The following is a 57,671-nucleotide window of genomic DNA, read 5'->3' on the forward strand; positions in this document are numbered from 1 at the left end:
AACAAAGGTGGCGTAGGAGATATTCAGCTCCCACTCTTTCAGACCGGGTAAAAGGCTGGTCAGCCACAGGCCCGCCACAAACAGCGTATTAGAAATAAATGAAATAAATATCGTTCTTCTTGCCATTCTCAGGCCGTAAAACTCGTTGATAATATCCACCAGGATAAACGAGAGCGGATAGAAAAAAATGGCGGGCGGCACCACGAAATTCACCACGGGGATCAGCACGGGTTTCACGCCGCTCACGGTGCTGAGCGTATAAATAACCGTCAGCGCAATGCTGATGATCAGATAGGCGTACCAGGAGCGTTCATGCCTGTCGCCAATATCGTAAGAGGTCACGGTGCTGTTATCGCCATAAAGGCGACGATAAAGCGATTTCAGTTCATGCCGGTTAAAATCATCCGTGATTTCGCTGCTTTCCAGCTCGGGCAGGCCGATGCTGATATGCTTGCCGGTCGCCAGCACCATGACGTTGGCCGTAATCACATCCGAGCGGGTAAAGCCCAACAGCTTGTATTTCTTGTTTTGTTCCATGCAGAACAGTCCTTAGGGTTATTGGATTCTTTCTTCGATAATGGCGCCCAGCAGGGAAGCTTCCTCAGCGCCGGAGTGGATATCACTGACAAATAGCGCCTGAGTCGGGGAGGAAAACAGCGCCAGCTGCTTCTCCTGTGGCGGCGTATGGCGTTTGATAATAAGCACATCGCCAGGAAAAAACAGGTTGCCCAGATTTCTTTCAACCTGTAGCGCGACCGTGTTAGCGACCTCGCCAAAAAACCAGGTAACGGGATAGTGCGCCACCAGCTGGCCCACTCTTTTGTCCGCGCAGCGTAAAAATGCCGATTGAGGAATAACCGGCACGGCAGCCGGGTTTTTATCGCCGTCGGGCGACAGCGTATTTTCGATCAGTTCGATAGATTGCAGATCGTGATTTTCAATAATCTCGCACGACACGCCAAAGAAATCCGCGATTCGCGTAATGGTCGAGCGCTGTACGTTATTGACTTTGCCATCCAGGATTTTATACAGCGTCGCGCGGGTGACGCCGGTACGGTTGGCGAAAGAGACTTTTGTCTCGCCCCGGCTTTTAATAATATAATCTATATTGTTGATTATATTGTTTTTTCTCTGCAATGCCGATGTTTTCATGATAAGCGTCCGGTTGCTGTCATCTGCCGCATTTTATAAGCAAATTTAATGTTATTCAATAAATGTGAAGCAGGGAGTAGACAGGTCAGACCTGGTTTTGTCTGCTTTTTTGCTGTTGCATTAAGTGTTAATTTAAATAAAATCAATCATTTATACTTTTATGGCTGGTTTGGTATTCATTTTAGTGGAAGTTTTGTCTCTTTTTTTGTTGACTTCATTAAGGGTGTAAGATTAAGTTATCTGTACAAAGCAGCACATAATAAAAATATCTCCAGTATTCTTGCCAACGCCAGGGAATCCAGTTCACCGTGCGAACCTGATGCTTACCCATCAGGTTCGCCAGAGTTGTTACGCTTAAAGGCGTAGATCCAGCTACACAATAACCTCTGTCTTTCGCGCCCCTTCTGTTGCGAAGCATGAACCATGCCAAAAAAATAACCAGGGTATGGCTGCTGAACGCAGATTGTCGACCGCCGCATTTTTCACAAATCCTTATCGTCCCAGGGCTTCTCATATAAAAATTTAATTTTTTCCGGTTTGGTAAAATTAAACCCCATTACGCCTGGTATTTTTCGTATTACGTTTGCTGCAAAAAGTGTGGGTATTAAACCCGCCGTTAATTAATGCGCGTTTCGCGCGGAGATCCGACACCAGAAATAGCTTGCCGGGACGGCTCTTATTTGTAATTAATAATCATTCTCATTATAGTGGCGTTTTCCGCTTGTCGGCTATCACGCAGCCGGGCCTGCATTTTTGAGGAGAAACCGACAGACGCGACTTTTCCTCATCGCCTGCCTGTCTGGGTTTTTATTGAGAGCATGTAGATGAATATTAAGTTATTTTTCACCCGAAATGCGCGCGCGGCTTGCCGGCTGGGCGCGCTTTTTTTTACCTGTTTTTATACGACAGGCGCCTGGTGTCAGCCCGATATGCGGCCGTCTGGCCCGAATATTGCGGATAAGGGATCGGCTTTTTATCACTTTCGCGTCAGCACGCTTGATTCCGCCGATGGACAGCGACATTACAAAATATGGACGGGCATTCCCAATAAGAAAGCGCCGCCTGCCGGCTTTCCCGTGATGTATCTGCTCGACGGCAACGCCGTAATGGACAGGCTGTCGGAAGGGCTGCTGCAAACGCTGTCGGCGCAAAACCCGCCGGTGATTGTCGCCGTTGGCTATCAGACGACGCTGCCTTTTGACCTGGCCGCCAGAACCTATGATTACACGCCGCCGGACGGCGAAAAAAGCGCCCGGCCCGGAGGAAGAAAGGGCGGCGGCGACGCTATTTTTCGCCGTCTGCTTGAGGAAAAAATTGCGCCGCAGGCCGAAAGAGGGTTAAAGATAAACTCCGCCGGGCGTGGCCTCTGGGGCCATTCCTTAGGCGGGGTCTTTACGCTGAACGCCTGGCTCTCCTCGTCGTTCTTTCATTTTTACTATCCGACCAGCCCAACGCTGAACCGGCAGTACGACGGCGTGCTGGCTAAGTTGGCGAAGGTCGAAGCGTCGCGCTTCTGCGCGAAGTCGCTCTATGTCAGTGAAGGCGACGGCCAGCCGGGAAACAATCCGCATGCGCCGGCGGCGGAAGTGCAGGACAGGGTTCGCGCCACGCTGGCATCGCTGCGCCAGGCCGGTTTATCTGCCGCCTACTGGTCGTGGCCTGAACTTTCGCACGGTCAGACCTTTGATGCCGGTTTCCGGCAGGCCTTACGCCATCTGGCGCAGCATGGCGAAGAGCGGGGCGCGTGCCGACAGGCTGAATAGAGATAAAAGGCGTGCGCGGCGCAGGGATAAGCCATGCACGCGGGCGTCTTCCGCCAGCGAGCATGTGCTTGCCGCGCCGTAGCGCGGGTTTTACGGTTACTTTACCCCGCTAAAGACCGGTGTTTTTGTCAGCTATACCCAGGCCGGTTCTCCAGCAGAAAATCAATCAGCGCCTTTACTCTTTTCGTTTTACCTGCGCTTTTTGCGTAATAGAGATAAACCGGCGGATAGGTCTTCCAGAAAGCTTCCATCACCGGCAGAAACCTCTCTTTATCCGGCTGCAGCTGCAAAACCGGCTCGAACAGCCTGCCGATACCCAGCCCGCTGCGGATGCCGTCAGCCATCACGTCGATGTCGTTGCTGATAAGCTGGCCCGGCATATCCACGGTCAGCTGTTCGCCGTTGTGCTCCAGCATCAGCGGCAGGAGGCGGTGAGCGGTAATAAATCGGTAGCCGATAAGCTGGTGCTGCGGCAGATCGGCTGGCGTTGTCGGCGTACCGAACGCCTTCAGGTAGGCTGCCGAAGCGTACAGCCCTTCACGAAAGGGCTTCATCAACTGGCGCGCCACCACGCCGCCCTCAAGGATATCGCCAAAACGGATCCCCACATCGACCCGCTCATCAACAAGATGCACGGTGCCGTCGTACACGGACACTTCCAGCCGGATGCCCGGATAACGCTGGCAAAATGCCGCCATCACCGGTTTGAGGATCAGCAGATAAGCGAAGCGGGAAAGCGTGATCCTGACCAGCCCGGAAGGCGCCTGCTGCTGACCCCGGATATTTTCCAGCGAGTTTTCCAGCGATTCCACCGCGGATAAGGTTTGCTCTAACAGCTGCCGTCCGGCATCCGTTAACTCAATACGCCGGGTGGTGCGCACGAAAAGAGGATGGCCGATATGCTGCTCAAGCAGCTTAAGCGCCTTGCTGACCGAGGGCGGCGTGATTTCCAGTTTCCTGGCGGCGGCCGAAATAGAGCCTTCACGAGCGATGCTCTGAAAAATGCGGATCTGGTTGTATATCACGTTATTCATTACGTCGTCCTGATGCAGCCACGCCGCTGATTATTAGCCACAGGCTAATTATCCATAAGCCGATACTGTCCTAATTCTATCAGGATCGCGAGCCTATACTTTCCTTCGGCAACCTCCCGCCGGGTAAATCAGGGAAAATGAGAAAGGAGATTAACGGCTAAAAATGAATATAGTTATTATTTCCGGACACCCGGATCTGACGAAGTCAATCGGTAACGCAACCATCCTGAACGAGGTGGCTAAGGCGCTGCCAGATGCGGAAATCCGTCGTCTGGATGCCTGTTATCCGGGCTATCAAATTGACGTGCGGGCTGAGCAGGAGGCGTTGTTAAAAGCCGAGGCGATCGTCTGGCAGTTTCCGTTTTCCTGGTATTCGCTGCCGGGGATCATGAAAGTCTGGCTGGACGAGGTTTTTGTTCACGGGTTTGCACATGGTTCAACGGCAAAACTCGGCGGCAAAAAACTTATCCTTTCCTTTACCACCGGTGCAGCACAGGCGCTTTATTCTGCTGAAGGTGCATTCGGGCATAGCCTTGATGATTATCTTATTCAGTTTGAAACGACGGCCAGGCTGTGCAATCTGGAGATGCAAACACCCGTGTACACCTGTGGCATAAGTTACGCGGAGCGGGATGAAAACATCGCGCAGCAGAAAATGTTGGCCAAGGATCACGCCGCACGGCTCATTGCGCAGTTAAAAGCGTTAGCGTCGAAACCGGCGCTTTAGATCCTGTTAATAAAGGAGAAAAGGTAATGGACTATACGCAACTGGGGAAAAGCGACTTAACGGTTTCCCGTCTCTGTCTGGGCTGCATGGGATTTGGCGATGCGGCGACGGGCCAGCACAGCTGGACGCTGGCTGAAGCGGAAAGCCGTGAGATCATCCGTTACGGCCTGGAGCAGGGCGTGACTTTTTTCGATACGGCGATAGCCTATCAAAACGGTTCAAGCGAGCGCTATCTCGGCCGGGCGCTGCGGGATATGGCGAAGCGCGATGAGGTGGTGGTCGCCACCAAATTTCTGCCGCGCACGCCACAACAAATAGCCAGCGGCGTTACCGGCAAACAGGCTATTGCTCGATCGCTTAACCAAAGCCTGCAAAACCTGGGCATGGAACATATCGATCTCTATATCTGTCACGCCTGGGATCACCATACGCCAATACTTGAGGTGCTTGAGACGCTGCATCAGGCCGTTCAGGCGGGCAAAATCCGTGCTATCGGCATTTCTAACTGCTTCGCGTGGCAGCTGGCTAAAGCGAATGCGCTGGCCGAGCGGGAAGGTCTGACCGGTTTTGTTTCCGTACAGAGCCATTACAACCTGATTATGCGCGAGGACGAGCGCGAATTAGTCGGCTTATGCGCTGAAGATAATATTGCGATGACCCCTTACAGCGCGCTGGCCAGCGGTCGTCTTGCCCGGCTGGATAATCCGCCAACGCGGCGTGCCGCTGAAGATGCGTATGCGAAAGGAAAATACGATAAAACGGCGGCGCAGGACCGCATTATTATTGAACGCGTAGCGGAGCTTGCCCGTCGGTATCAGGTTTCCATGACCGAAATTTCACTCGCCTGGCTGTTAACTAAAGTCACCGCGCCGGTCGTCGGCGCCACCAAAAAGCAGCATCTCGACGGCGCGGTAAAAGCCGTGAAGTTGCAGCTCAGTCAGGAAGATATTCACTTTCTGGAGGCGTGCTATCAGCCGCACGCTCTGGTGGGGATGATGGCGCAAAAAACGCCTCAGACAGAGGATCGAAAGAAGGTATGAGCGCGTTAAGCATTGTCCTGCCCTGATAGCAAAGAAAGGAGACGGTAAATCATGATGAAAAGGCTCCTCGCGGCACAAATCCTGGCGGTAACGCTGTATCTGCCGATCGACAGCCCGGCGTTTGCCACTGACGCAACAGCGGCGAATAAACCGGCTATGAGTCTTGTCGAGCTGGAAGTTAAAGCGGGAAAAAGCGATCGCTACCGTGACATCATCAAAATGACCAGCCGTTCCGCTATAGAAAACGAGCCGGGAACCTTAGCGCTGTACGCTTTCAGGCATCAGGACAACCCTTATCTGACCTACAGAGTAGAAGTATATGCAGATGATGAAGCGTACAAAAAGCATTTAGCGTCCAGAGCGTATCAGGCTTTTATTCAGCAGGCGCCTGAGGTGGTCGCTAAGGAGAGAAAAACAGAACTTGTTCCGCAGTTCCTGGGCGATAAGCGCATCGTTCAGGATGAAAAAACAATCGATAACCTGGTGATTGTCGATGTGAAACCCGAGCATCAGCAGGCGTTTAAAAATATCGTGCTGCCGGAAATGGCGGAATCTTTAAAAGTTGAAGAGGGCGTCCTGGCAATGTATGCCGCGACGGATGCGCAAAATACCCGCCGCTGGTACTTCTACGAAATCTACGCCAGCGCCGCTGCGTATCAGCAACACCGGGCAACGCCGCACTTCAGAGCGTATATAGCGCAAACGGCACAAATGTCCGCCAGGAAAGAATCTGTCCCTGTCACGCCCGTCCTGCTCACAAACAAGGGCGGTATAAGGCCGGATAAAACACGTTAAGAATGCTGTCTTGCGTTTAATGGATCCTTGAGGCTAAACGATGAAAAAAGTGCTTGCCGCCGCCGCGATATCGCTGGTCCTTGCCGATGTCGCTTTTGCTGAAGAGAAAAGAGGTGAATTTATGTTGAAGGTTACTCCATCCGCCCTGTCGGTCGCGGATATCGAGTCGGTTTCTCCCGCGCTGGCCCGCTTTGGGCGTGAGGCTATAACGGACGATCTGTGGAAACGCGACGCGCTGTCGCTGCGGGATCGTAGCATCGTGACGGTGGCTATTCTTATCGCCAGAAATCAGCCTGCCGAGCTTGGCCATTACGTCGGCGTGGCGCTGGATAGCGGCGTTACGCCAGCGGAAGTATCAGAAATTATCACGCATCTCGCTTTCTATTCCGGCTGGCCAAATGCCATGGCCGCGATTGCCGCGACTAAAAGTGTGTTTCACGAGCGCGGCGTCAGCGCCGAACAGCTAGCCGAAGCCTCTCCGGCGCTGTTGCCGCTTAATCAGGAGGTGGAAAAACAGCGGGCGGAAACGGTGGAAAAAAACGTGGGGCCTGTTTCTCCCGGTCTGGTTAAGTTTACGGCCGAGCCTCTTTTTCTCGATCTGTGGCAGCGACCCGCGCTGGCGCCAAGGGATCGTAGCCTGGTCACCGTCAGCGCGCTGATTGCCTCGGGGCAGAGCGCGCAGATTGGTTATCACCTTAACCGCGCGATGGACAATGGCTTAACGGCTGAGGAGGCGGGTGAGATTGTAACCCAGGCAGCCTTCTACGCCGGCTGGCCAAATGCGTTTTCCGCCGCGCCAGTTGTAGGCGAAGTGCTGCGCGCTCGCGCGGCGAAAGAAGGCTAAACAGCCATCAGCACAACATGCCCGGCGTTTTTGCGCCGGCTCTTTATGCTTCATTCTGCCATTCTGCCATTCTGCCATTCTGCCATTCTGCCATTCTGTCATTCTGTCATTCTGTCATTCTGTCATTCTGCCATTCTGCCATTCTGTCATTCTGTCATTCTGTCATTCTGTCATTCTGCCTGACTGCCTGACTGCCTGACTGCCTGACTGCCTGACTGCCTGACTGCCTGACTGCCTGACTGCCTGACTGCCTGACTGCCTGACTGCCTGAGCATGCGCGCTTCCTTATTCACAAGAACGCGCTCTTCTTCAAAACAGTTCCTGACTATCCTCTGTACGGCTGCACTGCCCGATGAGCTTCTGACGCGGTAGCACGCGCTAACCGGGCGTTCTTAACGTAGAGCACTTTAATGTAATTCATCATGATTAATAACTGCCGTTATGGTGATTATTGGAAATAATGTTAAGTAATTAACTAATTAAAAGGTTTTACTCTGAATTAGATCGAGATCAAAAAAAGAATAATTTTTAAGATGAATCCGATTCTTTTTTAGTTACCCTATTCAGTCACTTAACGCAAATTTTAATAAAATCCCTTATAAATCAGATCACAAATTATAAATCAGCATATTGCCTGTGGCGGGCAGGCTGCTATAGTCACGCCCGTACACAAGGAAAGTGTGCGCTCTGCCTGCTTTCCATGCTTATTTTTTACAGGAATAAATATGAGCAACTCTTATCAGAATGAAATCCCCAAAGCCCGCGTTAACATCACGTTGGATCTGCATACCGGCAACGCCCAAAAGAAAATGGAGCTGCCTTTGAAGCTGCTGGTCACCGGCGACTTCAGCCACGGTCAGGAGCAGCGCGCGCTGTCCGAGCGTGAAAAAGTCAACGTGAATAAAAACAACTTCGACAGCGTTCTGGCGGCGTTCTCCCCGGCTCTCAATATTTCCGTGGAAAACACGCTGGCCAACGACGGCAGTGAGGAAAACGTCCGGCTGACTTTCCGCGAGATGAAGGACTTCAAGCCGGAGCAGGTGGCGCGTCAAATCCCACAGCTTAAGGCGATGCTGGCGATGCGCAATCTTCTGCGCGACCTGAAGGCCAACCTGCTGGATAACGTCACCTTCCGCAAGGAGCTGGAAACCATCCTGAAAAACCCTGCCCTGAGTGACGAACTGCGCACCGAACTGTCCGCCCTGGCAACGGAAAAAGCCTGATTGCTGACGCCTGGTCCCGAACACTTCAGGTTGCAGCACGGCGGCAGACGGGCAGCTCCCGGCAGGCTTAGTTAAGCCGCCAGGCGAGCAGCTGACGCATTTGCAGCAGGAAGCGTGACGGAAATATTAATGGACTAATACAAGAGAATGCTGATGTCTGTACAAAATGAAACCTCCTCTGCCGGTACCGCTACCGTGCTCGATCGCCCTGCTACGGGCGGTGTTTACGCGTCACTGTTTGAAAAAATCAATCTGAGTCCGGTAACGCATCTCAGCGACCTGAACGTCTGGCAGGACAACCAGGCGATGTCCGATGCCAGCGTCGACGAACGCGTAACCGCCGCCATGAAGGTGCTGGTTGAATGTCTGAACCAGTCCGGTTCGCAGGTGGATAAACTGGATAAAACCCTGCTGGATCACCATATCGCGCAGCTGGATGAGCAGATCAGCCGCCAGCTTGATGCGGTGATGCACCATGACGAGTTCCAGAAAGTCGAATCCCTGTGGCGCGGCCTGAAGTCGCTGGTGGATAAAACCGACTTCCGTCAGAACGTGAAGATAGAAGTGCTCGATCTGTCGAAAGAGGATCTGCGTCAGGACTTCGAGGACGCGCCGGAAATTATCCAGAGCGGCCTGTACGCGCACACCTATATTGCCGAATACGACACGCCGGGCGGCGAACCGATTGGCGCGCTGATCTCCTCCTGGGAGTTTGACGCCTCGGCACAGGACGTGACGCTGCTGCGCAACATCTCCAAAGTAGCCGCTTCCGCGCATATGCCGTTTATCGGTTCGGTCGGCCCGCAGTTTTTCCTGAAGGACAATATGGAAGAGGTGGCGGCGATTAAAGATATCGGTAACTACTTCGACCGCGCGGAATACATCAAGTGGAAGTCGTTCCGCGAAAGCGATGACTCGCGCTACATCGGCCTGACCATGCCGCGCGTGCTCGGGCGTCTGCCGTACGGCCCGGATACCGTGCCGGTACGCAGCTTTAATTATGTCGAAGAAGTGAAAGGCCCGGATCACCACAAATATCTGTGGACCAACGCCTCATTCGCTTTTGCCGCCAACATGGTAAAAAGCTTTATCAACAACGGCTGGTGCGTACAAATCCGCGGGCCGCAGGCGGGCGGCGCGGTGACCGATCTGCCGATCCACCTGTACGATCTCGGCACTGGCAATCAGGTGAAAATCCCTTCTGAGGTGATGATCCCGGAAACCCGCGAGTTTGAGTTTGCCAACCTTGGTTTTATCCCGCTGTCGTACTATAAAAACCGCGACTATTCATGCTTCTTCTCCGCCAACTCAACGCAAAAACCGACGCTGTACGACACCGCCGACGCCACGGCCAACAGCCGGATCAACGCGCGCCTGCCGTATATCTTCCTGCTGTCGCGCATTGCGCACTACCTGAAGCTGATCCAGCGCGAAAACATCGGCACCACTAAAGATCGTCGCCTGCTGGAGCTGGAGCTGAATACCTGGGTTCGCGGCCTGGTGACGGAAATGACCGATCCGGGCGACGAGTTGCAGGCTTCCCATCCGCTGCGCGATGCCAAAGTGATGGTTGAAGATATCGAAGACAATCCGGGTTTCTTCCGCGTCAGGCTGTTCGCGGTGCCACATTTCCAGGTGGAAGGCATGGACGTCAACCTGTCTCTGGTTTCCCAGATGCCAAAAGCGAAAGCGTAAGGCGGAGACGGGATGAAAACGCAACAGCCGCTGTGGGATCGGGGCGTCATGGTCTCGCCACAGCATTTCCAGCAGCAGGCCGCGTATGCGGCCTGGTCAGCGGAATGTATCGCACAGAGGGGACTGAATCATCCCTGGGGCGTAATCCGCGCCGAATTTGAACCCGAGATCCTGAAGCTGGGGCGGCTACAGGCGCGTCATCTTCACGTGCGCTTCCAGGACGGCACGCTTATCGATACCGACAACGGCGACGATCTGCCGCCGGCGATCGTGCCGGAAGGTCAGGAGGTCGTGGTCGTGCTTGCGCTGCCCTTGCTCAGGGCGAACGGCGGCAACTGCCTGCGTCCCGATGAGGTTGCCGAACGTCCGGTGCGCTATCGTCAGCGCTGGCGCGACATTCGTAACCAGTTTGGCGACGATACGCGCCAGATTGCGGTGATCAAGCCCGAGCTGACGCTGCGTTTTGCCCATCAGGACAACAGTGATTATCTGGTCTGTCCGGTAGCGCGTCTGAAGCAGGACAGCCAGAGCGGCTGGACGCAGGACGAGACTTTTCTGCCCGCGATACTTACGGTGCAGAGCAGCCCGTGGCTGCTGTCGCAGCTTGACCTGCTGATGACCCAGCTGCGCACCCGCCTTAACCGGCTGATGGCCATGCGCCGCGAAAGCAACGAGCGCATGGCGGATTTTGCCGTTGCCGATGTCTCGCTGTTCTGGTTGCTCAACGCGCTGAACAGCGCCGAACCGGTGCTGAGCCAGTTTCTGCGCTTTCCGCAAAGCGCCCCGGAGCGGCTTTATCCTGAGCTGTCGCGTCTGGCAGGCAGCCTGCTGACCTTTTCGCTGGAGCATCAGGTCAGCGCCATCCCGGCTTATCAGCACGCCCGGCTGAACGACGTTTTCCCGCCGCTGTTCGCGCTGTTGGGCGATTTGCTGGAGGCCAGCCTGCCGTCACGGGTGGTGCCTGTCGCTCTGGAGCAGGATAAGCGGCTGCGTCAGTGGCTGGCGCGCCTGCACGATCCGCGACTGCGCGAGGAGGCGGATTTCTATCTTTCCGTCCGTTCGCCTTTGCCTGCGGCACAGCTGCAGGAGCAGTTCCCGCGCCAGTGCAAAGTCGGCAGCCCGGATTACGTTACCGGGCTGGTAAACGCCTCGCAGCAGGGCATTCCGCTGAAGCCGCTGCATCACGTGCCTGCGGCCATTCCGCTGCGCCTGGAAAACCAATATTTCGCGCTCGATCTGTCGCATCCGGCCGCCGCAGAGATGCTGGCAAGCGGGAACTGCATGTTCTACGTGCCGGGCATGTTGGGCGAACCTGAACTTGAACTGTTTGCGGTGCTGAGAACATGAGCCAGAAAGAAGAGTGTGATATCGACGCGCTGCTGCAAAACACCTGGCTACAGGTCATCAGTCTGCGCCATGGCCCGGTATTTGAGGAGGGGGAAGGGCGCGTACTGTGGGAGCGCTGCGTGGCAGAAGCGGAACAGGTGCAGCTGGCGCTTAGTGAAGCCGGCTACGACGAACAAAGCCGCGAGCATATTTTGTATGCGCAATGCGCCCTGATTGACGAGGTCGTTAAGGGGCGCGGCGTGCAGGATGACGCCTGCGTGCAGTGGTATCACATGCCGCTTCAGGGGCATTTCCTCGGCACGCTGGACGCTGGCGACAGGCTCTGTAACCGCATGAGAGAAGTCCTGCACGAACCTGCGCCAAATCCTGCCGTTCTGACCTGCTTCCAGCGCGTGATGCTGCTGGGTTTCCTTGGCGGCTATCGTTCGCTGAACGACCCGGAACGGGAAAAGCTGGTGCAGGCGCTGAACGATCAGGTTGCACCATTCAGCGGGCCGCGGACGCAGAGCGTACTGGCGGAAAGTAAACCCGGTCGGGGGCTCGGCGGCTGGCTGGCCAGCTGGCCGCTGCGTATTGGCTTTTCGATCCTGTTACTGGCCGTCGTCTGGTGGGGGCTGGATCGCTGGCTGAGCAGCCTGGTGGCGTCGCTGCTGCCGGGAGTCGTGCCGTGAGTCCCGGACTGCAACGCACGCTGGCGTTCTGGGCCGCGCTGCTTGCTGCCGGGCTGTGTCTGCTTTTTCTGCCGGTTTCGCGGTCTGTTGCCGTGGTGCTGATGTTGTGCTGGTGGGCGCTGATTATCGTGGTGCTGGCCGGCCGGCCTCGTCCGGCGCAGGAAGACGCATTATGTGCCGACGATCTTCCTGATACCGCTTACCGGCAGCCGGTGGTGCTGGTCTGTGGCGACAGCGCGCAGGCGTGGCCGGATGACGCCTCGGTGTTGACCGTAGCGCACGGCTGCTGGGTGCGGGTGGCCAGGCATCAGGCGCTGGACGCGGTAGGCCGTCAGCTATTGTCCCTGCGGCCGGAGTGGGGCCGCCAGCTTTCGGTGACGATCGGTATTTCTCCTCAACAGCATCAGGACTATGAAGCCCTGACCAGCCAGCTGCTGACGCTGCGCTGGCAGCTCGAGCAGCTACGGCGCGAAACCGGCTATTCCGTGCCGCTGGTGCTGTGCGGTCAGGTAGGTAGCGCGATGATCGACGAGCCTCTCTGGCAGGCGGCGATGCCCGACGAGTCGGTACGCGTCTGGCGCGACAGCATGGCTCCTTGCACGCTGAGCAGCTGGCTGGCGGCGGGCGGATACGCGGCCTGGCAGCAGCAGGTGCTGTTCAACAGCCTGACGACATGGCTTCAGCGACACGTTGAGGCGGTATTCGCCGACGGCGCGCGGCCAGTCTGCGTCGTCCGGGGGCTGAGCGCGGCGATTGACGGCGGCGCGTCACCTTCTTCCCTCTGGATCCGCTGGATGCAGCAGCATAGCGCGCTGAACCGCGTCAACGGGTGGCTTCCGGCAGGATCTTCCTCGTTATCTTCACCGCTGCCGGAATGCGTTCTGCCGCTGTTGCCGGAGGGCGGCGGCCTGACGCCACCCCAGCGCGCCTGCCGCTACGGCCTGGGACTGTTCGTTATCGTGGCGATTGTCGCGCTATGCAGCAGCGCCTGGAACAATCGCCAGCTGGTACAGCGCATCGCGTTCGATATCAATGATTACCAGCGTATCGCCATGGACGACTACGCGCCGAAAGCGGCGGCGGTCGAGGTGCTGCGTCAGGATGCCGCCGGGCTGGATAACTATGCCCGCAACGGCGTGCCGCTGCGCCTCGGGCTGGGGTTATATCAGGGCGGACGACTGCAACGGCCGCTGCTGGAAGCTATCCGCGCCTGGGTTCCGCCGCCGCCACCACCGGCGCCCGTCGCGGAGAAAGTGCCGGAAACCGTCCGCCTCGACAGCCTTTCGCTGTTCGATACCGGCAAAGCGGTGCTTAAACCCGGCTCGCTGAAGCTGTTGGTTAACGCGCTGGTGGATATCAAAGCGCGACCGGGCTGGCTGATTGTGGTGGCCGGGCACACCGACAGTACCGGCGAGGCGCAGGCCAACCAGCAGCTGTCGCTGAAGCGGGCAGAAGCGCTGCGTGACTGGATGCTGCAAACCAGCGACGTTTCGCCGACCTGTTTTGCCGTGCAGGGCTTTGGGGCCAGTCGCCCCATCGCCACCAACGCTACCCCCGCAGGGCGCGCGTTAAATCGCCGGGTTGAAATTAGTCTGGTGCCGCAGGCAAACGCCTGCCTGGCGGCAGACCATCCCCAAACGTCATCACAGGATGATGACATAACAGCAAACCCTGAATAGTTCGGGCTGTCTCGCGGCGTCCGCTGAGCGCATTTTCCCATGCTGTGGTCGGGGAAAACGGCGGCGGCCAGCCAGAAGGCGGCACAAATTAGGACGGGATAAAAAGGAGAAGTAACACATGGCAATTCCAGTCTATCTGTGGCTGAAAGACGACGGCGGCGCGGACATCAAAGGCTCCGTGGATGTGAAAGATCGTGAAGGCAGCATCGAAGTGTTGGCGCAGGAACATAACCTGTACATCCCGACCGACAACAACACCGGCAAGCTGACCGGCACCCGCGTGCATACGCCGTTTATGTTCGCCAAGGAAATCGATTCCTCCAGCCCGTACCTCTATAAAGCGGTGACCACCGGCCAGACCCTGAAATCCGCCGAGTTCAAGTGGTATCGCATCAACGATGCGGGTCAGGAAGTGGAGTATTTCAATACCAAACTGGAGAACGTCAAGCTGGTGAAAGTGGCTCCGCTGATGCACGACGTCAAGGACGCCTCGAAGGAGAAGCATAACCACCTGGAGCGTATCGAACTGCGCTACGAAAAAATCACCTGGACCTATAAAGACGGCAACATCATTCATTCCGACTCCTGGAACGAACGGACTACTGCCTGATAAGCCCCAGCGGGCGGTTCGCCGCCCGCTATTTTATTTGCTGAGCCACTGCTGAGCGGCGGCTCAGCAAATAATCCCACCTTCTGACCTGATGCGCTTCGGGTTCCTCACAGCAGGGAATAGCGACGGGCGGTAGCGTGTCTGAACCTGATTAATTACGGAAGAGAGAAGAACATATGGAAAACCAGTCGGCCGTTCTGCTGCGTCGTTTAAATCCGTTCTGCGCCCGCGCGCTGGAGGCCGCCGCGTCGCTGTGCCAGACCCGCGCCCACAGCGAAATCCGCATTGAGCACTGGCTGCTGAAGCTGCTGGAGCAGGGCGAAGGCGATATCACCGTGCTGGCGCGGCGCTATGAATGGGACATGGATGGTATCTGGCAGGCTCTGCTGAGCTGGCTGGATAACGTACCGCGTTCGGTGCGCACCCGCCCTGGGCTTGCCGACTCGCTGCTGGCGCTGATTAAGCAGGCGTGGCTGATCGCCTCGCTGGAAGACGATGCCGCCCATATTCGCAGCCACCACCTGCTGGCGGCGCTGACCGATAAGCCGTCGCTGGTTGGCTGCGAAGGGCTGTGGCCGCTGCTGAGCCTGAGCCGCAGCCAGCTGGATCGCCTGCGTCCGCTGCTGGACGCGCAGTCCGACGAGCGCCCGGAAGTGCAGCAGCAGGAGAGCCTTAACGTCTTATCCACGACGCTGGGCGAGGCGGAGGAGCAGGTGAACGGCAGCGTATCCGGCGGTACGCTGAGTGAAGCCTTACAGGCGGCACTCGACAAGTTCACGCTCGACATCACCGCCAAAGCGCAGGCCGGGCTGATCGATCCGGTATTTGGTCGCGATACCGAAATCCGCCAGATGGTCGATATCCTGTCGCGCCGCCGCAAGAACAACCCGATCCTGGTCGGCGAGCCGGGCGTCGGCAAAACCGCGCTGGTGGAAGGGCTGGCGCTGCGCATTGCGGAAGGCAACGTGCCGGGCAGCCTGAAAACCGTCTCGCTGCGTACCCTTGACCTGGGGCTGTTGCAGGCTGGCGCGGGCGTAAAGGGCGAATTCGAGCAGCGTCTGAAAAACGTTATCGAAGCGGTACAGCAGTCGGCGACGCCGGTGCTGCTGTTTATCGACGAGGCGCACACCATTATCGGCGCGGGCAACCAGGCGGGCGGAGCCGATGCCGCCAATCTGCTGAAGCCGGCGCTGGCGCGAGGCGAGCTGCGCACTATCGCCGCCACCACCTGGAGCGAGTACAAGCAGTACTTTGAGAGGGACGCCGCGCTGGAGCGCCGCTTTCAGCGGGTGTTAGTTGACGAGCCGGACGACGAGACCGCCAGCCTGATGCTGCGCGGCCTGAAATCGCGCTACGCGCAGCACCACGGCGTCCATATCTCCGACGACGCGGTAAAAGCGGCGGTCACCCTGTCGCGCCGCTATCTGACGGGGCGCCAGCTGCCTGACAAAGCGGTGGATCTGCTGGACACTGCCGCCGCACGCGTGCGTATGAGCCTGGATACCGTGCCGGAGGCGATCACCGCTCTTAACGCGCAGATCACCGCGCTGGAGATGGAAAAGCAGGGGCTCCAGGAGGATCTCGCTCTCGGCGAAACCATCCGTAACGGACGGCTGACCGAAATTGAAAGTGGGATTGCCGCGCGTCGGGATGAGCTGGCGATCCTGAAGGCGCAGTACGATCGCGAAAGATCGCTGACGCAACGGCTGCTGGCGTGCCGTACTGACATCAGCCGCCAGGCCGAAACGGGCGAGCTTCAGCAGCAGCTGCTGGCCGTCCGGCAGGATAACCCGCTGCTGGCGCTTGACGTTGACGCCCGTACGGTAGCTGGCGTGATTGCCGACTGGACCGGCGTGCCGCTCTCCTCCCTGATGAAAGATGAGCAGGCGGAGCTGCTGACTCTGGAAGCGGAAATCGGCAGGCGCGTGGTCGGCCAGGATGCATCGCTCAATGCCATCGCGCAACGCCTGCGCGCGGCGAAAACCGGGCTGACCGCTGAGAACGGTCCGCAGGGCGTGTTTCTGTTGGTCGGGCCGAGCGGCACTGGCAAAACCGAGAGCGCGCTGGCGCTGGCCGACGTGCTGTACGGCGGCGAGAAGTCGCTGATTACGCTTAACCTGTCGGAATATCAGGAGCCGCATACCGTCTCGCAGCTGAAAGGCTCGCCGCCGGGCTACGTCGGCTACGGCCAGGGCGGCATCCTCACCGAGGCGGTGCGCAAGCGCCCGTACAGCGTGGTGCTGCTCGACGAGGTGGAAAAAGCGCATCGCGACGTGCTCAACCTGTTCTACCAGGTCTTCGATCGCGGCTTTATGCGCGACGGCGAGGGGCGCGAGATCGATTTTCGCAATACCGTGATCCTGATGACCTCCAACCTCGGCAGCGACGCCATCATGCAGCGGCTGGAAGAGAACCCGGACGCCACGGAAGGCGAGTTGCAGACGCTGCTGCGCCCAATGCTGCGCGACCACTTTCAGCCTGCGCTGCTGGCACGTTTCCAGACGGTGATTTACCGCCCGCTGAATGAAACCGCGATGCGCACTATCGTGGACATGAAGCTGAACCAGGTCAGCCTGCGACTGGCGCGCCACTACGGCCTGAAAACCACCCTGGGCGAGAGCCTGCCAGCGGCGCTGACCGCCGCCTGCCTGCTGCCGGATACCGGCGCGCGCAATATCGACAGCCTGCTTAACCAGCAGATCCTGCCGGTGCTGAGCCAGCAGCTGCTACAGCAGATGGCGGCGAAGCAGAAACCGCAGCATCTCCGGCTTTACTGGGATGAGGAAGAGGGCATCGTGCTGGAGTTTGATGCCCCGCAGGCGGACGCGCTGTAACCCCTTAACCCGAGGGGGATACCTTTGTGCCCCTCACAGTCAGCATTTATCCCACCAACAGACAAGGTAATAAAAATGAAAACGCAAAATATCCCGGTTTCACCCGCTTTTATCGCAATCTCCTGGATCGCCATGCTCGGCGGCGTGCTGGTCTACCTGTTCGGCCTGTGGCGTGCCGACATGCAGCTGAATGAAAAAGGTTACTACTTTGCCGTACTGATCCTCGGGCTGTTTTCCGCCGTTTCGTTGCAGAAGACCGTGCGCGACCGCTTTGAAGACATACCGACCACGCAGCTTTACTACTTCATCTGCCTGCTCTCCTTTACGATCGCCGTGATTTTACTGGTCACGGGCTTGTGGAACGCCACGTTGATGCCCAGCGAAAAGGGCTTTTACGGGGTGACGTTCTTTATGGCGCTGTTTGGTGCCGTTGCGGTGCAGAAGAACACGCGCGACAGCTTATGCAACGTTCAGTCCGCGCCGAATGAGTTACAGGATCAGCCTGCGCAAGATTAAGCCCTGACTGGACTTCTCCCGCTTTATCCACAGGGAAATAGCCACGCTGCCGCACGCGGCAGCGGCCTGATAAGGACATCATATGAGCATAAATCCGGTTTCTTTTTTCAGCCACAGCCACCACCTGCTGGCGGTGCGCGACTGCCCGGCGCAGCCAGACGTGCTGGCCTTCCGGGGCGAGGAACGCCTGAGCGAGCCGTTCAGCTGGCGCGTTGAGTTCACCAGCGCCGACCCCGGCCTCACCCGCGAGGCGATGCTGCTGAAGCCGGCCTCGCTGACCCTGCGGGCGCCGGTCAGCCAGGGGATGGGGAGCCGCGTACAGCGGCCGGTGCGCGTGGTGCAGGGCGTGGTGACGGGCTTTGAGCGCCTCGGCACCTCCGCCGACCAGACCCTCTACGCCGTGACGCTGCGGCCGCGCCTCGCCCTGCTGTCGCGCAGCCGCCACAACGCCATCTATCAGGACATGTCGGTGCCGCAGATTGTGGAGAAAATCCTGCGCGAGCGGCACGGGATGCGCGGCCAGGACTTCGTCTTTACGCTGGCGCACGACTACCCGCGCCGCGAGCAGGTGATGCAGTACGGCGAGGACGACCTGGCGTTTATCACCCGCCTGCTGGGCGAGGTCGGCATCTGGTTCCGCTTCACCCCGGACGCGCGCCTGCACATTGACGTGGTGGAATTCTACGACGGCCGCCAGGGCCACGTGAAGGGGCTGACGCTGCCGGCCGTGCCGCCGTCCGGGATGCACGACGCGGGCAGCGACTCGGTGTGGAACCTTGCCAGCCGCTCGGTGGTGGTGGAGAAAAGCGTCAGCGGTCGCGACTACAACTACCGCAACGCCATGCAGGACATGAACGTCCATGCCGACGTCACCGGCGGCGACGACACCACCTGCGGCGAATCTTACGGCTGGGGAGGTAACTACCTGACGCCGGGCGAGGGGCCAGAAGCGGCGCCGGAAAGCGGCACCTTCTACGCCCGCCTGCGCCACGAGCGCTGCCTGAACGGGCAGACGCGGCTGTCGGCGGTGACCTCCTGCCCGACGCTGGCGCCCGGCAGCGAGCTGAGCGTAACCGGCGGCGAGGAGGTCGCCGGGGCGTTTCGCAGCGGGATGCTGGTCACCGCCGTGGTCAGCACCGCGCGGCGCGACCGCAGTTTTGAAACCGAACTGGACGGCATCCCGCTGAACGACCGCTACGGCTTCCGGCCGATCCCGCTTCCGCCGCCGGTGATGGCCGGCACGCTTCCGGCGCGGGTCACCAGCACCACGGTGAACGACACCTACGGCCACATCGACCGCGACGGACGCTACCGCGTCAGCATGATGTTTGACCGGGCGGCGTGGGAAACCGGCTTCGAGAGCCTGTGGGTGCGCCATGCACGCTCCTACGCGGGCGACACCTGCGGGCTGCACCTGCCGCTGCTGGCGGGCACGGAGGTGGCGATAGCCTTTGAGCACGGCCACCCGGACCGGCCGTACATTGCGGGGGCGCTGCACGACTCGGCGCACGGTGACCACGTCACCATCCGCAACTTCAGGCGCAACGTGCTGCGCACGCCGGCGAACAACAAGCTGCGGATGGACGACACGCGGGGTCAGGAGCACGTCAAGCTCAGCACGGAATACGGCGGCAAGAGCCAGCTGAACCTCGGCCATCTGGTGGACGGCGAAAAGCAGAAGCGGGGAGAGGGGTTCGAGCTGCGCAGCGACGGCTGGGGCGCGATACGGGCGGGCAAGGGACTGTTTATCACGGCGGACGCCCAGGCGAAGGCGCAGGGCGAACAGCTGGAGATGGCGTCGGCGCTGTCGCGGCTGTCGGCGGCGCTGGCGGAAATGCGCTCCCTGGCGGCGAGCGCGCGGCAGGCGCGTGCGCTGGCGGCGGACGTGGGGCGGCAGCAGGCGCTGCTGGAGGAGAGGCTGGAAGGGCTGCGGCGGGAGGTGCTGCTGTGCAGCGCGCCGGCGGGCGTGGCGGTGGCGAGCGGGGAGGACATGCAGCTGTCGGCGCAGGAGAGCCTGACGCTGACGGCGGGAAGGCAGCTGGACGTGGGGGCGCGGCGGGATTTTACGCTGTCGGCGGGCGGGCAGGTGAGCCTGTTCGGCCGGGAAGGGGCAAAGCTGTTCGCGTCGGGCGGGGATATTGACGTGCAGGCGCAGGGGGGCAGCCTGACGAGCTGGTCAACGGGGGACTCGCACCTGTCGAGCGGTAAAAAGCTGGTGGTGACGGCGCAGGACGAGCTGACGCTGGTGTGCGGCGGGGGGTACATCAGGCTGAAGGGAGGGAACGTTGAAATCGGCGGGCCGGGCAGGCTGCTGATAAAGAACGCGGGGATAAAGAAGGCGGGCGCCGGGAGCCTGCGGGGGGTGATGAAGTCTTTTGAGCCGGAGAGTTTCGACGAAAAATTTGTTGTCACCCACGGCCTGACCGGCCATCCCGTTGGAAATCTGCCTTACCGAATTACCATGCCGGACGGAAAAATAATTGAAGGCGTAACTTCTGCCACTGGTGAGACAGAATTGTCCCAGTCCGAGGTAGTTGAAGATATGATCTTATCTGTATTGCCAAAAAGATCATGATTGATATGAATAAAAGGCAGGAATTTTATTTCCTGCTTATTTTTTTAGTTGATGTGAATCGAGTCATATTAAATAAAATGAGCGCTCCTTTTTTATGGGCGAAGTTAAATGGTAATGGGTAACTATAAGGTTGAGAAATCCTTTTTAAAAAAGTCAAACATCATGGGGGGGTTTATTAATCATTAAAAAGATAACGCGGATAAGAGTGAATAACACCATAATTGATGGAGTGTTATTATGAGTGACAAGAATCAGAATACTGTCAGTACCGGCCTGAAACTGGCCCTGGTCGCCGTTTTGCTGTTAGTGGTAGTCGTGGCAGGAGGCTTTATCTTATTACCGATGCTGCAAACCGTGGGAGGCAGTTTTGGCTACGGTTATCCCGGCGCTTCAGGGGGGAGGGCAATCAGGGATGTTGAGATCGATGTCGAGCCACAGGTAGTTTATCGCATCGACGATCATCGTTTTTTTACGTTTGAGAAATATCTGGACTGTAACAGCGGCGGCTTTGTTTATTATAATGACACCAATAAAAAAATAAAGATATTTGCCGGAATAGAAGGTCATGATAAAGAACCGCAGGATGAAGTTTCGGTAATGCAGGAAAATAACGTCTTGTCTTTTAAAGGTAAGTTTATTTATGCTGCCAGTGATAATGTTATTGCTTATCCAGACAGAAATGTTAATTACAAATATGGCGGGGCAACTCATTTTATTATGAGTGGCGGTGTTGATGGTAAAATAAATTTGTTTGGCTGGGGTGAGATAATCCCAAGTTACAATATTTTCATAACGGACGGTGCCATCTTTGCCCAGAAAAGCTCTTCGAGTAATCTCATAAGAAAATTAACGCGAGCTGACGAGAAAGGAAGCGAAACTGAATGGATTGAGTTATCAAGTTTAAAGTTAAACAAATTATCACAGGACGATCATTTTCACTGTAATAATAACATTAAACCAAAGCGTGTAAGGTATATTAAAAACTGACAGGGGGTTAGTGTCAATGGAAATAAAAATCAACCTACCCGTGACGTAGGTTGTTTTTTTGATGATAACGGGAAACCTAATTTTCGCAGTTTCCTCTCACCTAAAAGCGTAAACGTCAGGGCTGAGTGCAAACTTCCCGCGCACTTTACTGATATTATTTTTTCATAGCGTAAACGCCATCGGTGAGTTTTTCCTTTATGGAGGAAAATATTCGCAATGAGTTAAATATAGTTCTGTTTTATAAGATGACTTATATGCACTGAAACTCAAAAATTTATCCTGACCCGGTAAAAACTCAGGAAAAGAAAATGTTCGATAACTGATGAGATATTATTATGAGTGATAAAAATGAAGACACCGTCAGTACCGGCCTGAAACTGGCCCTGGTCGCCGTTTTGCTGTTAGTGGTAGTCGTGGCAGGAGGCTTTATCTTATTACCGATGCTGCAAACCGTGGGAGGCAGTTTTGGCTACGGTTATCCCGGCGCTTCAGGGGGGAGGGCAATAAGGGATGTTGAGATCGATGTCGAGCCACAGGTAGTTTATCGCATCGACGATCATCGTTTTTTTACGTTTGAGAAATATCTGGACTGTAACAGCGGCGGCTTTGTTTATTATAATGACACAAATAAAAAAATAAAGATATTTGCCGGAATAGAAGGTCATGATAAAGAACCGCAGGATGAAGTTTCGGTAATGCAGGAAAATAACGTCTTGTCTTTTAAAGGTAAGTTTATTTACGCTGCCGGTGATAATGTTATTGCTTATCCAGACAGATATGTTGATTATAAGTATGGGGGATTAATATATTTTATTATGAAGGGTGGTGTTGATGGTAAAATAAATAGGTTTGGTTGGCAGAAAATATCCCCAAGTTACATTGTTTACATAACGGATGGTGCCATCTTCGCCCAAGATAGCCTTACTAGTAAGCTCTTAAAAAAACTAACGCGAGCTGACGAGAAAGGAAACGAAACTGAATGGATTGAGTTATCAAGTTTAAAATTAAAAAAAGTGTCACAGGACGATCATTTTCACTGTAATAATAACATTAAACCAAAGCGTGTAAGGTATATTAAAAACTGACAGGGAGTAAGTTTCAATGGAAATAAAAAATGAACCCACCCGTGACGCAGAGTGTTTTTTTGATGATAACGGGAAGCCGAATTTTCGCAGTTGCCTCTCACCTAAAAGCGTGAACGTCAGGGCTGAGTGCAAATTGCCTATGCATTATCCAGGGATTATCATTTTTGTACATGGTGTTAATTCAACAGGGGAATGGTATTCACTGGCAGAGGAAAATATATGCGAGGGCCTTAATAAAAGACTGGGGCTGAAATTAACATCATTTGAACTGAAACCTAATAAGTATAATGTTGACGATATTTTTGATACTGCTAACTATAAAAAAGACCGTCAGTTACTAAACGCCTCTGAAGCTAATTCTCCGGTCGTCCGTTTTTACTGGGGGTATCGTGCCGCTGACGGAGAAGAGGATAGCTGGCAAGTTCCGCTGGTTAATCGGCAGAATGAGGATTACCACCAATTAAAAGAGCAAGGATTGAAGCCAGAAGCGCTGCGGGAAAAAGGCCCCTGGTTCTGGGGAGGCGGACCATTCCAGAACGGTACCAACAATCTTGTCTCTCTCTGGAGCGATACGGGGTTTAATGAAAGAATGCGTTATCTGGGCGTGGAGGTGCAAACTTTCGCGCCGGACTTTGATCGCCTGTTAAAGACGGCGCCGCCGCGTAAATATTATGCCCATGCGGCCAGACGTCTGGCAGATTTGCTCAATAGCATTCGTGAAACGTACCCACAGGACACCGTCAGCGTTATCTCGCACAGTCAGGGCACCATGATAGCTCTTGCCGCCACGCTGCTTGCGGATAAAGCGCCGGACAGCCTGTTTATCCTTAATTCACCTTATGCCATGAGTACAAAGGTTACGGATTATTTTTCATTGCCGGATAAAGAGCTACTGTCGGACAGGGCGCGGGAACAGACGCTGGAGGCGATTATAAAAAAAATAGCCGAGCGTGCCACCGCTCTGCCGACGTATAAATATATCGACCTGTGTGTTGGTCAATCGGAGGATAAACAGCCCTGGACGCCGGCGATAAGCCATAAATCTGAAATACCGCTGACGAGCATCACCTACACGCCTGATGGTATCGAATCATCGGGTGTTAACTACCCAGCGATAAAAACCAGAATGCGCAAAGATGTCACCACATCCGATCGCTGGATCCCTGAACGGGATAACCACGGGCGTCTGTATATTTACTGTAATCCACATGACAGGGTAATGGGATCATCACCGCTGTTAAGTCTGGGCTGGCAGGGGTTGCCGAACAGCGGACTACAGCAACAACCACACAGGTTAATAACAGCGTATAAGGGGCATCTGTTTCAGCGGATGATGGCACGTGCCACGCCCTGCGGTACGGCACCGGATCCTAAAACCCCTTTCTGGCCGTTACCGGACGGCAAACCTTTCTGGGACGATGATGGTGATTTACTCACCTATAACACACCTGACTATCAGACTCTTAATATTAATGCGGAAGAAGTTCCAAATCCTATTTTGGCTTCTGAGTTAATTAATTTCGATGCCACGCGTCCCGACGATGGCGAGCGCTGGAATAAAAATCCCACATCAGCCAAGGGAACGGGCTGGGGACAATCATCGGAAGTGGAAAATAATTCAGGCCAGAAAGTTATGACCCCCAATGACGATACCTTTAATAACTTTGTGGTGCTGTATCCAAAAATCCAGGTACCTACCGGTGAATACCGACCCTCCGGCAAGGATTACCCTAAAGCTGAACCCGTGATGCGCCCGGAAACCGATGAGGAGCGGCGTATCCGTGTGGGCGCCTTTATTTCGCAGCCCACCGATCACAGTACACTACCAAAGAGTCGACTATTTATGCAGCGAATAGTTGCCTACGATTTACCCGTTGGTTTCTGTGATGCGACCTGGGACAAAGCCTTTATGGCAAAGCTGCGTGATATGGCGGACTGGACCAAAGGCTACGACAGCTATTTCAACACGGGTAAATTGCCCGACGTACCCATGCCTCCTGAAATCTCTACGGAAACCGTTTCCGCTGCAAAAAAAGCGGAATGGGAGGCGATCAACAAAAAGCTTAACGCACAGGGCAGACCATCCACGTCAACTTATTAAGGGATTAAAAAGTTATGGGCAAATTTGCAGTAGTACTGGGAGATGCGACCACTCACGGAGGAAAAGTTATCTCGGCATCCTCCACGTTTGAAATACAGGGTAGGCATGTTGCGTTGTTAAACGATTCCGTGACCTGTCCGCAGCATGGCAATAATCGCATTATTGAATGCGATGCGGCAGGTTATGAAGAAGAGGGGCGTGGCATCGTACTGCACGGCTGCAAAACGGAATGCGGTGCGCAGGTAATCGCCAGCCTTCAGGATATGGAGATCGACTGATGGGATGGTCAGTTCCTGAGGTACCAGCCAGAGGTCCGGTTGCCGCGTGGTCGCCATGGATCTGTTTGTTTATTCTGTTCTTTGGTATCTGCATCGCTCTTGCATGGGCACTCCTTACTGCGCCCGCTGGCGGGCTGTCTTCCCTGCCATCAGACGCGCGGCTGTCGCTGACTGGCTATACGCTGATGGCTGTTATGGCCGCTGTCACACTCTATCTGCTGTGGTGGGAAACGCAGACTCTTGGCATCTGGTACTGGAACAGCTGGCGGCTGAATATGCACACCGCCTGGCAGCGGCAGGCGCATCAGCATTTGTGCGTTGTCAGCCGCGTAATGTTAACCCCGGACGCGCAGCGCATTCCTCGCTTGATCGGGCTTGCCAGCCAGGAGGAGGGTGAGGATAAATCAACTACGCTGCTTCCCGATGAAGTTCTGGTGCCGGGAATTTCCCGCTTTGAACAGCTTTGCCGGAAGCTGATTGCTGAGGCAACGTCGACACTGAGCCGCTGGTATCCAGCCGGAGGCGTGACGGTGATCGTTCAGACATCTTCCGCTACAGAAAATACTGCGCAGGAACAACGGGAGCGGATTATTGCAATATGGCAACAGCAGGCGCTACCGTGGAAGGTTACCGTTCAAATTTTACCGAAGACGTTCCCTTTCGAGTACTGGAATAAGCAGCTTCCGGAACTCAAGCATCCAGTATTAGTACTGGCGCTGCATTATCGTCAGCCGGGTGAAACTCAGGCTGAAATGGCCGGAGCGCTATTGCTGATGCCGCCTTCTTTGCTCCCTTCTGCTACGCGTACGGATGCGCTGAAATTGTTCCGTGCTATGCCGCTGCAAACCAACAAACTCACTGCCGAGTTAAAAGAGCTGCGGGATATGGTACAGCAGCCCGCTGAGGCAATACGGCTGATATGGTTTAGTGGCTTAACCGCACCTCAACGACAGCTACTGGCGACGGCAACGCATGGCCTGTCATTGCATTTGTCAGGATCTGCGCCAATGACCGGGCTGATTGATTTTGACCGGGGTAGCGAGCAATACGGACACCTTGCCAGCTGGCTGATGATGGTAGCGGCGGCAGAAACGGCGGATTACGAAACAGGAAGCCACTGGTTAGTGTGGGCTGATGATAAACAGGCCTGGGCAATGGTGGCCGGTATTGAGACAGCGGTGCCGTATCAGCGGTCTGAAATGGCGCTGACGGCCCCTTTTCCCGCAGGCGGAATAACACTGGCCGTACTGCTGCATTCCGTTTTGCTGTGGTGTTTGGGCAGCAAATATCCCGTATGGCTATTTTCCTGGTGGGGAACATCCTGTGTATTGCTGATGCTGGGGATCATGTTGCCGGGTATCGCGCTGCTTTTACGGAAATCAGTGGCCCGCTTGCTGCTGCCTGCGTTTATTCGTACCGCCGCTAAGCAAGGAAGCAAGGTTAAATAATGAAAAATTTTTCTCGTCTACTGGGGCTCGGGCTGCTGACCGTAGCTATTTTACTGCTATTGCTGTTCCTGCTTTCTCAACTGAAAGTCTTACCGGTCGAAGCCGCCACCCGACAGTTCTGGTTTCCGCTAATCGGATTTATTTTCCTGGCGTGCCTGTTGTGTACCCTGATCTTTTTTATCTTCAATCCTGCGGCAACGGGGACTCCCGTCAGCCCGGCAGGAGATAACAGCAGAGAAAAACTCGTACCTTTTAAGTCAATATCCATTACCGATCTGAACCCCCATCTCCGCGCCCGCTACGGCCTGTTCTGGCGCTTCAAAGTGCGTCTGCTGCTGGTAGTAGGCGACGAGGCTGCTCGCGAAACCCTGCTGCCCGGCCTGAAAGAGCAGCAGTGGCTGGAAGGTAACCGTACCGTGCTGATTGATGGCGGCAGCCTGGGGGGCGAAGTGGACGCCGAAAAATATCACGCGCTGCGCAAACTTCGCTGCGGCCGTCCGCTGGACGGCATTATCCGCGTGCTGGATAAAGAGCAAAACCTGACGTCGCAGCAGAGCGATAGTGATTTACGCGCGCTGGAGAGCATCGGCACCCTGCTGCGCTATCTGCCGCCGGTATGGCTGTGGCAGCTATGCAGCAGCGACTGGTCGCAGGAGGGAAGGCCCGAACAGCCGGTCGGTGCGACGTTTCCGCTGCGCGCGCTGCCGGAGGATATCGCCTCACAGCTTAACCACCTGCTGCCGATGTTGCGCAGGCAGGGGATGGCGCAGATTGCACAGCACCGGCAGCACGACTTTCTGCTGCGCCTGGGCCAGCAGCTGGCGCGCGGCGGTATTGCGCGCTGGCAAACGCAGCTGTCGCCGTGGCTACAGGGCGCGCAGCAGCGCATCATCCTGCGCGGCCTGATGTTCAGCCTGGCGGAAAGCCGTGGGACGGCGGAGAGTGCGCAGGTAATGCCGCGCCATGCCCTGACCTTATCCGCCGCCTGGCAGGGCGTGGTGGATGACTGTACCCGGCTGCGCGGCCGTCGCGTCGGGATGCCCTGGCAGCAGACGCTGGCCTGGGCGCTGATGACGATGGCTGGCGTGTGGGGCGCGGGCCTGCTGGTTTCCTTCGCGCTTAATCGCCACCAGATAATCAGCGTGGCGGAGAAGGCCCGCGCCGTGGTGCAAACTCAGGCGGTATCCGACCAGCAGCTGACCAGTCTGTACGCGCTGCGCAACGAGGCCGGGCTGCTGAAACACTGGCATCAGGAAGGCGCGCCCTGGTATCGGCGTTTTGGCCTCGATCATCATGCATCGCTGCTGGCGGCGATGATGCCGTGGTATGGCATAGCGAATAACCGACTGATCCGCGATCCGGCGGACGTCGCGCTCCGGCAGCAGCTGAACGCGCTGGCGGACCTGCCGCCGGACAGCCCACTGCGCGCCACACGGGCAAAACCCGGCTACGACCAGCTGAAGGCCTGGCTGATGATGGCGCATCCCGAGAAGGTGGACAGCACGTTTTACGCCACGGTGATGAAAACGGTACAGCCAGCCCGCAGCGGGATCTCGCCCGGCTTATGGCAGAGCCTGGCGCCGGATCTGTGGGCATTTTATATTGCCGAGCTGCCGTACCAGCCACGCTGGGCCATCACCCCGGATGCTCCGATGGTCGCTCAGGTCCGTCAGGTGCTGCTCCAGCAGATTGGCCGCCGCAACGCCGAAAGCACCCTGTATGAAAACATGCTCAAATCGGTACGCCGCAACTTTGCGGACGTTACGCTGGAGGATATGACCAACGGCACCGATGCCCGACGCCTGTTCACCACAGACAGGATGGTGCCGGGCATGTTTACCCGCCAGGCCTGGGAAGGCGGCGTGCAGCAGGCTATCGACAAAGCGGCAACGTCACGGCGTGATGAGATTGACTGGGTGCTCAGCGACAGCCGCCAGGGGCTTGCCGCCGATCTGTCGCCGGAAGCGCTGAAAGCGCGCCTGACGCAGCGCTATTTCACCGATTTTGCCGGTAGCTGGCTCAACTTCCTTAACAGCCTGCGCCTTAATCCGGCCAGCAATATTGCCGACGTAACCGACCAGCTGACGCTGATGAGCGACGTCCGCCAGTCGCCGCTGATTGCGTTGATGAACACGCTGGCATGGCAGGGGCAGACCGGCGAGCAGCGCGAGGCGCTGTCGGACTCCCTTATCAAATCGGCGAAGGAGCTGGTGGGCAGCAGCAAAAAGCCGGTAATCGACCAGAGCGCCGCCGGGCCGCAGGGCCCGCTTGACGACACCTTCGGCCCGCTGCTGACGCTGATGGGCAGAAATAAAGCCGCCAACGCCCTGTCGGGCGATGACAGCCTGAGCCTGCAAACTTATCTGACGCGCATTACCCGCGTGCGCCTGCGTCTGCAACAGGTGGCGGGCAGCTCCGATCCGCAGGAGATGATGCAAACGCTGGCACAGACGGTGTTTCAGGGCAAAAGCATCGACCTGACGGATACCCGCCAGTACGGCAGCCTGATTGCCGCCAGCCTGGGCGAAGAGTGGAGCGGCTTCGGCCAGACGATGTTCGTGCAGCCGTTGACGCAGGTCTGGGAGACGGTGCTGCAACCTTCTGCGGCCAGCCTCAACGACCGATGGAACCGCTCGGTAGTGGCCCTGTGGCGCAGCGCGTTTGACGGGCGCTATCCGTTTGCCGCCAGCAGCAACGATGCTTCACTGCCGATGCTGGCCGAATTCCTGCGCAGGGACAGCGGCCGTATCGAGCGTTTTCTTAACGCCGAGCTGAGCGGCGTGCTGCATAAAGAGGGCAGCCAGTGGGTGCCGGATCGGACCAACAGCCAGGGGCTGACCTTTAATCCGGCACTTCTCAAAGCCCTTAACCAGCTTAGTCAGCTCTCTGACGTGCTGTTCACCGACGGCAGCCAGGGCATCAGCTTTGAACTGCAGGCGCGTCCGACGCCGGGGGTGGTGCAGACGCTGCTGACCATCGACGGTCAGCAGCAGAAATACTTTAATCAGATGGCCGAATGGCAAACCTTCCGCTGGCCGGGCGACACCTTCAAACCCGGTACCCTGCTGACCTGGAGCACCGCCAGCGCCGGGGCAAGGCTGTTTGGCGATTACAGCGGCACCTGGGGGCTGATCCGCTGGCTGGAGCAGGGCAAGCGCCGCCAGCTGGACAGCAGCCAGTGGATGATGACGTTTACCGCTCCTGACGGCAGCAACCTGCAATGGGCGCTGCGCTCGCAGTTGGGCAGCGGCCCGTTACAGCTGCTGGCGCTGCGCAACTTCAGGCTACCGGCAGAAATTTTCAGCGTTGATGCTGTTCTGGCCGCCAGAGCGCTGGCGACTGATAGCGACATGCCCGCCATGGAAGGAGAAGATGAATGACCACGCTACAGCATATCGTTACCGCCTGCCACGCAGATCAAACCGCGCTGATGCGGCTGGCGCAGGCGCGGGCAGACAACTGGCGCGCCTGGCTGCTGCCGATCCGTGACGCACAGCCAGCGGGCGATGAACCCGGCTATGACGATGATTTTCAGCTTATCCGCGAAGAGGTGAACAAGCTTTCGGGCATTGATACCACGCTGATCTGCTCGCTGACGGAAAAGCTGCTGACCACGGTAAGCAAGGATCTGCGCGTGGCGACCTTTTACATCTGGGCACGGCTGCATCAGGACGGCGAAGCCGGGCTGGCGGAAGGGCTGGAGCTGCTGGCCGCCATGCTGCAACGCTTTGGCACGCAGCTGCACCCGCAGCGCGAGCGCAGCCGCAAATCCGCGCTGGAGTGGCTTGGTAGCGGACGCGTACTCGACAGCCTTTCGCTCTACCCGGAAGTAGATATGGCCACCATGCAGCGCATTACCGGCGCGCTGCTGCTGGTGGAACAGGCCATGCAGTTGCTGGCTGAGGAGCATCGTCCACAGCTCGCCGGGCTTTACCTGGGGCTGGAAAACCGGCTGGCGCAAAGCGGCGGCGCGGATAGCCTGGTACCGCAGACCAGCCGGGAAGATCGCGCATCCTCCCCCACTGCGTCGTCAGCGGCCGCACCGGTAATGACAACCGTCACTTCCGGTCGTGACCTGCTCGATCAGGCGAAAATGCTGGCGAAATATCTTCGCGATCGGCCGGGCGGCTGGCTGGGAGGACACCATCTGATGAAAAGCATTCGCTGGGATACGCTGACCGAACTGCCGCAGCTTGACGCCAGCGGGCGCACCCGCCTTCTGCCGCCAAAGCCGGATCATCGCGCCCATCTCAAGCGTCTTTATCTCCAGCAGAGCTGGATGGAGCTGCTGGAGCAGACCGACGACCTTTTTGCCCAGGGCGTCAACCATTTGTGGCTCGATTTACAGTGGTACACCTGGCAGGCGCTGACGAAAGCGGACCCGGATGCGGTGCGCGCCGATATCCTCTGTCGGGACCTAAAAGGACTGCTGTCACGGCTGCCGGGGCTGGAGGCGCTGGCGTTTAACGACGGCACGCCGTTTGCCGATGAGGTCACGCTGAACTGGATCAATCAGCAGGTGATGGATGACCCTGAGAGTTGGGCCACCGATACGGTAACCGCCGTCGCGCAGGATCATGAAGCCGTGCTGACGCTGGAGCCGGAGCTGCTGGCGCTGGCCGACAGTGAGGGCGTTGAAGCCGCGTTTAGCTGGTTACAATCCCGCCCCGGTATGACTTCCGCACGCGATCGCTGGCTGATGCGTCTGCTGATGGCGCGCGTGGCGGAGCAATATGCCCGTAACGATCTGGCGCTGCATCTGCTGGGCGAGCTGGACAGCGGCGCGCAGACGCTGACGCTGCCGCAGTGGTCCCCTGAACTGTTATTTGAAGTTCGCGCGCGACGACTGAAGCTGCTGCGCAACAAAGCTGCACGCAGCGAAACGGAAAAAGATCGCCTTCAGCCAGAGATGGACACGCTGCTGAGCGGCCTGATCGTACTCGATCCGGCCCGTGCGGCGGTGCTGTGTGGGTAATTGTCATTCAGAAAGGAATGCCGGTAATAGGTTTTGCTCAGTTACATACCGGATTTTTAAACAGGGAACAGTTTTACCATACAGAATTCAGCACCGAATATGACAGCGTGTATATCAGGATCCAAGGGGCAATATTGAAAGCTGCGGCCGAGGCTTTTGCTGACAAAGAACGCAAGGGTTAAGGGGCTGTTTGAGCTACCTGTGTCCAATGAGGTTTTATTTCACTTATTTTTTATTGGACAGCCCGTCGTGTAATAAGAATATAAAATCCATTTTCCCGGCCGGATGGGTTTTGTTGAATAGTGGTAAGGGGTTTTTCTAAAAAATACCGAATTTTTATTTATATAAAAAAGGAATTAACCACTGTGAATATTCTGACGAAAATGTCGTATCTGTTATCCGTTCTGTTAACCGCGCCGCTGTTAACCAGCTGCGTGACAGAGGGGGCCGCTTTTGGTCTCGGGGTCGGCTCACTGCATGAAACGGTGATGACCGAAAAAGACAATAATGTGCCGCCGCCGGTTTACGGGCCGCCGCAAATTATTTACCGTATTGATGATAATCGCTATTTCACGCTGGAAAATTATACCCGCTGTGAAAACGGGCAGACGTTTTATAATAATAAATTAAAAAACATCCACGTTCAGATTTCGCCTTCATCAGGCTACTTATTTAAGGGTCGTTTTTTCTGGACTTCTACGCGTGATGATTATTTGGCATTTCCTGTGACAAGAAATGACAACAAAGCCGCCTGTATGGGATCGGATAAAGGGTGTATGAATATCATTGCGTTAACCACTGATGGGGGTAAAACGAAACGCTCGGTGACCTATGGTGGGTATACGCAGGATCCTAATGGGGACACTAAAGATTACGATATGCTGGTGACGAATCAGGGGTTTTATATGATTTACTATCGAGGTGTTAACAGAATATATCCTGTGATAGATGGATGGGGTTTTAATGATGAATACCATTTCGGTGTGCTTAAAATAGAGAGTGTCTATGATTTATTCAAACCGGGTGAGCCGATTCCCGTGGGTGGGTTTTATAAAATAGATTTATCAAAATTCTATACTAAAAGTATAGATAAAAACATGCATTGCGACCGTAGTCTGGAACCAAAACAGCCGGTAAGGAGCCGTCTTGATGAACAATAGTCGACTATTATCGCCTACGCGTAAGGTTGAGGTAAAACTAACTGATAATGGTGCGCCTTTTGCCTGCTCCATGACCTCCCATAAAAATATAAATATTAATGCCGAAGTGCAGGTGCCGCTGCAATTACCCGGATTGATTATTTTTGTACATGGAGTCAACTCCGAGGGGGAGTGGTATGACTATGCGGAAAAGGCCTTATGTGACGGGTTAAACGAAAGGCTTGGACTTAAAGATAAATTTTCCCTTGTGGAAAATAAATATGATGCGGGTCGTTTAACTGAAGTAAGTCACAATGAAAGCGGCTGGTCAGCCTGTGAAGCGGGGCAATGCTGCGCTACAAAAAAATCCTGAACCTGGATTTATATAAAAAGGAATTAACCACTGTGAATATTCTGACGAAAATGTCGTGTCCGTTATCCGTTCTGTTAACCGCGCCGCTGTTAACCGGCTGCGTGACAGAGGGGGCCGCTTTTGGTCTCGGGGCCGGCTCACTGCATGAAACGGTGATGACCGAAAAAGACAGGAATGCACCCCCGCCGGTTTACGGGCCGCCGCAAATTATTTACCGCATTGATGATAACCGCTATTTCACCCTGGAAAATTATACCCGCTGTGAGAACGGGCAGACGTTTTATAATAATAAAAAAAACGGAGTGCACACTAAAGTGTCAAACGCCTCAGGGTATTTATTTAAGGGGCGCTTTTTCTGGCTGTCCACGCGGGACGATTACCTGGCTTTTCCCGCAACGGCAGATACAAAGAACTCCCCCTGCGTAGGAGCCGATAAGGGATGCGTTAATGCAGTCATTGTTACGACCGATGGTGGAAAAACATTGCATGGTGTGGGTTATGGATCAAATACCACATCCCCGACAGAAGCTACAAAAGATTACGATATGCTGGTGACGAATGAGGGATTTTATATGATTAAATATACTTTTCCTGAACGCTCATCAACCGGTGCTTACGCCTTAAAATGGACGTTTTATCCAGATGAGGAGGCGACTAATAACTCTTTTTATCCCGGAGCAACCGGCCCTGTTCATCAACCCACTCTTTCTATCGATGTTTCTCAGACTATCCAGGAAACGATGCAGTGCGATCGCCGCTTAGAGCCTGTGCAAAATAAGAGGGGGGTTGATGAGTAATAACAGAAGTTCACCTACAAGAAAAATTGATGTCCATCTGACAGATAATGGAATGCCTTTTGGCTACTCTATGACATCACATAAAAACATCAAAGTTAATGCCGAGGTTCAACTACCTTTGCAGCTGCCGGGACTGATTATTTTTGTGCATGGAGTTAACTCAGAAGGAGAGTGGTATAACGACGCTGAAGAAGCATTATGTCAGGGTTTGAATCGTCGTTTAGGACAGGATGACAAAGTATGCCATTCCGCTGAAAAATAAGCGCGGCGATAACTACTACGAGCTCACGCCGGAAGAGAGAAAGAGCAGGGGCTTTTTTTCTGGGGAGGCGGCCCTTCCAGAACGGCTGCAACCAGCTGGTCAGCCTGTGGATCGGGGCAATGCCGCGCTACAAAAAAACCTGAACCTGGATTCATATAAAAAGGAATTAACCACTGTGAATATTCTGACGAAAATGTCGTGTCTGTTATCCGTTCTGTTAACCGCGCCGCTGTTAACCAGCTGCGTGACAGAGGGGGCCGCTTTTGGTCTCGGGGCCGGCTCACTGCATGAAACGGTGATGACCGAAAAAGACAGGAATGCACCCCCGCCGGTTTACGGGCCGCCGCAAATTATTTACCGTATTGATGATAATCGCTATTTCACGCTGGAAAATTATACCCGCTGTGAGAACGGGCAGACGTTTTATAATAATAAATTAAAAAACATCCACGTTCAGATTTCACCCTCATCAGGCTACTTATTTAAGGGTCGTTTTTTCTGGACTTCTACACGTGATGATTATTTGGCATTTCCTGTGACAAGAAATGACAACAAAGCCGCCTGTATGGGATCGGATAAAGGGTGTATGAATATCGTTGCGTTAACCACTGATGGGGATAAAACGAAACGCTCGGTGACCTATGGTGGGTATACGCAGGATCCTAATGGGAATACCAAAAATTACGATATGCTGGTAACGAATGAGGGATTTTATATGATTAAATATGCTTTTCCTGAACGCTCACCAACCAGTGCTTACGCCTTAAAATGGACGTTTTATCCAGATGAGGAAGCGACTAACAACTCTTTTTATTCCGGAGCAACCGGCCCGGTTCATCAACCCACTCTTTCTATCGATGTTTCTCAGACTATCCAGGAAACGATGCAGTGCGATCGCCGCTTAGAGCCTGTGCAAAATAAGAGGGGGGTTGATGAGTAATAACAGAAGTTCACCTACAAGAAAAATTGATGTCCATCTGACAGATAATGGAATGCCTTTTGGCTACTCTATGACATCACATAAAAACATCAAAGTTAATGCCGAGCTTCAACTACCTTTGCAGTTGCCGGGGCTGATTATTTTTGCGCATGGAGTTAACTCAGAAGGAGAGTGGTATAACGACGCTGAAGAAGCATTATGTCAGGGTTTGAATCGTCGTTTAGGACTGGGTGACAAAGATGAAAAATACAGGTTAAAAGAAAATCGTTATGCGGAAGGTTATATGGCGCCCTGTGATAAAAATGATTCAGGATGGGATGGTTGTTATGGCGATAGCGGAAAAAAAGGTGACATAAAACAAAAATGGATTGTCCCGACGAGAAAGATAACGGAAGAGGGCCGCTCCCCCGTAATCCGCTTTTACTGGGGCTACCGGGCCGCCGAAGGAAAGGAAGACGACTATGCCATTCCGCTGAAAAATAAGCGCGGCGATAACTACTACGAGCTCACGCCGGAAGAGAGAAAGAGCGGGGGACCTTTTTTCTGGGGAGGCGGCCCCTTTCAGAACGGCTGCAACCAGCTGGTCAGCCTGTGGAGCGGGGCCGGGTTTGACAACTGGCTTCAGGTAATGGGGGTGCCGGTTCCCTTCAGCACGCAGCTGATGAACGGCGAGCGCGACCGCCTGCTGACCCGGGCGCCGCCGCGCAGCTACTACGCTCACGCCGCCGGCCGCCTGGCAAATCTGATAAAACAAATCCGCCGCGCCCATCCGGAAGACACGGTGACGGTGCTGTCGCACAGCCAGGGGACGATGGTGGCGCTGGCAGCGGCGGCCATCGAGGCGCCGGACGCGCTGTTTGTGATGAACTCGCCCTACGCGCTGGATAATGAGCCGACCACCTACGTTTCCTATCCGCCTGACGAAATTATCACGCCGGAGGCGCGCGAGGCGACCTTTGCCGATATTGTGAAAAAGGTGGCGGAGAACAGGGGCCGGCTGCGGGGGCAAAACGCCGGCGGCCTGCTGGCGGGCGCGTGCTGCGACGGGGAAAGCTGGACGCCCGCGGGGAAAACGTTTAACGGGCTGCCGGAGCGGGACAACCACGGCAGCACCTTTATCTACTGCAATCCGCACGACCGCGTTATGGGTTCGTCGCCGCTGCGGAGCATTGGCTGGCAGGGATTGCCCAACACCCGGGAGAGCGGCTATACAGCCCCCCATCCGCTGTTTAAGCAGGCCGGAGACACGCTGTACGTGCGCATGATGGCGCGCAACATCCCCTGCGGCGGCGAGCCCGACCCGGCCACGCGCTTCGGCGACCCGGGCGACGGCAGGCCGTTCTGGGACAGCACGACCACGGTGATGCAGAAGCTGACGTGGCCGGCGCCGGAGCGGGCGCAGAGGCTGAACATAAACGCGCCGCGGGTGCCGGTTCCGCTTACGGCAGAGGAGCTGAAGGACTTTGACGGGGACTACCGCAGCACGGAAAAACAGAGCGGCCCGACGGGATATGGCTACGGACAGATTGATCCGGAAAGGAATATGCCCGTCGATGCGGACTACCGTTACTACATCTCCCTGTACGGCTACTTTGACCGGAAAATGCAGCGTAAGCCGGCGTCGGGCTACTACCAGCCGGGTCCGGGTTCAAAAGAGCAGCGGATACGGTATGAAAAACAGTCTTATGAGGAAATGCGGGAGGAGGTGCGCACATACGTGCTGCGCCCGACCGACCACAGCACGCTGCCGATGAATAAGGACTTTATGAGCCGGGTGGTGGCCTATGACCTGCCGGTGGGGTTCTGCTGGCACTCATGGGACAGGGCGGCGCTGGCGGAACTACGCAGGCAGGCGGACTGGCTGGAGAGCGACGACTATTACCATAGCGGTAAGCTGAGCATACCGCCGATGCCGCCGCTGATCCGCAGGGACACGCCGTTTGACCTGGTGGCAAAACGGGCCGGTGCGCGGGCGGAGATAGAGAAGATGAATGCGGCGGTCCGTCAGGCGAAGGACAAATGACGTTATGAGAAATACAGCTACGAATGCCGGAAAACGGAATCTACTCAAGTTTTCGATTAAATATGACGACGGATGTCCACTGAACCTTAATATCTTATTGATACTAAGAGACAGAAGCGTAGCAAAGATTTGTGATAAGGGAGAAAAGAAAAGCGGCACAGGATGGCGATCTGACCATCAGGCCGCGCAGGATACGCTCATATCAGGCACTAAAATTAGCGATAGCGGGGCTGCTCGCCGCCCGGGAAAGCACACGCGTTATCACTGAGAAAAACCAGCAGGCCAGGGCCGCTCTGGCGCGCCACCTGCATGAGTCGACTATCGACTTCATCGGCTAGTCATTCACACCCTTCTTTTTTACCGGCTTTTTTCCTCTACCGCGCTTTTCCAGGCGGCCTGAAGGAGATCCGCCAAAGTTGAGATTTATCTTCATGGACGACTTAACCCTACGTTATTACGACGCGGAAATGCGTTACCTGCTTGAAGCGGGTGAAGAGTTCGCTCGCGCTCACCCGGATCGCGCGGCGCTGCTGAATCTGGATAAAGCGGACGCTCGCGATCCTTATGTGGAGCGCCTGTTCGAGGGCTTCGCCTTTATGATGGGCCGCCTGCGCGAGAAGCTTGATGACGATCTGCCCGAGCTGACGGAAGGGCTGGTCACGCTGCTGTGGCCGCACTACTTACGGACTATTCCGTCAATGTCGATAGTAGAGTTCAGCCCCGACTGGCGCGAAATGAAAGAAAAAATAGCCATCGCGAAGGGGTTTGAAATCCTCTCGCGGCCCATTGGCGAGAAAGCGACCCGCTGTCGCTACACCACGACTCAGCAGATCGGCCTGCAACCGCTGGCACTGGAGGAGGCCGCGCTTTCAACCGATGCGGAAGGGCGATCGGTGGTGTGCCTGCGTTTTGCCTGTAGCAGCCTGGCCGACTGGAGCCGGGTCGATCTCAGCCTGATCCCGTTCTATTTTAACGCTGACGCGCCGCTGGCCTGCGCGATGCATGAAGCCTTTACCTTAAACACCGCCAGTATTTGGCTGCGCCTGCCGGGAGAGCCGGAGCGTCGCCCGCTGGATGCGCGCTTTACCGCGCTGGGGTTTGGCGAGCAAGACGGGCTGTGGCCGAAAGGCGAAAGCAGCTTCAGCGGCTACCAGCTGCTGCTGGAGTACTTTACCTTCCGGGAAAAATTTATGTTCACCGGCCTGCGCGGTCTGGAGAGCGTGACGCTGCCTGCCGCACTGGCATGGTTTGAAATCGAGGTAGTGCTGGCGCGGCGCTGGGAGCACGATTTCACCTTCAGCGAGAAGCACCTGCGGCTGCATTGCGCGCCGGTCATCAATCTTTTTCCGCTGGAGTCCGACCCGCTGACGCTGAACTCGCTTCAGACCGAGTATCTGCTGCGTCCTATGCGCGTGCAGGATGGCCATACCGAAATTTATTCCGTCGATTCGGTGATCTCCTCCGGGCGGCATGCCTACGTGCCGTTTTCCAGCTTCCGCCATAAGGGCGGCATGATGCGTCACGAAGCGCCGGAATATTACTACCATACCCGCGTGCGGCGCGGCGCGTCCGGGCTGCATAACACCTGGCTTATCCTCGGTGGGGAAGCCTTTGATAACCATACCGTGCCGGATGATGAAAGCCTGTCGCTGACGCTTACCGGCACCAACGGCCAGCTGCCGCGCCGCGCGTTGCAGAGCACGGTGCTGGATACCGCGATGAAGACCAGTTCGGCAAAGGTGGAGGTGCGCAACCTCTGTGCGCCCACGCTGCCCTGTTATCCGCCGGATCGCGACCGTTTTCACTGGCGCGTGCTGAGCCATCTCGGCAGCAATTTCCTGTCGATGATGGACAATGCCGACGTGCTGCGCGGCACGCTGGCGCTGTACGAGTGGACCGGCAGCGAGATGAATCGCCGCCGTCTGGAAGCGATTGTCGATGTCAGCCACAGCGAAATCGAGCGCTTTGAACAAGGCCATTTGCTGCGGGGCGTGCAGATTGACGTCACGCTCGACAGCCACGGCTTTGCCGGCCACGGCGATATCTGTCTGTTTGGCGAAATGCTCAGTCACTTCTTCGCGCTGTATACCGATATCTATCTGTTTAATCGACTGGTTATCATTCTGAACCCCACCGGAGAACGCCTGCAATGGGAAGAGAAACACAACCGCCGCATTCCCGGTTAAGCCCGCGTCTGGAAGCGGAGCTGACGCGGATAAACTTTTATCGCTTCTGTCAGCTGCTGGAAAAACAGCACCCGGAACGACCACCGCTCGGCAGCTCCAGCCGTCCGCAGGATGATGCGGTGCGCTTTACCCCGTGGCCGGGGATGGGGTTTCCCGCCAGCGAGCTGAAAAGCGTTGAATACAGTGAAGACGATGCCACGGCCGCACCCAAAATACGGACCACGTTTATGGGCATGTACGGCGTGGATTCACCGCTGCCCACCAGCTATCTGGACGATATTACCCAGCGCAGGGAAGGGCATGAGGCGCTCCAGGCATTTCTCGATATTTTCAGCCACCGCATCCTGACGCAGTTCTATCGCATCTGGCGTAAATACTCCTATCCGGCCACCTTTGAGCCAGGCGGCACGGACGCTATTTCCCAGTCGCTGCTGGGGTTAGTCGGGCTGGGCATTCCCGGCACCGCCAGCCATATCGCCACGCCGGTTTCTCGCTTCCTGGCGCTGCTGGGCGTACTGCGGCAGCCTGCAAAAACCCAGGAAGGGATCCAGGCGCTGGTTCGCCTGCTGGCCCCGGAAACCCGCGCCAGCGTCAGCCCCTACAGCCTGCGGCCGGTGGAAATCAGTCAGCCGCTCGGCTTTTACGGCGAGGAAGATTTCCTGCTGGACGGTAATGCGGCGCTGGGTGACGAAGTTATGGATACCAGCAGCCAGCTGCTGATTGAGCTGATAACCGACAGCAAAAGCGAAACCCAGGGCTGGATGCCGGACGGTCAGCTGTATCAGGACTTTCTGGTGATGCTGCGCGTTTACCTGGGCTGGCGCTTTAAGGCAAAAATTCGTCTGACCGTCAGCACGGCGCTGCTGCGCGTAGCCCCTCTTGGCGAAGCGCCGTTCCGGCTGGGCATGAGCGGCGTACTGGGCGTGGAAGGGGATGAGATCCCCAGCGACGTGCCGCAAACTTTTACCATTGAATCCGGCCGCTATCAGGGGCTGTCTTCTTCCGTCTCCGTACAAGGAAATCAGCGTGTTACCTACCAATTCAATTAAATCCGCCCGCTGGCTACTGCCGTTACTGGCCGTCAGCCTGACCGGCTGCGGACTGACGCAAAGCGTCACCGACGGCACCCGCTCGGCGGTGTCCGCCATTTTTTATAAACAAATAAAGGTGCTGCATCTCGATTTTACCAGTCGGGAAGCGCTGAATACTGATACGCGCGAAAGCCACAGCGCGCCTCAGTCCGTAGTGATACGCGTCTATCAGCTTCGCGACCGTAAGGTCTTCGATAAGCTGGTCTATCAGCAGCTGGTTACTGAAGGCGATACCTTGCTGAGTAGCGACCTGCTCGCCAGCCGGGATGTGATCCTGACTCCCGGCGGCGCGGTCAACCTGGATATGCCGATGGCGCCAGAGGCGGAGTTCGTCGCGGTGGTGGGGTTATTCCGCCAGCCGGATCTGACTAAAAATAACTGGAAGCAGGTGCTGGCGCGTGAAGCGCTGGATGCGGATAACGCTCGCGTACTGGAAGCGGGCGATAACAGCCTTTCCCTCAAGGAGAAATAATGCCGCACTCACATAACGCTCCCTCGCTGTATGAAATGCTTTACGGCAACTTCAGCGGCGGCCTGGATCTGTACGACATCAGCGAAGAGAACCAGGTCATTCTTTCCGTGCTCGATAATATGCAGCGTATTCTCAACTGCCGCGCCGGAACGCTGGCGCATCTGCCCGGTTACGGCCTGCCGGATATGAGCAAAATCCTTCAGGGAATGCCCGGCACGGCGCACCAGCTGATGACCACGCTGTCCGAGGTATTGCTCCGCTACGAGCCGCGCCTGAACAGCATTCAGGTAACGCTGCTGCCGCAGGCCATGCCCGGCGAGCTGCGCTATGGCATTGATGCCGAGCTGAAAGGGATTGGCCTGGTGCGCTACGGCACCGAATTTCTGCCGGAAGGCAAGGTGCTGATCCGCCATATGAAACAGCAGCAGTATCTCGATCGGCAATCCATCCTCTGAACCAGAGAACGGAGGCGTATACAGACCTTCCGGCTCTGCATTCGACAGGGAGCACGAATGAAACTTCACGCTGGCACAGCGCTGTTAATCTGCATGATGTTAAGCCCCTCTGTTTTAGCCCATTCGGGCCGAACAAATTCTGAAGGCTGCCATACCAATCGTAAAACAGGTGAGTATCACTGCCACGGAAGCCCGCACCGGCGGGTAGAGTATCCCGGGCAAGATCCACAAACGGCACAGGCCAAAAAAAAGAAAGCTACGCCGCAAAAACGCGCCGCCCAGCCTGCTGACGGTGCGGCCACGCAGTGCATAAACAGCAGAAACCTTAATGCCTACTGGGAACCTGTCACCCGGCGCTGCCTGGACAGGACGACAGGAAGAGAAGCCGCAGGCTGACTATCACGCCGCCCGCCTGGATCAAAATCTGTTAACCAATCACGAGCCTGTTGCTTTATCTCAAACGCCTTTATTTTTCGAAGTTGAAACCTCTTATGACTACTTTATCCGAACCCTACCTGAAAACCGGCGGCGACCCACGCACGCTGACGGATTACGCCGCCCTACGCGACGAGCTGGGCAAGCTGTCCCATCCGGCACGCCCGGACGTTAACTGGCAACACGTAGAAAAACTCAGCCTCGCGCTGTTTGAGCACAACGGCGTAGAGCTGCAAACGGCGGCCTGGTACACGCTGGCGCGCGCGCAGCTGGCCGGACTGGCCGGGCTGAACGAAGGGCTGGCTATCCTGGAGGCGCTAATCCGTCACCAGTGGGGAAATCTTTGGCCGCCACGGGTGCATGCACGGGTGGAGATCCTCAGCGCGCTTAGCCGTCGCGTGCAGCAATGGATGCGCAAGCTTCCCGCCAGTTACAGCGACCTCAGCCAGCTTTACCTTGCCGAACAGCAGCTCAAACGGCTTAACGAGGTGTTACAACGCCTTGAGCTGCGGAATCTGAGCCAGTTCGACGCGCTGGCAGCGCTGATGCACACCAGCGCGGTGCGGCTGGAAAACAGCGATGCCGCCACGGGCGATAATCCTGTTTCCGCGCCAGCCGTAGCATTACCTGCCGCCGCGCAGTCTGTTGCTGAGATGGTGCCCGGCGCGGCGCGGTGGATCTATGTGGCGCAGCCCACGTCCAACTTTGAGGTGACGACGGCACCGCCGAAGACCCGCCGCTGGCAACCTTTTGTCGCCGGAATGCTTACCATGCTGATGGCGGGATGTATGGGGCAATGGGCATGGTATAGCCTGCATCGTACGGACCCGCTGGTGGCACAGCTAAAGGCATCGCTGACGCCATTACCGCTGCCGCTTTCCACAGCGCAGATAAACAGCCTGAAGCAGGATGGTGCGCTGCCGCAAAACGTCCTGCGGGATACGCAGCAGCAGCTGGCGCACATTAGCGGCCTTGCGCCGGACTGGGCGCTGAATTATGGGCAGCAGCTGATAGACCTGGCGCTGGCAGCCAGCCCGGAGGAGGCACGCGGTATAGCAACGGAATGGCAGCAGCAAGTAAAAGCGGCGGCGCTGCCTGAAGAGGCGATGGGCGGCTGGCAGCAGGGAATGGAGCAGCTACAGCAGCTAACTTTAAAGCTGAATGCGCTCGACGGGCAGCGCGGTAAATATATGACGGTCAGCGAGCTGAAGTCGGTGGTGTATAACGCCACCCAGGCGTTTAACCGCTCGGTGCCAGCCGAAGAACAGCTGCGTCTTTACTCGCTCAGCCAGTCAGATATCCAGCGGCGGCAGGCGGAAAGGGCGCTGGCGCAGTTACAGGCACGCTATTTTTTGTTGAAGCAGGAGGCGGAAAAGGCCAGGGGGGATAAATAAGTGGCGTTCAGCCTGTCATGATTTTTTGTCAGATTTTGACGTCAGGACGGTACGCGCGCAGGGCGCCGATCGGAAAGGGAACGCAAACTTAGCGGGATACAGAAACGAAAAACGGACCTCTTGGGAGGTCCGTTCTTACAAATAGGGTGCCCGGACTCGGGAACATTCAATTACTTACCAATTTGATTTCAATGATAAATCTTTTTTCTATCTCCAGTTAAGACCCAGAGGTTGACCCTCATTTCTGCTTGTAAATCATAATGGTGGTTTAAAATACGTAGAAAATCGTTTGATTCGATACTCCGGTTCGATTCCTTCTGGATTTACCGTAATGACATCTGCGTTACGCATGTTGTATACTTTATATCCACAGAAACACAAGAGGACAACATCATGCCAACCGCAAACAGCATGGCGATGAAACGCGAAACCCTGAACCTGCGCATCAAGCCCGCTGAGCGCGAGCTTATCGATCGGGCTGCAAAAGCCAGAGGGAAAAACCGCACAGACTTTGTGCTGGAGGCCGCTCGCGCCGCCGCAGAAGAGGCGTTGATCGAGCAACGCATCATCATGGCCGATCCGCAGGCTTATCAGGCATTTCTGACCCGTCTGGATCAGGCTCCCGCGCCAAACGCCACACTGCGTAAAACCATGCAGACCCCTGCGCCGTGGGAACAGGAAAAATGATCTCCGCACCTGAACCGCTTCATGCCGGGCATATTCTTACCCCGTTTTGCTGCGGTGTGGATTCTATGGATAACTGGCTGAAACAGCGGGCGATGAAAAATCAGACCACTGGCGCGTCCCGTACCTTTGTGTGTTGTGGCAGCGATTCTAACGTACTGGCGTATTACTCGCTGGCGTCCAGCGCGGTAACGACAAACACTGCCCCCGGTCGCTTTCGTCGCAATATGCCCGATCCGATCCCCGTTGTGGTGCTGGGGCGTCTGGCGGTGGATAAATCACTGCACGGGCAGGGCGTCGGACGGGCGCTGGTGAGGGATGCCGGGTTACGGGTGATTCAGGTGGCGGAAACTATCGGTATTCGCGGGATGCTGGTTCACGCCCTGTCGGATGAAGCGCGGGAGTTTTACCTGCGGGTGGGGTTTGAGCCGTCGCCGATAGAGCCGATGATGTTGATGGTGACGTTGGGGGATTTGGTTCATGCTTGATTGGCATTATTTGGAGCCAATAAGATGGTAGTGTTTTGAATTAAATCATCAATGATATATTGTTTTGAGGCTGCTTCTGCCTTCGTTGCTGGATCCGATCCCGGAGCACATGATGGACAGCCTGACAGTTGATATACTCCCCACCTGCCCAACGAGTTTCGTTCCTGAATGTACTGAACTTTGCCATTACTGCCTTGCTCTGACGCAGATGCTGACGGGACAGAGGCTGTTACCGTAAATCCGAAATTACCCTGGCTACCTGCTGTACGATCTGAACCACTTTTTCTCTAATTAAATCAACGATCCGCGCTGGTTGCGCATCACCGGCGGCGTGAAATTTATTGACGAGGTAGCGGCATAAGGCAACCGGAGTGGCATCCTGCCGACATCATCGCAGCGTTGAGAAAGCAGGGAGCTTTACTTTCCGCCGTTTCCTGCAACTCAGGGCTGGCGTCCTCCACGTTGCCAAAGCGGTATTCGAATTGTCAGAGTTTAGAGCCGTTGAGTTTAATCAGCAGGTAAAGGTCCTGCGCGTCGCGAGTTTGTGAGGTTTATCGAGCGGTTTTGTATTGAGGATGGTGGCATCGGTGAGTGGCATGGCGGGGGCTCCGAGGTTTATCAAACCAACAGGCCTTCAATTAAGCCGCAAAAATTCTGGATGTAAAAAAACCTGAAAGAGCTTTTCAGCGCCATCAGGTTTCTTTAACTTACTGATTTTATAACGTTTCAGGACTTATGTGAACGCCATAAAACTAAATTAGTGGTGCCCGGACTCGGAATCGAACCAAGGACACGGGGATTTTCAATCCCCTGCTCTACCGACTGAGCTATCCGGGCAACGAGGCGCATTAAACAGGAGTCGCGGAAAACCGTCAACGGCTTTATGCACAAAAGCGAACTGTTTGCACTCTTTTTCATCAATCCGGCTGGATTTGCGCCGCTTTGGCACTATTGCCCGCATTTGTCTGCTGCAAACCGTCGCGCTCGCGGGCTACCTTTTCTGGTTAGTTACATCATACTAAAGACTGATTTGCTCGCCGTGCTGCACAGCTTTGCAAGCCAGGCATTCCTGATGAGGCTTTGTCGCTAAGGAAGATGGCTAATAAACGGGGCAGGGCAGCGAAAGCACACGTCGGGCAAATGCCGTCAGTTCGTAAAACCAAAACCACCGAAAACTGCTGAATATGTTTGCATTTTCAGTGCATAACCACCAAAAAAATCAGCGTAAAAGAGGTGTGGTAAAAAATAACTATATGAAATGTATATATTTATTTAAAAATGGCTATATAGGGATAATGCTTTTTGCGTCTTGAACATCAAAATAAAAGATGCGATTATTGCCCCGGTTTTCATCCTGCGAGGCCGTCATCATGCAAGCTCTGCTGCACTGTCGCTATCATCCGATGTCGCGCCGCCGATCCCATTTTCTTCTGTTATCCACGCCGCTCGCCATGCGGTGAGGCTCTGCCTGCTTCACGGTTAGCCATGAGTAAAACCCGCCGCGCGCGGAGTTTACTGATGTCTGTCGGTCGAAGCTGACCCTACTGACGCTTTCGTGGGGTAAAGGCCGCGCCTTTCCCCGTTGCTGTGCCTCCGGCACCCTTATCCTTGCCCAGGGATTTGCGTAATGACACCACTTAAAATTGCAGCCAGCACCACCGTGGCGATCCACCTTCAGACCGGTCGCGAAGTCGTGACGCTGGAAAAAACCGACTTCACGGACGTGGCGGCAATCGTGCTCTCCGTGGCCGACTCGCGCAGCGGGATGCTGGCGCTGCTGCGCCATACCGGTTTTAACCTGCCCGTATTTATCTCGCTTGACGATCTGGCCCAGGCGGAAGATCTGCCGGAAGTGACGGGCGTGCTGACGGGCGAAGAAGACGATGCCGCCAGGCTGGAGGCCGCCGCCGCCGACTATCAGGCAAAGCTGCTGCCGCCGTTTTTCAATACGCTGACCAAATACGTGGCAATGGATAACAGCACCTTTGCCTGTCCGGGCCACCAGGGCGGCGCGTTTTTTAAAAAGCATCCGGCCGGACGTCAGTTTTATGATTTCTTTGGCGAGAACATTTTTCGCGCCGATATGTGCAATGCCGATGTGAAACTGGGCGATCTGCTTATTCACGAGGGATCGGCCAAGCACGCCCAGAAATTCGCAGCAAAAGTTTTTAACGCGGATAAGACCTACTTTGTGCTGAACGGCACCTCCAGCGCCAATAAGGTCGTAACCAACGCGCTGCTGACCAGAGGCGATCTGGTACTGTTCGATCGCAACAACCACAAATCCAACCATCATGGCGCGCTGATCCAGGCGGGCGCGACGCCGGTTTATCTGGAAACGGCGCGTAACCCGTTTGGTTTTATCGGCGGTATCGATGCGCACTGTTTTGAAGAGAAGTGGCTGCGGGAGCAAATTGCCGCCGTCGCGCCGGATCGCGCCAACCAGCCGCGTCCTTTCCGGCTGGCGATTATCCAGCTTGGCACCTATGACGGCACGGTTTATAACGCGCGTAAGGTTATCGACAGCATCGGCCACCTTTGCGACTACATCCTGTTTGATTCCGCCTGGGTAGGCTACGAGCAGTTTATTCCGGTGATGGAAGCCTGCTCGCCGCTGCTGCTGGAACTTAATGAGCGTGATCCGGGCATTTTCGTCACCCAGTCGGTACACAAACAGCAGGCTGGCTTTTCGCAAACCTCCCAGATCCATAAAAAGGATAACCACCTTCGCGGCCAGCGGCGTTTTTGCAGCCATAAGCGGCTTAATAATGCTTTTATGCTGCACGCCTCAACCAGTCCTTTTTATCCGCTGTTCGCCGCGCTCGACGTTAATGCCAAAATGCACCAGGGCGAAGCCGGACGACGTTTGTGGCACGAGTGCGTCATGCTGGGGATTGAAGCGCGCAAGGCTATCCTGGCGAAGTGCGAGATGATCCGGCCTTTTATCCCTGACGAAGTGGACGGCGAGCGCTGGCAGGATGCGTCGACGGCCGCTATTGCCGCCGACAGCCGCTACTTCAGCTTTGCGCCGCGCGCCGCCTGGCATGGCTTTGCCGGCTACGCAAAAGATCAGTATCTGATCGATCCCTGCAAGCTGCTGCTGACCACGCCGGGCATTGATGCCGCCAGCGGTGAATATGCTGATTTCGGCATTCCGGCGACGATCCTGGCCAACTACCTGCGTGAAAACGGCGTGGTGCCGGAAAAATGCGATCTGAACTCCATTCTTTTCCTGCTGACGCCCGCCGAAAGCATGGAGAAAATGGCGCATCTGGTGGCGAAGCTGGCGCAGTTTGAGCAGCATATCCGCGAGGACGCGCTGCTGCGCGACGTGCTGCCGACTATTTACCGCAAAAACGCCGCGCGCTACGAAGGCTATACGCTGCGCCGCCTCTGTCTGGAGATGCACCAGCTGTATGTCGGTAACGAGGTAAAAGATCTTCAGAAGGCGATGTTCCGCCAGCAGAGCCTGCCGAAGGTGGCGATGAACCCTCAGGACGCTAACATTGAATTTATACGCGGCAACGTCGAGCTGGTGCCCATTGCAGAGGCGGAAGGGCGTATCGCTGCGGAAGGCGCGCTGCCTTATCCGCCGGGCGTGCTCTGCGTGGTGCCGGGCGAGGTTTGGGGCGGGGCGGCGCAGCGTTATTTCCTTGCGCTGGAGAAAGGGCTAAACGGCTTGCCGGGTTTTTCACCGGAGCTACAGGGCGTGTATGTGGAAACGGACGAAAACGGCGTGAAGCGCCTGATGGGCTATATGCTTAGCCGCTAAGCCAGCGATCCCGCGCCGCTAAGGTCGCGGGATAAGCCCCTTTTGTCGCACGGTAGCGCCGCTCAGTTAGCCTGTAGCGCGGCGTCTTCCCGCGCCTGACGCATAATAGCCCTGGCGATCCACTTGCCGATATCCTGAAGCTGGTCGTTATCGCAGCCCCAGATATCCTTCATCACCAGAAAAATCTCCGAGCCGTAGACCAGCGACAGGGACTTAATCACCCGATCGACAATCTCCGGCGGCAGCTCGTCGTTCAGCGGCTCCAGCACGTGCTGCAACAGCGCCTTGCGGTTTCCCCTTACCAGCTTTTCTCTGTCCGGCTTGTCGCTGGACTGCGACTGTGCCCACTGGGTCAGAGAAAGGTGCAGCGCCGCGCGCAGCGTGCCTTCATGCTCCAACATGCGCGGAAAAGCGAACGTCAGCAGCTCGTCAATACGGTCGCTGGCTTCTTCACGAGTCGGGCGCCAGCTTTTTATCGGGCTGAGCGTCTCCGTAACGATGGCGGAAACCAGCGCGCTCTGCGTTGGAAAATAGCGATAGGCCGTTGCGCGAGAAAGCTGAGCTTCCTGCGCGACTTCGGTAATGGACGGGAACGCGCCGCTGTCAAAAAGCCGCATAGCGGTCTCGATCAGTAAACGACGTGTTCTTGCGCGTGTGGCGGTCAGCTTTACAACCCCAGCGGAATCCCTTTGCTCCACATTAACCTCATTTTGTTAAATCTGCCTGATATTCAAGCGATTGAAGACGGCAGCGCGTAAAGGGCATTCCCATTCGCTGGCGTCTGCAGGACAGGTTTTGTTATTAAGCATAGCCAACATCCTTGTGAGACACTTATTCCATTCAATTGATTTATCATTGACGATAGTGATACTGTTATCTCAACAAATTGAAAGTAAAAAACTCTCAATCTCTATTTACTGTTTTATTGCTTCTTTATCAAGTCTTTATTCTGTCTGATAACAGGGTGTTGTTACGACTATGACTATTAATCGTGGTTTTGTTTACGCCGTCGCAACGGCTGATACTAAAGGAAGGGAACTGTTTTATGTCAGCGACTGCCTGCGCAAGGCGGGCGTTGACGTCGTCACAGTTGACCTGTCAACTCAACCAGTTAGTACGCCTTCCACCGCTGATTTTCCGCCGGAGCTGGTCGCCGATTTTCATCCGGACGGGCGTGAAGCCGTGTTCTGCGGCGACCGCGGCAGGGCCATTAACGCGATGGCGCAGGCGTTTAAAATTTTCCTTAGCCAACGTCAGGATCTGCTTGGGGTTATCGGCCTCGGCGGCTCGGGCGGCACCGCGCTGATTACGCCAGCGATGCAGGCCTTACCGATCGGCGTGCCGAAGGTAATGGTTTCGACGATGGCTTCCGGCGACGTTTCCGGCTACGTCGGCGCCAGCGATATCAGCATGGTCTATTCGGTCACCGATGTCTCCGGCCTTAACCGTATCTCGCGTCGCGTGCTGGGCAATGCGGCCCATCAAATCGCCGGTGCGGTGCTTTTTCCCATAGAGAAAGACAGTAACGACAAGCCCGCGCTGGGCCTGACCATGTTCGGCGTCACCACGCCCTGTATTCAGACGGTCAGCGCCATGCTGGAAGAGCATTACGACTGCCTGGTGTTTCATGCCACCGGCAGCGGCGGCAAGGCGATGGAAAAGCTGACCGACAGCGGGATGCTGAGCGGCCTGCTGGATTTAACCACCACCGAAGTCTGCGACTACCTGTTTGGCGGCGTGCTGGCCTGCGATGAAACGCGTTTTGACGCCGTAGCCAACAGCCGCGTTCCCTGCGTAATTTCCTGCGGCGCGCTGGATATGGTCAACTTTGGTCATCCTTCCGGCGTGCCGGAGAAATATGCCGACCGGCTTTTCTATCACCATAACGCGCAGGTTACGCTGATGCGCACCACGCCGGAAGAGAACGCGACGATGGCGAAATGGATAGCGGATAAGCTTAATCGTTGCGAAGGCGACATCGTGTTTTTGATCCCGGAAGGCGGGTTCTCCGCGCTGGACGCGCCGGGCCAGGCTTTCTGGTCGCCGGAAGCGCGCGCCGCCTTTATCAGCACGCTGGAGGCGAACGTCAAACAGACCAGCCGCCGCGTTATTCGTCGCCTGCCGTTTAATATCAACGATCCGCAATTTGCGCTGGCGGCGGTCAGAGAGTTTCGCCAGCTGATCGAAAAGGAGTGCTGAACATGGCTTTTACCCGTCAGGAGATACTGACAAAATTTAACGCGATGATTGCGCGCGGCGAACCGATTATCGGCGGCGGAGCCGGTACCGGGCTTTCCGCGAAATGCGAAGAGGCGGGCGGCATAGACCTGATCGTTATCTATAATTCAGGGCGCTACCGTATGGCCGGGCGTGGTTCGCTGGCCGGCCTGCTGGCCTACGGCAACGCCAACGAAATCGTAGTGGATATGGCAAAAGAAGTGCTGCCGGTGGTGAAGAACACGCCGGTGCTGGCGGGCGTCAACGGCACCGATCCCTTCTGCCATTTTGATAAGTTTCTGGACGATCTCAAGGCGATGGGATTCGCCGGCGTGCAAAATTTTCCCACGGTAGGGCTGATTGATGGCAACTTCCGCGCCAACCTGGAAGAAACCGGCATGGGCTACGGGCTGGAAGTTGATATGATCCGGCTGGCGGCACAAAAAGAGATGCTGACCACGCCTTATGTTTTCAGCACGGAAAATGCTGTAGCGATGACGGAAGCGGGCGCGGATATTATCGTGGCGCATATGGGACTGACCACCGGCGGCAACATCGGCGCGGAAACCGCACTGAAGCTGGCCGACTGCGTGCCGTTAATCAACGAATGGGCGGCAGCCGCGAAGAAAGTGCGTAAAGAGGTCATTGTACTTTGTCACGGCGGGCCGATTTCCACGCCGGAAGACGCGAAGTATATCCTCAGCCAGTGCCCACAGTGCGACGGTTTTTACGGCGCCAGCTCCATGGAGCGGTTGCCGACCGAAGTTGCGCTGACGGAAACCACAAAGCAGTTTAAAAACATCAGCCGCTAAGACTGGAAGCGGGCGGATCCTCGGATCCGTCCGCTTTGCTCTTTTGCAGAAGTCAGCCTGCGCGCTATTCGCTTTACCCCACCCGAAACGTCCGCGCTACCCGCAGCAATACTAATAGCGATGGTAGCTCTTCTGCGCGTTGTTCACTTTATAAAGATAGCGACGCGACTCGGCAGAAGGGTGGTTGGTGGTCAGCGTTTGATACACCTCCGCAGGCGACAGATCGTTAATCGCGCTGAAGGCCCGATTCTTATCGCTGGAGAAGACTCTCAGTACGCTGCCCGCGCCGCCGTTATAGGCTGTGATCACCGCATAGCGCCGTGACAGCGGATTCGCGATGCCGGAAAGGTAGCTGTCCTGCAGCAGCGAAAGATAGGCCGTCCCCGCATCGATATTGTTTTCCGGATCGAGCAGGTAGCTGCGGCTCGGCTTGCCCCATTTCCCTTTCATGCGGAACACGTCCGCGCCGGCGGTATGCTGCACCACCTGCATCAGGCCCAGCGCGTCAGAATGGCTGACCGCATAGGGGTTGAAGCTCGATTCAATCTGCATGATCGCCAGGATCAGCGCCTGATCCACGCCGTATTTCTCCGCCGCCTTGCGCACCATCGGCAGATATTTATGCGCACGCTTGTCCAGATGGTTGGGCACCATCGGGATAGTAACCGACCAGATGATATGCAGACCGGCGTTGCGGCGCTGCAATTTATTCTGGATCAGGTAGTCGGCGAAGCTGGCCGCGCGACCCTGCCAGCGGATCGCCTGGCCGGTATTATCCAGCACCTGACCATAGAGCAGCGGCTCCTGACCCAGCTGAATATCGTTGGCGTCGGAGTAGAGATCGACATTGCCCGGATCTTCGCCAATCAGCAGCGTGGTAATGATCGCCTGACGCAGGCTTGCCATCGGATCCGTACCGGCGATGGTCTCGATAGTGATCTTACCGGCGTCAAAGTTAATATGGCTGCGCGTATAATACTGATCGCTATATTTAACGTAGTCTTTTGGACCGGCGATCAGGACTTCATTAATACCCCAAATATTTTCGATGTTATGGGCAAACTGCCCCATCAGAATGTCGAATCCGTTGGTGTCCTTGACCCACTCTTCGTGGAAAACCGGCTTTTTATTGCTGGAGCAGGAAATCAGCAGCGGCGCGATAACCAGCAAGCCTATCAGTTTCTTCATTATGTCGTGCTACGCCCAAATTGAGGGGGCCTCTATGGCGAGGCCCAACGTTTATTCTGCTGGCGGGGTATAACCTTCGATATGGACATCGTGTCCTTCGAACAGAAATTTCACCATTTCCTGCTCAAGCTGTTTGCGATCTTCCGGGTTCATCATGCTCAGCTTTTTCTCGTTGATCAGCATGGTTTGCTTGCTCATCCACTGCGACCAGGCTTCTTTGGAAATTTCGTTATAGATACGCTTGCCCAGTTCACCCGGATAGAGCTGAAAATCCTGTCCTTCAGCATCGCGCTGCAGGAACGTACAAAAAATGGTTCTGCTCATCACTCTTCCTCTTCTGTTGGAATGCCCATCGGTTGCGGCTGACGCAGCTGCGCCAGCAAGCGCTCCACCGGGGCAGCCAGTCCCACGGACGGCGGCTGCGCTAAGTTATACCAGAGACCCGCGGCTTCATCCATGACCGCGCCTGCGGCAGGCAGTTTCAGCCACATTGGCACAATATCCAGGTGGAAATGGCTGAATGTGTGGCGAAAAGCGATAGTCTGGGTCAGCGCCGCATGATCGATACGGCGGCTGTGCAGCCACTGCCGCAGCTCGTCTTCGCTGGCGAACTGCGGAAAGCAGAACAGCCCGCCCCACAGGCCAACCGGCGGCCGCTGTTCCAGCCACACTTTGTCGTCCCGCTGCATCATCAGCAGATAGCCGGTGCGCTCCGGCAAAATCTGTTTTGGCTTCTTGCCGGGATAAGCGGTCTGGTTGCCCTGCGCACAGGCGATACAGCCCAGCTTCAGCGGACAAATTTCACATTTGGGTTTTGAGCGGGTGCAGACCATCGCGCCCAAATCCATCATCGCCTGGTTAAACTGGCTGACGCCTTCGGCAGGCGTGACCTCTTCGCTAATCTGCCAAAGACGCTTTTCCACCTCTTTTCTGCCCGGCCAGCCCTGAACGGCATAGCAGCGTGCCAGCACTCGCTTGACGTTGCCGTCCAGGATCGGGAAATGCTGACCCAGCGATAAAGAAAGGATCGCACCCGCTGTCGAGCGGCCGACGCCGGGCAGATCGGCAACCTCTGCGAAGGTCTCCGGGAATTTCCCGCCGTGTTTTTCCACTACCTGTACCGCCGCCTTATGCAGATTGCGCGCGCGGGCATAGTAGCCAAGTCCGGTCCATAAATGCAGCACCTCATCCAGCTTTGCGGCAGCCAGATCGGTCACGGTGGGAAAGCGTGCCATAAAGCGTTCAAAGTAAGGGATAACGGTCGCGACCTGCGTTTGTTGCAGCATCACTTCGGAGAGCCAAACTTTATAAGGGGTTTTTGCCAGCTGCCAGGGCAGGGTTTTGCGGCCAAAGCGCTGATACCAGTCCAGTACCTGCTGTGAGAACTGCGGCGCTTGCATCATCTTTGCGAGGTTTCCCCAGTAAATTAAAAATCAGGCTGGGATTCCAGCACAGACCCGTTATGCTGTAAACCGGAAGTTTCCAGGGCTTGCTTAACCGCTGTAACTTTGCATAATGCCCGTTTTTCAGATATTGCAGACCAGCAGGCAGAAACATGAAGAATGATGTGATTACACCGGAGTTTGACGAAAACGGCCGCCCGATGCGCCGTATTCGCAGCTTCGTTCGCCGTCAGGGCCGCCTGACCAAAGGCCAGCAGCACGCGCTGGACCATTTCTGGCCTGTTAAAGGTGTGGAGTATCAGCCGGAACCCGTTGATCTGGCATCCCTTTTTGGCCGCGAGGCGCCGGTGGTGCTGGAGATTGGCTTTGGCATGGGCGCATCGCTGGTGGCGATGGCCGCCGCGAACCCGCAGCAAAACTTTCTGGGTATTGAAGTCCATTCGCCGGGCGTCGGCGCCTGCCTGAGCGCAGCCGACGAGGCGGGCGTGGAGAATCTGCGCGTGATGTGTCACGATGCAGTCGACGTGCTGGAGAAAATGATCCCGGATAATTCGCTGCGTATGGTGCAGCTCTTTTTCCCGGATCCCTGGCATAAAGCGCGCCATAACAAGCGCCGCATCGTTCAGGTGCCTTTTGCCGAGCTGGTGATGCGCAAGCTGAAGCTGGGCGGCGTGTTTCATATGGCGACCGACTGGGAAGCCTATGCGGAACATATGCTGGAAGTAATGAGCAGCATTGCTGGCTACAAAAACCAGTCGGCAACCAACGATTATGTGCCGCGTCCCGATTCGCGGCCGTTAACAAAATTCGAACAGCGCGGCCAGCGTCTTGGCCACGGTGTATGGGATTTGATGTTTGAGAGGATTAAATAATGGCAGCTCAACGCAGTCGTCGCTTGCGTAAAAAAATGCATATCGATGAGTTTCAGGAATTAGGCTTTTCCGTCGCTTTCTCCTTCCCGGAAGATACCAGCGGCGACACCATCGACACCACCCTGGACGCCTTCATTAATGAAGTTATCGATCCCAACGGCCTGGCGTTTGACGGCAGCGGCTTCCTGCAGTGGGAAGGGCTGGTCTGCCTGCAGCAAACCGGCAAGTGCACCGATGAGCACCGCGAGCTGGTGCGTAAATGGCTGGAAGATCGCCAGCTGAATAATATCCAGGTAACCGAACTTTTCGACGTCTGGTGGGACTAATTATCTGCCTGCCGTAGCATAAGCAGGCAAACCGTCCGTTGAGGCCACGCATGCGTGGCCTTTTGTTTCTCAGGAGAAGAGTCAATGCGTAAAGCGATCGTAGCGGCCGCGCTGTTGCTGGCGGCAGGCCAGGCACAGGCCGACTATCAATGTAGCGTCAATCCTCAGGACGATATCGTTATCTCTCCGCAGAACGTCAAGGTAGTGGGCGCCAGCGGCAATCTGATCATCACGCCGACCGGCGAGGTACAGCGCAACGGGCAGTCCGCTTCGGTCGATAACGCCACGCGCCAGACCGCCATCGACTATCAGGCCGCGCTGCGCCGCGATTTGCCCTGGATCGATCAGGGAGCGCGTCAGCGTCTGGAAAAAAGCCGCGTGGCGCTGGATAACGTGATCGTCAACAAACTGGGCACGGACAGCAGAGTCCGTAGCCGCCTGACAAAGTTGGACGAGCAGCTGAAGCAGCAGATGAACCGCATTATTGAGCATCGCAACGACGGGCTGACGTTCCATCATCAGGCTATCGAGCAGGTGCGGCAGGACGGCGAAAAGCTGGTGCAGAGCGCGATGGGCGGCGTGATCCAGGACAGCCTTAACGAAATGGGCAGCAAGGTAAACGGCGATAATCCGCTTCAGGCAGTGATGGGTAACCTGGGCGGATTGCAGCAGGCCGTGCAGGCGGAATGGAGCAATCAGGAGGCGGACTTCCAGAACTTCGGACACGAAGTCTGCAACCGCGTGACCGCGCTGGAAGCGCAGCGTAAGACGCTGATTGGCGGATTGAAATAATCCGGCCAGAGCTGCTCTTCTGGTGTCTGTACGGGCTGGCTGTAAGCGGCAAAGACTACCGGCACCAGGACGTTATCGCCTTTCTCTTTGTCTAAAGACGTCCATGGGATTTATAGCTGGCAGCGTTGCCATAACGGCAGACTGTATTAACGGCTTGCGATTAGGCTGGTATTCCGCGCGCCGCGCGTAAAGAGGGGATAGCCGTTTGAAAACACGCCCCGCTTTTTCCGGCGGGGAGTGGGTAAAGCGGGGCGGCTATTCAGCCAGGAACAGCTCCAGCAGCGAGTTCAGGAACAGCTTGCCTTTCTCCGTCACCTGCCAGCTTTGCGCCGTTTCCGTCAGGTAACCTTTCGCCAGCGCCTCATCAAGCTGAGGACGGATAGCTTCCTCACTAAGGCCGGTAAAGCGCGCAAACTCTTCGCGCGGCGCCGCTTCCAGCAGCCGGAAACGGTTCATAAAGAACTCAAACGGCTTTTCTGTTTCCGCGACCTCGTGCTGACGATCCAGGTAATTGCCGTTCATAAAGCCGCGTGGGTGGCGGATTTTGGCGGTGCGGATAATTCGCCCGTCTGCCTGCGTCAGCTTGCCGTGCGCGCCGCAGCCGATCCCCAGATAGTCGCCGAAGCGCCAGTAGTTGAGGTTATGCTCGCAGCGGTAGCCCGGTTTGGCATAGGCGGAAGTCTCGTACTGCTCGTAACCCGCCGCCGTTAACAGCTGGTGGCCCTGCTCAAAGATATCCCATAACGCGTCATCGTCCGGCAGCACGGGCGGCCTGGAGGCAAACAGCGTGTTGGGTTCGATGGTCAGCTGATACCAGGAAAGATGCGGCGGATCCAGCTCGATAGCCTGGCGCAGGTCGTCCAGCGCCTCCGCCAGCGACTGATCGGGCAGGCCATGCATCAAATCAAGGTTAAAGCTGCGCAGGCCCAGCCCCTGAGCCAGCTTCGCCGCGCGCTTCGCTTCTTCCGGGCCGTGAATGCGGCCAAGACGCGTCAGCTTCTGCTGGCTGAAGCTTTGCACGCCAATCGAGATGCGGTTGATACCGGCGCGCTGATAGCCGCTGAAGCGATCGGCCTCGACGGTGCCCGGGTTCGCCTCCATGGTGATTTCCGCCGTTGGCGAGAGCGGCAGCCTTGCCCGCACGCCGTCCATCAGCATCTGCATCGCCTCGCTGCTCAGCAGGCTGGGCGTGCCGCCGCCGATAAAGATTGTGCCAACCTCGCGGCCAGCCGCCAGCGGCAGATCGGCATCCAGGTCGGCCAGTAAATGCCGGACATACTCCTCGTGCGGCACTTCGCCCTTCAGCGCATGCGAGTTGAAATCGCAGTAGGGACATTTCTGTACGCACCACGGAATATGAATATAGAGGCTGAGCGGCGGCAGATTATGCATTGCGCATCGCTTCCAGCAGCAGGGCCAGCGCTTTGCCACGATGGGAAACCGCGCGTTTCTCTTCTTTGCTCAGCTCTGCGGCGGTTTTGCCCAGCGCCGGTACAAAGAACACGGGATCGTAGCCGAAGCCGCCTTCGCCGCTGACGGCACGGGCGATTTCTCCCTGCCAGCAGCCGTGAAACACCAGCGGCGTGGGGTCTTCAGCATGGCGCAGATAAACCAGCACGCAGTGGAACTGCGCCTGGCGCTGGCCGTCCGCCACGTTTTCCATCGCTTCCAGCAGCTTGTCGATATTCTGCCGATCGCTGGCCTCCGCGCCGGCGTAGCGCGCGGAATAGATGCCAGGCGCGCCGCCCAGCGCGTCCACCGCCAGCCCGGAGTCGTCGGCAATCGCCGGCAAACCGGTGATAGCCGCAGCGTGACGCGCTTTCAGCAGGGCATTCTCGATAAAGGTCAGGCCGGTCTCTTCGGCCGACTCCACGCCACACTCGGTCTGCGCCACGATATCCAGGCCAAAGGCGGCCAGCTTATCGGCCAGTTCACGAACTTTTCCGGCATTGCCGGTGGCGAGCACTACTTTTTGCATATCAGGTCCAGAAGTTAACTACCGTACAAATTAAAGCTGCGCCCAGCCGGGAACAAAGTCCATTCCCAGATAGTTCAGCATATAGAGGATCAGGATCACCGCCATCGCCGAGAAGTCGATGCCGCCCATCGCCGGAATAAGGCGACGCACGGGTGCCATCAGCGGCTCAGTCAGCTGGATCAGCACGTAATCC

52 protein-coding genes, 1 tRNA gene and 1 pseudogene (2 of these 54 only partly in view) are annotated in these 57,671 nt (G+C 56.2%); 43 read left to right on the forward strand and 11 right to left on the reverse strand.

Translation table 11 applies throughout. The features are described 5' to 3' along the window. Positions 1-537: the 5' portion of a queuosine precursor transporter gene (locus tag ACA373_RS13425; RefSeq protein WP_253458470.1), read on the reverse strand. The gene continues 351 nt to the left of window position 1, outside the view; only the first 537 of its 888 coding nucleotides appear in the window; it begins with the start codon at positions 535-537; its stop codon lies beyond the left edge, outside the window. Positions 538-555: 18 nt separating this feature from the next. Further along, complete coding sequence (locus ACA373_RS13430) at positions 556-1,152, reverse strand: helix-turn-helix transcriptional regulator (protein ID WP_253458473.1); 597 nt, start codon at positions 1,150-1,152, stop codon at positions 556-558. A gap of 48 nt (positions 1,153-1,200) precedes the next feature. On the opposite strand from ACA373_RS13430, the gene ACA373_RS13435 reads away from it, so the two are divergent. Next, positions 1,201-1,518 carry a hypothetical protein gene (locus ACA373_RS13435; RefSeq protein WP_301250590.1) on the forward strand — a complete coding sequence of 106 codons (318 nt, stop codon included), beginning with the start codon at positions 1,201-1,203 and terminating at the stop codon, positions 1,516-1,518. Between the two features lie 563 nt (positions 1,519-2,081). Beyond that, the gene (locus tag ACA373_RS13440) at positions 2,082-2,915 is read left to right on the forward strand and encodes an alpha/beta hydrolase (RefSeq protein WP_253458479.1); all 834 of its coding nucleotides are present in this window, start codon (positions 2,082-2,084) and stop codon (positions 2,913-2,915) included. Positions 2,916-3,043: 128 nt separating this feature from the next. Here ACA373_RS13440 and ACA373_RS13445 read toward each other — a convergent pair whose 3' ends face one another. Continuing rightward, on the reverse strand, positions 3,044-3,949 hold the full coding sequence (locus tag ACA373_RS13445) for a LysR family transcriptional regulator (RefSeq protein ID WP_253458482.1): 906 nt from the start codon (positions 3,947-3,949) through the stop codon (positions 3,044-3,046). Between the two features lie 163 nt (positions 3,950-4,112). Between ACA373_RS13445 and ACA373_RS13450 the strand changes: the two genes are divergently transcribed. From ACA373_RS13450 to ACA373_RS13620, 35 genes and pseudogenes are all read left to right on the forward strand, one after another. After that, a complete protein-coding gene (locus ACA373_RS13450) occupies positions 4,113-4,676 on the forward strand; it encodes an NAD(P)H-dependent oxidoreductase (RefSeq protein WP_370734645.1) in 564 nt (187 codons plus the stop codon). A 26-nt stretch (positions 4,677-4,702) separates the two neighbouring features. Further along, positions 4,703-5,716 (forward strand): aldo/keto reductase, encoded by a 1,014-nt coding sequence (locus ACA373_RS13455; protein ID WP_370734646.1) that lies wholly within the window; start codon positions 4,703-4,705, stop codon positions 5,714-5,716. A gap of 51 nt (positions 5,717-5,767) precedes the next feature. Further along, entirely contained in the window at positions 5,768-6,511 is a 744-nt protein-coding gene (locus ACA373_RS13460; RefSeq protein WP_301250586.1) for a putative quinol monooxygenase, read from the forward strand. Positions 6,512-6,551: 40 nt separating this feature from the next. Continuing rightward, the gene (locus tag ACA373_RS13465; protein ID WP_253458499.1) at positions 6,552-7,355 is read left to right on the forward strand and encodes a carboxymuconolactone decarboxylase family protein; all 804 of its coding nucleotides are present in this window, start codon (positions 6,552-6,554) and stop codon (positions 7,353-7,355) included. Positions 7,356-8,080: 725 nt separating this feature from the next. Then, complete coding sequence (tssB, locus tag ACA373_RS13470; RefSeq protein ID WP_253458501.1) at positions 8,081-8,578, forward strand: type VI secretion system contractile sheath small subunit; 498 nt, start codon at positions 8,081-8,083, stop codon at positions 8,576-8,578. Positions 8,579-8,725: 147 nt separating this feature from the next. Then, positions 8,726-10,273, forward strand: coding sequence for a type VI secretion system contractile sheath large subunit (tssC, locus tag ACA373_RS13475; protein ID WP_253458504.1), 1,548 nt, complete (start codon positions 8,726-8,728; stop codon positions 10,271-10,273). A gap of 12 nt (positions 10,274-10,285) precedes the next feature. Further along, a complete protein-coding gene (gene tssK, locus ACA373_RS13480) occupies positions 10,286-11,620 on the forward strand; it encodes a type VI secretion system baseplate subunit TssK (protein ID WP_370734647.1) in 1,335 nt (444 codons plus the stop codon). Continuing rightward, positions 11,617-12,291, forward strand: coding sequence for a type VI secretion system protein TssL, short form (gene tssL, locus ACA373_RS13485; RefSeq protein WP_369896222.1), 675 nt, complete (start codon positions 11,617-11,619; stop codon positions 12,289-12,291). Before tssK ends, tssL begins: the two co-directional genes overlap by 4 nt. Continuing rightward, positions 12,288-13,970 carry an OmpA family protein gene (locus ACA373_RS13490; protein ID WP_301730048.1) on the forward strand — a complete coding sequence of 561 codons (1,683 nt, stop codon included), beginning with the start codon at positions 12,288-12,290 and terminating at the stop codon, positions 13,968-13,970. The genes tssL and ACA373_RS13490 overlap by 4 nt, the downstream gene beginning before the upstream one ends. A 118-nt stretch (positions 13,971-14,088) precedes the next feature. Then, positions 14,089-14,580: an Hcp family type VI secretion system effector gene (locus ACA373_RS13495; RefSeq protein ID WP_253458518.1), complete on the forward strand. Its 492-nt coding sequence runs from the start codon at positions 14,089-14,091 to the stop codon at positions 14,578-14,580. Positions 14,581-14,756: 176 nt separating this feature from the next. Further along, positions 14,757-17,414, forward strand: coding sequence for a type VI secretion system ATPase TssH (gene tssH / locus ACA373_RS13500; protein WP_370734648.1), 2,658 nt, complete (start codon positions 14,757-14,759; stop codon positions 17,412-17,414). Between the two features lie 75 nt (positions 17,415-17,489). Beyond that, positions 17,490-17,930, forward strand: a complete 441-nt coding sequence (gene yiaA / locus ACA373_RS13505; protein WP_370734649.1) for an inner membrane protein YiaA — start codon at positions 17,490-17,492, stop codon at positions 17,928-17,930. 82 nt (positions 17,931-18,012) lie between these two features. Next, positions 18,013-20,505, forward strand: coding sequence for a type VI secretion system Vgr family protein (locus ACA373_RS13510; protein WP_370734650.1), 2,493 nt, complete (start codon positions 18,013-18,015; stop codon positions 20,503-20,505). A gap of 237 nt (positions 20,506-20,742) precedes the next feature. Further along, complete coding sequence (locus ACA373_RS13515) at positions 20,743-21,492, forward strand: hypothetical protein (RefSeq protein WP_370734651.1); 750 nt, start codon at positions 20,743-20,745, stop codon at positions 21,490-21,492. A gap of 335 nt (positions 21,493-21,827) precedes the next feature. Next, positions 21,828-22,577: a hypothetical protein gene (locus ACA373_RS13520; RefSeq protein ID WP_370734652.1), complete on the forward strand. Its 750-nt coding sequence runs from the start codon at positions 21,828-21,830 to the stop codon at positions 22,575-22,577. Positions 22,578-22,593: 16 nt separating this feature from the next. Continuing rightward, positions 22,594-24,678, forward strand: coding sequence for a hypothetical protein (locus tag ACA373_RS13525; protein ID WP_370734653.1), 2,085 nt, complete (start codon positions 22,594-22,596; stop codon positions 24,676-24,678). Positions 24,679-24,692: 14 nt separating this feature from the next. Beyond that, complete coding sequence (locus tag ACA373_RS13530; protein ID WP_301253507.1) at positions 24,693-24,956, forward strand: PAAR domain-containing protein; 264 nt, start codon at positions 24,693-24,695, stop codon at positions 24,954-24,956. A 332-nt stretch (positions 24,957-25,288) separates the two neighbouring features. Continuing rightward, positions 25,289-26,404, forward strand: a complete 1,116-nt coding sequence (locus ACA373_RS13535) for a hypothetical protein (RefSeq protein WP_370734654.1) — start codon at positions 25,289-25,291, stop codon at positions 26,402-26,404. Beyond that, positions 26,404-29,784, forward strand: a complete 3,381-nt coding sequence (locus ACA373_RS13540) for an ImcF-related family protein (protein WP_370734655.1) — start codon at positions 26,404-26,406, stop codon at positions 29,782-29,784. Before ACA373_RS13535 ends, ACA373_RS13540 begins: the two co-directional genes overlap by 1 nt. Next, positions 29,781-31,379 carry a type VI secretion system protein TssA gene (tssA, locus tag ACA373_RS13545; RefSeq protein ID WP_370734656.1) on the forward strand — a complete coding sequence of 533 codons (1,599 nt, stop codon included), beginning with the start codon at positions 29,781-29,783 and terminating at the stop codon, positions 31,377-31,379. Before ACA373_RS13540 ends, tssA begins: the two co-directional genes overlap by 4 nt. A gap of 365 nt (positions 31,380-31,744) precedes the next feature. Continuing rightward, complete coding sequence (locus ACA373_RS13550; protein WP_370734657.1) at positions 31,745-32,539, forward strand: hypothetical protein; 795 nt, start codon at positions 31,745-31,747, stop codon at positions 32,537-32,539. Further along, on the forward strand, positions 32,529-32,891 hold the full coding sequence (locus ACA373_RS13555) for a hypothetical protein (RefSeq protein ID WP_370734658.1): 363 nt from the start codon (positions 32,529-32,531) through the stop codon (positions 32,889-32,891). The genes ACA373_RS13550 and ACA373_RS13555 overlap by 11 nt, the downstream gene beginning before the upstream one ends. Continuing rightward, positions 32,867-33,688 (forward strand): hypothetical protein, encoded by an 822-nt coding sequence (locus ACA373_RS13560; protein WP_370734659.1) that lies wholly within the window; start codon positions 32,867-32,869, stop codon positions 33,686-33,688. The genes ACA373_RS13555 and ACA373_RS13560 overlap by 25 nt, the downstream gene beginning before the upstream one ends. After that, complete coding sequence (locus ACA373_RS13565; RefSeq protein ID WP_253458550.1) at positions 33,681-33,950, forward strand: hypothetical protein; 270 nt, start codon at positions 33,681-33,683, stop codon at positions 33,948-33,950. The genes ACA373_RS13560 and ACA373_RS13565 overlap by 8 nt, the downstream gene beginning before the upstream one ends. Then, a complete protein-coding gene (locus ACA373_RS13570; RefSeq protein WP_370734660.1) occupies positions 33,919-34,890 on the forward strand; it encodes a hypothetical protein in 972 nt (323 codons plus the stop codon). Before ACA373_RS13565 ends, ACA373_RS13570 begins: the two co-directional genes overlap by 32 nt. A gap of 283 nt (positions 34,891-35,173) precedes the next feature. Next, the gene (locus ACA373_RS13575) at positions 35,174-36,913 is read left to right on the forward strand and encodes a hypothetical protein (RefSeq protein ID WP_370734661.1); all 1,740 of its coding nucleotides are present in this window, start codon (positions 35,174-35,176) and stop codon (positions 36,911-36,913) included. A gap of 431 nt (positions 36,914-37,344) precedes the next feature. Further along, positions 37,345-39,099: a type VI secretion system baseplate subunit TssF gene (tssF, locus tag ACA373_RS13580; protein ID WP_370734724.1), complete on the forward strand. Its 1,755-nt coding sequence runs from the start codon at positions 37,345-37,347 to the stop codon at positions 39,097-39,099. Then, a complete protein-coding gene (tssG, locus tag ACA373_RS13585; protein ID WP_370734662.1) occupies positions 39,063-40,148 on the forward strand; it encodes a type VI secretion system baseplate subunit TssG in 1,086 nt (361 codons plus the stop codon). Before tssF ends, tssG begins: the two co-directional genes overlap by 37 nt. Then, on the forward strand, positions 40,126-40,662 hold the full coding sequence (gene tssJ, locus ACA373_RS13590; RefSeq protein ID WP_253458560.1) for a type VI secretion system lipoprotein TssJ: 537 nt from the start codon (positions 40,126-40,128) through the stop codon (positions 40,660-40,662). Before tssG ends, tssJ begins: the two co-directional genes overlap by 23 nt. Further along, positions 40,662-41,117, forward strand: coding sequence for a type VI secretion system baseplate subunit TssE (tssE, locus tag ACA373_RS13595; RefSeq protein ID WP_370734663.1), 456 nt, complete (start codon positions 40,662-40,664; stop codon positions 41,115-41,117). The genes tssJ and tssE overlap by 1 nt, the downstream gene beginning before the upstream one ends. 96 nt (positions 41,118-41,213) lie before the next feature. Then, complete coding sequence (locus tag ACA373_RS13600; RefSeq protein ID WP_370734725.1) at positions 41,214-41,513, forward strand: DUF1283 domain-containing protein; 300 nt, start codon at positions 41,214-41,216, stop codon at positions 41,511-41,513. A gap of 95 nt (positions 41,514-41,608) precedes the next feature. Then, the gene (locus tag ACA373_RS13605) at positions 41,609-42,946 is read left to right on the forward strand and encodes a VasL domain-containing protein (protein ID WP_370734664.1); all 1,338 of its coding nucleotides are present in this window, start codon (positions 41,609-41,611) and stop codon (positions 42,944-42,946) included. Positions 42,947-43,339: 393 nt separating this feature from the next. Next, positions 43,340-43,633 (forward strand): DUF1778 domain-containing protein, encoded by a 294-nt coding sequence (locus ACA373_RS13610; RefSeq protein ID WP_370734665.1) that lies wholly within the window; start codon positions 43,340-43,342, stop codon positions 43,631-43,633. Further along, positions 43,630-44,118, forward strand: coding sequence for a GNAT family N-acetyltransferase (locus ACA373_RS13615; protein ID WP_301253193.1), 489 nt, complete (start codon positions 43,630-43,632; stop codon positions 44,116-44,118). The genes ACA373_RS13610 and ACA373_RS13615 overlap by 4 nt, the downstream gene beginning before the upstream one ends. 357 nt (positions 44,119-44,475) lie before the next feature. Continuing rightward, positions 44,476-44,583 (forward strand): annotated as a pseudogene (locus ACA373_RS13620) (helix-turn-helix domain-containing protein); the annotation flags it as partial. A 296-nt stretch (positions 44,584-44,879) separates the two neighbouring features. On the opposite strand, the gene ACA373_RS13625 reads toward ACA373_RS13620, so the two are convergent. Beyond that, positions 44,880-44,955, reverse strand: a tRNA-Phe gene (locus ACA373_RS13625). A 790-nt stretch (positions 44,956-45,745) separates the two neighbouring features. On the opposite strand from ACA373_RS13625, the gene ACA373_RS13630 reads away from it, so the two are divergent. Further along, on the forward strand, positions 45,746-47,890 hold the full coding sequence (locus ACA373_RS13630) for an ornithine decarboxylase (protein WP_370734666.1): 2,145 nt from the start codon (positions 45,746-45,748) through the stop codon (positions 47,888-47,890). Between the two features lie 62 nt (positions 47,891-47,952). Here ACA373_RS13630 and ACA373_RS13635 read toward each other — a convergent pair whose 3' ends face one another. After that, positions 47,953-48,588, reverse strand: coding sequence for a TetR/AcrR family transcriptional regulator (locus ACA373_RS13635; protein WP_253458572.1), 636 nt, complete (start codon positions 48,586-48,588; stop codon positions 47,953-47,955). Between the two features lie 280 nt (positions 48,589-48,868). Between ACA373_RS13635 and ACA373_RS13640 the strand changes: the two genes are divergently transcribed. Together ACA373_RS13640 and ACA373_RS13645 are read left to right on the forward strand one after the other, a co-directional pair. Beyond that, positions 48,869-50,089, forward strand: a complete 1,221-nt coding sequence (locus tag ACA373_RS13640; protein WP_253458575.1) for a Tm-1-like ATP-binding domain-containing protein — start codon at positions 48,869-48,871, stop codon at positions 50,087-50,089. 2 nt (positions 50,090-50,091) lie between these two features. Then, positions 50,092-50,919 (forward strand): phosphoenolpyruvate hydrolase family protein, encoded by an 828-nt coding sequence (locus ACA373_RS13645; protein WP_253458578.1) that lies wholly within the window; start codon positions 50,092-50,094, stop codon positions 50,917-50,919. Between the two features lie 111 nt (positions 50,920-51,030). Here the strand turns inward: ACA373_RS13645 and mltC are convergent, their stop codons facing one another. Genes mltC through mutY form a run of 3 tightly spaced genes read right to left on the reverse strand, consistent with a single transcriptional unit; the run spans position 51,031 to position 53,507 of the window. Continuing rightward, positions 51,031-52,107, reverse strand: coding sequence for a membrane-bound lytic murein transglycosylase MltC (mltC, locus tag ACA373_RS13650; protein WP_199746323.1), 1,077 nt, complete (start codon positions 52,105-52,107; stop codon positions 51,031-51,033). 51 nt (positions 52,108-52,158) lie between these two features. Continuing rightward, on the reverse strand, positions 52,159-52,431 hold the full coding sequence (locus ACA373_RS13655; protein ID WP_125287307.1) for an oxidative damage protection protein: 273 nt from the start codon (positions 52,429-52,431) through the stop codon (positions 52,159-52,161). Continuing rightward, positions 52,431-53,507, reverse strand: coding sequence for an A/G-specific adenine glycosylase (gene mutY, locus ACA373_RS13660; protein ID WP_369895995.1), 1,077 nt, complete (start codon positions 53,505-53,507; stop codon positions 52,431-52,433). Before mutY ends, ACA373_RS13655 begins: the two co-directional genes overlap by 1 nt. 155 nt (positions 53,508-53,662) lie before the next feature. On the opposite strand from mutY, the gene trmB reads away from it, so the two are divergent. The 3 genes from trmB (at position 53,663) to ACA373_RS13675 (ending at position 55,500) form a co-directional block, all read left to right on the forward strand. Continuing rightward, complete coding sequence (trmB, locus tag ACA373_RS13665; protein WP_253458581.1) at positions 53,663-54,382, forward strand: tRNA (guanosine(46)-N7)-methyltransferase TrmB; 720 nt, start codon at positions 53,663-53,665, stop codon at positions 54,380-54,382. Continuing rightward, entirely contained in the window at positions 54,382-54,708 is a 327-nt protein-coding gene (locus ACA373_RS13670) for a YggL family protein (protein ID WP_253458583.1), read from the forward strand. The genes trmB and ACA373_RS13670 overlap by 1 nt, the downstream gene beginning before the upstream one ends. A gap of 84 nt (positions 54,709-54,792) precedes the next feature. Then, a complete protein-coding gene (locus tag ACA373_RS13675) occupies positions 54,793-55,500 on the forward strand; it encodes a DUF2884 domain-containing protein (RefSeq protein ID WP_253458585.1) in 708 nt (235 codons plus the stop codon). 255 nt (positions 55,501-55,755) lie between these two features. Here ACA373_RS13675 and hemW read toward each other — a convergent pair whose 3' ends face one another. The 3 genes in view from hemW to ACA373_RS13690 are tightly spaced (at most 30 nt apart) and all read right to left on the reverse strand, a layout consistent with a single transcriptional unit that may run on beyond the window. Continuing rightward, positions 55,756-56,892, reverse strand: a complete 1,137-nt coding sequence (gene hemW / locus ACA373_RS13680; RefSeq protein ID WP_370734667.1) for a radical SAM family heme chaperone HemW — start codon at positions 56,890-56,892, stop codon at positions 55,756-55,758. Then, positions 56,885-57,478, reverse strand: coding sequence for an RdgB/HAM1 family non-canonical purine NTP pyrophosphatase (gene rdgB, locus ACA373_RS13685; protein ID WP_253458589.1), 594 nt, complete (start codon positions 57,476-57,478; stop codon positions 56,885-56,887). Before rdgB ends, hemW begins: the two co-directional genes overlap by 8 nt. A gap of 30 nt (positions 57,479-57,508) precedes the next feature. Then, on the reverse strand, positions 57,509-57,671 hold the final stretch of the coding sequence (locus ACA373_RS13690) for a YggT family protein (protein ID WP_253458591.1). 389 nt of this gene lie beyond the right edge of the window; the window shows 163 of its 552 coding nt (coding positions 390-552); its start codon lies off the right edge, out of view — the gene reads right to left on this strand; its stop codon occupies positions 57,509-57,511.

The sequence above is a fragment of the Erwinia sp. STN24 genome, from assembly GCF_041320675.1.
Lineage (GTDB): Bacteria > Pseudomonadota > Gammaproteobacteria > Enterobacterales > Enterobacteriaceae > Erwinia > Erwinia aeris.

Bases quoted from the DNA above. Each gene is read 5' to 3' on its own strand.
- ACA373_RS13430 (WP_253458473.1), bottom strand. From the start codon at position 1,152: ATGAAAACATCGGCATTGCAGAGAAAAAACAATATAATCAACAATATA.
- ACA373_RS13435 (WP_301250590.1), top strand. From the start codon at position 1,201: ATGTTATTCAATAAATGTGAAGCAGGGAGTAGACAGGTCAGACCTGGT.
- ACA373_RS13440 (WP_253458479.1), top strand. From the start codon at position 2,082: ATGCGGCCGTCTGGCCCGAATATTGCGGATAAGGGATCGGCTTTTTAT.
- ACA373_RS13445 (WP_253458482.1), bottom strand. From the start codon at position 3,949: ATGAATAACGTGATATACAACCAGATCCGCATTTTTCAGAGCATCGCT.
- ACA373_RS13450 (WP_370734645.1), top strand. From the start codon at position 4,113: ATGAATATAGTTATTATTTCCGGACACCCGGATCTGACGAAGTCAATC.
- ACA373_RS13455 (WP_370734646.1), top strand. From the start codon at position 4,703: ATGGACTATACGCAACTGGGGAAAAGCGACTTAACGGTTTCCCGTCTC.
- ACA373_RS13460 (WP_301250586.1), top strand. From the start codon at position 5,768: ATGATGAAAAGGCTCCTCGCGGCACAAATCCTGGCGGTAACGCTGTAT.
- ACA373_RS13465 (WP_253458499.1), top strand. From the start codon at position 6,552: ATGAAAAAAGTGCTTGCCGCCGCCGCGATATCGCTGGTCCTTGCCGAT.
- tssB (WP_253458501.1), top strand. From the start codon at position 8,081: ATGAGCAACTCTTATCAGAATGAAATCCCCAAAGCCCGCGTTAACATC.
- tssC (WP_253458504.1), top strand. From the start codon at position 8,726: ATGCTGATGTCTGTACAAAATGAAACCTCCTCTGCCGGTACCGCTACC.
- tssK (WP_370734647.1), top strand. From the start codon at position 10,286: ATGAAAACGCAACAGCCGCTGTGGGATCGGGGCGTCATGGTCTCGCCA.
- tssL (WP_369896222.1), top strand. From the start codon at position 11,617: ATGAGCCAGAAAGAAGAGTGTGATATCGACGCGCTGCTGCAAAACACC.
- ACA373_RS13495 (WP_253458518.1), top strand. From the start codon at position 14,089: ATGGCAATTCCAGTCTATCTGTGGCTGAAAGACGACGGCGGCGCGGAC.
- tssH (WP_370734648.1), top strand. From the start codon at position 14,757: ATGGAAAACCAGTCGGCCGTTCTGCTGCGTCGTTTAAATCCGTTCTGC.
- yiaA (WP_370734649.1), top strand. From the start codon at position 17,490: ATGAAAACGCAAAATATCCCGGTTTCACCCGCTTTTATCGCAATCTCC.
- ACA373_RS13510 (WP_370734650.1), top strand. From the start codon at position 18,013: ATGAGCATAAATCCGGTTTCTTTTTTCAGCCACAGCCACCACCTGCTG.
- ACA373_RS13515 (WP_370734651.1), top strand. From the start codon at position 20,743: ATGAGTGACAAGAATCAGAATACTGTCAGTACCGGCCTGAAACTGGCC.
- ACA373_RS13520 (WP_370734652.1), top strand. From the start codon at position 21,828: ATGAGTGATAAAAATGAAGACACCGTCAGTACCGGCCTGAAACTGGCC.
- ACA373_RS13525 (WP_370734653.1), top strand. From the start codon at position 22,594: ATGGAAATAAAAAATGAACCCACCCGTGACGCAGAGTGTTTTTTTGAT.
- ACA373_RS13530 (WP_301253507.1), top strand. From the start codon at position 24,693: ATGGGCAAATTTGCAGTAGTACTGGGAGATGCGACCACTCACGGAGGA.
- ACA373_RS13535 (WP_370734654.1), top strand. From the start codon at position 25,289: ATGTTAACCCCGGACGCGCAGCGCATTCCTCGCTTGATCGGGCTTGCC.
- ACA373_RS13540 (WP_370734655.1), top strand. From the start codon at position 26,404: ATGAAAAATTTTTCTCGTCTACTGGGGCTCGGGCTGCTGACCGTAGCT.
- tssA (WP_370734656.1), top strand. From the start codon at position 29,781: ATGACCACGCTACAGCATATCGTTACCGCCTGCCACGCAGATCAAACC.
- ACA373_RS13555 (WP_370734658.1), top strand. From the start codon at position 32,529: ATGAACAATAGTCGACTATTATCGCCTACGCGTAAGGTTGAGGTAAAA.
- ACA373_RS13560 (WP_370734659.1), top strand. From the start codon at position 32,867: ATGCTGCGCTACAAAAAAATCCTGAACCTGGATTTATATAAAAAGGAA.
- ACA373_RS13565 (WP_253458550.1), top strand. From the start codon at position 33,681: ATGAGTAATAACAGAAGTTCACCTACAAGAAAAATTGATGTCCATCTG.
- ACA373_RS13570 (WP_370734660.1), top strand. From the start codon at position 33,919: ATGACAAAGTATGCCATTCCGCTGAAAAATAAGCGCGGCGATAACTAC.
- ACA373_RS13575 (WP_370734661.1), top strand. From the start codon at position 35,174: ATGGCGCCCTGTGATAAAAATGATTCAGGATGGGATGGTTGTTATGGC.
- tssF (WP_370734724.1), top strand. From the start codon at position 37,345: ATGGACGACTTAACCCTACGTTATTACGACGCGGAAATGCGTTACCTG.
- tssG (WP_370734662.1), top strand. From the start codon at position 39,063: ATGGGAAGAGAAACACAACCGCCGCATTCCCGGTTAAGCCCGCGTCTG.
- tssE (WP_370734663.1), top strand. From the start codon at position 40,662: ATGCCGCACTCACATAACGCTCCCTCGCTGTATGAAATGCTTTACGGC.
- ACA373_RS13600 (WP_370734725.1), top strand. From the start codon at position 41,214: ATGTTAAGCCCCTCTGTTTTAGCCCATTCGGGCCGAACAAATTCTGAA.
- ACA373_RS13605 (WP_370734664.1), top strand. From the start codon at position 41,609: ATGACTACTTTATCCGAACCCTACCTGAAAACCGGCGGCGACCCACGC.
- ACA373_RS13610 (WP_370734665.1), top strand. From the start codon at position 43,340: ATGCCAACCGCAAACAGCATGGCGATGAAACGCGAAACCCTGAACCTG.
- ACA373_RS13615 (WP_301253193.1), top strand. From the start codon at position 43,630: ATGATCTCCGCACCTGAACCGCTTCATGCCGGGCATATTCTTACCCCG.
- ACA373_RS13630 (WP_370734666.1), top strand. From the start codon at position 45,746: ATGACACCACTTAAAATTGCAGCCAGCACCACCGTGGCGATCCACCTT.
- ACA373_RS13640 (WP_253458575.1), top strand. From the start codon at position 48,869: ATGACTATTAATCGTGGTTTTGTTTACGCCGTCGCAACGGCTGATACT.
- ACA373_RS13645 (WP_253458578.1), top strand. From the start codon at position 50,092: ATGGCTTTTACCCGTCAGGAGATACTGACAAAATTTAACGCGATGATT.
- mltC (WP_199746323.1), bottom strand. From the start codon at position 52,107: ATGAAGAAACTGATAGGCTTGCTGGTTATCGCGCCGCTGCTGATTTCC.
- ACA373_RS13655 (WP_125287307.1), bottom strand. From the start codon at position 52,431: ATGAGCAGAACCATTTTTTGTACGTTCCTGCAGCGCGATGCTGAAGGA.
- mutY (WP_369895995.1), bottom strand. From the start codon at position 53,507: ATGCAAGCGCCGCAGTTCTCACAGCAGGTACTGGACTGGTATCAGCGC.
- trmB (WP_253458581.1), top strand. From the start codon at position 53,663: ATGAAGAATGATGTGATTACACCGGAGTTTGACGAAAACGGCCGCCCG.
- ACA373_RS13670 (WP_253458583.1), top strand. From the start codon at position 54,382: ATGGCAGCTCAACGCAGTCGTCGCTTGCGTAAAAAAATGCATATCGAT.
- ACA373_RS13675 (WP_253458585.1), top strand. From the start codon at position 54,793: ATGCGTAAAGCGATCGTAGCGGCCGCGCTGTTGCTGGCGGCAGGCCAG.
- hemW (WP_370734667.1), bottom strand. From the start codon at position 56,892: ATGCATAATCTGCCGCCGCTCAGCCTCTATATTCATATTCCGTGGTGC.
- rdgB (WP_253458589.1), bottom strand. From the start codon at position 57,478: ATGCAAAAAGTAGTGCTCGCCACCGGCAATGCCGGAAAAGTTCGTGAA.